Genomic DNA, 57,671 nt, shown 5'->3' on the forward strand with positions numbered 1-57,671 from the left:
CCGGTGCACGGCCTCGCGGCTGGCACACTGAGACCGTGACGACGGGTGGTGACCACCGCGCGTCGTGAACCGAAGAAGGGATTCGCATGTCGCTCAACAAGTCCGAGCTCGTCTCGGCCATCGCCAGCAAGGCCGACCTGTCGAAGGCGGACGCCGAGAAGGCTCTCAACGCCTTCCAGGAGGTGCTCGTCGAGTCGCTGGGCAAGGGCGAGGCCGTCAAGGTCACGGGCCTCCTGTCCGTCGAGCGCGTCGAGCGTGCCGCCCGCACGGGCCGCAACCCCCGTACGGGCGAGGAGATCTCGATCCCGGCCGGCTTCGGCGTGAAGATCAGCGCCGGCAGCCTGCTCAAGAAGGCCGTCGCCAAGTGACGTCTCGCTGACCGGCCGCTGCCGGTCCGGTCAGCGCGCACGAAGGCCCGGAACCCCGCGAGGGGCTCCGGGCCTTCGTCGTGCGCGGCGTCGCTCGCGGTCAGGCGTGCACGACGTTCGCGAGGATGCCGTGCTGGGTCAGGCGCGTGCCGATCGCCTGGTCGACCTCGGAGAACGCCTTGTTCGAGCGCGCGACGCCGACCGCGCCGGCCATGGCGCCGTGCCCGGTCGGGCGGTCGATGCGCGCGACGAGCTGGTCGCCGTGGAGCATGAAGTCGACCGTGAACACGAGGTGCTGCGCCTTGCCGGCGAACGCGCCGAGCCAGAACGTCTTCTGCTTGCTCCCGCGCTCGGCGGCCCACTGGCCCGTCGGGCGCGTCGTGACGGTGAAGCCCTGCTCCTGGAGCGCGGCGTGCAGGTGCTGCTTGGCGACCTCGGGGTCTCCGGACAGGAAGTAGTCGACCGTGGCCATGATGGCTCCTCGTTGCGTTCGGTGGCGTGCTGTGACGGGGGTGTGACCGCTGTGTCGCCGCCGGACGGGCGGACGGCCCTCGGGATGCTACCGCCGTCCGGAGCCGCCCCACCGACCGTCTTGAGAATCGTTCTCATGAGTCGCTAGGCTGGGCGCACCACCCACCGGAAGGACGTCCCATGGCCGTGCCCAAGCGCAAGCTCTCCCGCTCCAACACCCGTGCCCGCCGCTCGCAGTGGAAGGCACAGGTGCCCGAGCTCGTGACCGTCTCCGTCGACGGGCGCGAGGTCACCCTCCCGCGCCGGCTCGTCGCGGGCGTGCGCCGCGGCTACGTGACGCCGCCCGAGTGACCCCTGGTCGCCGGCCACCGCAATGCGGTGGTCGGCGCGCGGGTCGGTCGGTATCGTCGCTCGCGGTGGCTGCGAGGCGTGACGACCCTCGGCCGGTGGCGACACCGGCGGCGGCTCCCCGCGCGTGACGGCGTACCGACGAGAGGTCGACGAGACGTCGACGAAGGTGTGGTGGCACCGCGACCTAGCCCCCGCCCGCACCTCCAGGGCCAGCCCTTCCCTGGAGGAGTCATGAGACCACCCGCCCCGTCCGCCCCCGCTCGCACCCTGGCCGCCGACGTCGCCGCCGCACCACCCGGACGCGTGGTGACCCTGAGCGGGCACGTGCACCGTCGCCGCGAGCTGGCGACGGTGTCCTTCCTGGTCCTGCGCGACCGCACGGGACTCGCCCAGGTCGTCCTGCGTCCGCACGAGGTGCCCGCGGAGGGACTGCCGCCGGAGGAGACCGCCGTCCAGGTCACGGGCACGGCCACCGCGAACGCGCAGGCACCGGGCGGCGTCGAGATCACCGCGCCGACGATCTCGCTGCTCGGCGCGCCCGCGACCCGCCCGCCGGTCGAGCTGTGGCGCCCCGACCTCGACGTCGCGCTGCCCACGCTCCTGGACCACGCTGCCGTGACGTGGCGGCACCCGGCCCGGCGGGCCCGCTGGGAGCTCGCTGCCGCGAGTCTGCGCGGGTTCCGTGCCACGCTCGACGCCGCGGGCTTCACCGAGATCCAGACCCCCAAGCTCGTCGCGTCCGCCACCGAGTCCGGCGCGAGCGTGTTCCCCGTCGACTACTTCGGTCGCACCGCCTACCTCGCCCAGAGCCCGCAGTTCTTCAAGCAGCAGCTGGTCGGCGTGTTCGAGCGCGTGTACGAGGTCGGGCCGGTCTTCCGGGCGGAGCCCCACGACACGGCACGCCACCTCGCGCAGTACGTCTCCCTGGACGTCGAGCTCGGCTTCGTGCACGACCACCGGGACGTCCTGGCGGTGCTGCGCGACGTGCTCGCCGGCATGGTCGGGGCGCTCCGGGACGGGGCGGGCGACGCCGTCGAGCGGCTCGGGCCGGCGCTGCCGGTCGTGCCGTCCGAGATCCCCGTGATCCACTTCCGTGACGCGCTCGCCCTCGTGGGTGCGGCGGACGACGAGGCGGACCTCGCCCCCGAGCACGAGCGGGCACTCGGCGAGTGGGCGAGGTCGACCCACGGCTCCGACTTCCTCGCGGTCGAGGGCTACCCGATGCGGAAGCGGCCCTTCTACACGCACCCGCAACCCGACGACCCCCGCTGGAGCAACAGCTTCGACCTGCTCTTCCGCGGCCTGGAGCTGGTGACGGGCGGGCAGCGGCTGCACCGCTACCAGGACTACGTCACCGCGCTGGAGGCGCGGGGCGAGACGGCAGAGCCGTACGAGACCTACCTCGAGGCGTTCGCCCACGGGATGCCCCCGCACGGCGGCTTCGCCATCGGCCTCGAGCGCTGGGTCGCCCGCCTCGTGGAGGCGCCCAACGTCCGTGAGGTCGCGCTCTTCCCGCGGGACCTCCACCGCCTCACCCCGTAACTGCCCGACGGCGCGTGCCACCACGCGCCGTCGGCCCGCCGTGGCAGCATCCTCGGGTGAGCGAGCCGAGCCCCGACCTGACGTCCGGCCCCGTCCCCGGCCGCCGGGAGCGCCGCGCGCAGCCCGGGCGGTCGCGCGCCGACCTGCCCGGGCACGGCCACACGCACGGCCCGGCGGCCCCGGCGACGCGGCGCGTGCGCCTCACGCTCGCGGCGCTCCTCGTCCCCGCCCTGCTCGCGACGCTCGCCGGGCTGGTCGCGCTGTGGCCGGCGTCGGCCGTCGTGCCGGACCGCATCCCCGTCGCGGCCGAGGGGAGCACGGTCCTGCGCGCCACCGTCACCGGGCCGATCGACCCCGAGACGGACGAGGTGCCCGCCCGCCTCGACGCGGGGTCGCGCGCGGGCGGCGAGGACGTGGGCGGCGACGCGATCACGGTCAACGCCCCGCCCGAGTACGTCGCCTACGGGTTCGACGAGGGCGACCGGCTCCGCGTCCTCTACATCGCCGAGGCGGCCGGGGCGGGCGTGAGCCCGTACGTGTTCATGGACTTCGAGCGCGGGTTGCCCATAGGGGTCCTCGCGATCGCGTACGCCGTCGTCGTGCTCGCAGTCGCGCGCTGGCGCGGCCTCGCCGCGCTCGCCGGGCTCGCGGGCGCGTTCGTCGTCATCACGTGGTTCACGCTGCCCGCGCTGCTCACGGGGCAGAACGCGCTGGGCGTCGCGCTCGTGACGTCGTCGCTCGTCATGTTCGTCGTGCTGTACGTCGCGCACGGCTTCACCGCGCGCACGTCGACGGCGCTGCTCGGCACGCTCGTCGGGCTCGCGATCACGGCGCTGCTGGGCTGGTGGGGATCGGGCGCGTCGAACATCACGGGGCTCACCTCGGAGGAGTCCCTGTGGATCCCGCAGTACGCGCCCTCGCTCGACATCCAGGGCGTCGTGCTGTGCGGGATCGTGCTCGCGGGCATGGGCGTGCTCAACGACGTGACCATCACCCAGGCCTCGGCCGTGTGGGAGCTGCGGGCGGTCGCGCCGCTCGCGACCCGGCGCGAGCTGTTCGCGCGCGCGATGCGCATCGGGCGCGACCACATCGCCTCGACCGTCTACACGATCGCGTTCGCCTACGTCGGAGCCGCGCTGCCGCTGCTCATGGCGGTCTACCTGTCCGACCAGAACCTCGCCACGAGCCTCACCTCGGGCGAGATCGCGGAGGAGGTCGTGCGCACGCTCGTCGGCTCGATCGGCCTCGTCCTCGCGATCCCGGTCACGACGGCCATCGCGGCGCTCACCGTGCCCGGCACCGCGTCGGTGGCGTCCGTCCCCGTGGGTAGGGTCGAGGTCCCCGCAGCGTGACGACGGGGCGTCCCCGTCCGTCCGGACGGGACGACCCGAACGACGGGAGGACGACGGTGACGGAGACGACGAGCGGCCGGGGCCGCCGAGGGGCAGCGGTGCTGGGGCCGGGCGGGGTCGGCGGGCTGGTCGGCGCGCTGCTCGCACGGTCCGGGGCCGACGTGACGTTCCTCGCGGGGGAGGCGACGGCGGCGGCGCTGACCGAGCACGGGGTGCACGTGCGCAGCCGCCAGGTGGGCGAGGTCCACGTCCCCGCGCGGGCGGCCACGCGGCTCGACGAGCCGGTCGACGTCGTCCTCGTGGCGGTCAAGCAGACGGCGCTCGACGAGGCGCTCGACCGCGTCCCGCCCGAGGCGCTCGGCGACGGCGTCGTCGTCCCGTTCCTCAACGGCCTCGACCACCTCGACGTGCTGCGCGCGCGGTACGGGACCGAGCGCGTGCTCCCCGCGACGATCCGCGTCGAGTCGACGCGCGTCGCTCCGGGCGAGATCGAGCACACGAGCGCGTTCACCGACGTCGACCTCGCGCCCGGCGGCGTCCCTCCCGAGCGGGTGGAGGCCGTGCGGACGCTCCTGGACGGGGCCGGGATCTCGACCACGGTCCACCCCGACGAGACGGCGCTGATGTGGGCCAAGCTCGGCTTCCTCGCGCCGTTCGCCCTGCTCACGACGACGCACCGCGCCCCGATCGGCGAGGTGCGGACCACGCACCGCGCCGAGCTCGAGGCGCTCGTGCGGGAGGTCGCGGCGGTCGCGGCGGCGAGCGGGGCGCCGTCGGACCCCGCGCGCACGCTCGCGTTCTACGACCGGTTCGCGCGGGAGGCGAAGTCGTCGATGCTGCGCGACGCCGAGGCCGGGCGCCCGCTCGAGGTGGACGCCATCGGCGGCGCGATCGTCCGGGCCGCGGACCGCGCAGGCGTGGACGCGCCGCTCACGCGCGCGCTCGTCGTCGGCCTCGGCGGCTGACGACCGGACGACGCCACGGGACCGCGCCCGCCGGGACCCTTCACCGGACCGCCACGCGACCCCCTGTGGACGCGTCCCCAGGAGCCTCACAGGTTCGCCAGGATGTCCGTCATGAGAGAGCCGTGGGTCGACGTCGCGCTGGCGCGGCTGCCCGAGACGCGTTCCTGCCCCGCGTGCGCCGCGACGCTGCGGTCGTCGCGCTGCGACCGGTGCCTGCTCGACCTCACCGGCCCGCTCGCGTTCGAGGTCGCCGCGGCGTCGAGCGACGCGGCCGACGCGCTCTCGCGCCGCCAGGTCGCGCTCGACGCCCTGCGCGCGAGCCAGCCCGAGGCCGCCGCCTGGGCGGCCCGCGCGGCCGCCGCGACGCCGCCCGGTGCGCGCGCGGTCCCCGCCGCCGGCCCGCCGCGCGCGATGCGCCCGCTCGACGCGACCGGCCGCGGGCAGGCGGGCCCGCGCCCGCCCGCCGTCGCGGGGGCCGGGACCGTGCCCGCGCTCGGGCCACCCCGTCCGGTGCCCGTCCGTCCCTCGACGCCCGGGTCGCCCGGGTCGCCCAGGACGGTCGGGCAGGTCCCGCCGGCACCCGCGGGGTCGCGCGGGGTCGTCGTGCCGGGCGCGGCGCCGTCGCGCTCCGTGGGCCTCCAGCCGGTCCTCGCCGGGGCGGGGGCAGGGCTCCTCGCCGTCGCTGCGGTGGTCTTCGTCTTCTTCACCTTCGCCGACGACCTCGCGCTGCGCGCCCTCGTGACCGGGGTCGTCACGGTGCTCACGGTCGGGGCCGCGGTGCTCCTGCGGTCGCGCGGCCTGCGCTCGTCCGCCGAGGCGGTCGCGGCGCTCGCCGTCGTGCTCGCGGTCGTGGACGTCGAGCTCGCGCTCAGCGCGTGGGGGCTCGACCCGGTGGGCACCGCGGCGGCGCGCGCGTCGCTGCTCGCCGCGGTCGTCGCGGGCCTCGGCGTGGTCGGGGACCGGGCGCGGGTCCGGGCCTGGGTGACGAGCGCCGTCGTGCTCGGGCCGCTCGTCCCGCTCGTCGCGGCGCCCGCCGCGGGGGCGTCCTGGGGCTGGGCGGTCGCCCTCCTCGCGACGGCGTGCCTGACGGCACTCGCGGCGCCCGTGGCGGCGCGCTCCGGTGCGCGGGTCGGCAGCGCCCTGCGGGGCGAGCAGGTGCTGCTCGGCGTCGTGCGCACGGTCGCGGTGCCCCTCGCCGTGGTCGTCGGGCTCACGGTCGCCGCCCCGCCCGGCCTCCCGACCGGCACAGGGGCCGCCCTCGTCGCCACCGGCGCGGCGCTCGCGGCCACGCTCCTGCGCGTCGCGACCCGCGAGCGGCGCTGGTACGCGGTCGGCGGTGCGTCGGCGGTCCTCGGGGGAGCGCTGCTCGGGACCGGGGGTGACGTCGCCTGGCTGGGCCTGGTCCCCGCGCTCGCCGCCGTCACGTGGCTCCTCGTCCTGGTGCTCACCTCGCCGCGCCTCGTGTCCGGGGTGCTCGGCTCCGCGGTCCCCGCCGTCGGCCGGTCGGACGCCCTCCTCGGCGGCGCGGTCGTCGCCCTCGTCGGGGCCGGGCCCGCGCTGGCCGTCGCGGGAGTGCGTGCGGCCGAGGTCCTCGTGACCGGCACCGCCGGGACCGCCGTGACGCTCGACGACGCGCCGCTCGGCGTCGGCGTCCTCTCCGCGGGGCTGTGGGGCGAGGGCGTCCGGGGTGGTACCGCCGGCGCCGCGCTGCTCGACGCGACGATCGTCGGCCTCCTGTCCGCCCTGCTCGTCCTCCTCGTCGCCGCCCGGCTCTCGCTGCGCACGCCGGTTCCCGTGCCCTTCCCCCGCCTCGCCGGTGCGCGACGGCTCGGGGCCGCCCCTGTCGTGCGGACCGGGCGCGCGCTCGGACCGTGGGTGCTGCTCGCGCTCGTCGTCGCGCTCGTGCTGGACCCGCGGCTCGCGGGCGTCACCTCCCTCGCGCTGCTCGCCCTGCTCGCCGCGCTGCTGGTCGTCGCGACCGCCCGCCCCGTCGCGACCGGTGCGCCCGGGAGCGGCACCGCGCCCGGCGCACTCGTCCGGGTGGTCCGGCGCGGGATCGGTCGGGCCCTGCGCCCGGCCTCCCGGCGGCTCCCCGGCCCGCGCACGGCGGTGCGGCGCGGCGTCGTCCCCGTCGGACGGGCCGAGGCGCGCGTCTGGCGCGCGGCCGCCGTCGCGGGCGCGATCGCCGCGGTCGTGCTCCTCGTGGCCGGGTCCTGGGTCACGCGCCCGACCGCGACGGCCGGGGCGGTGGTCGTCGGGGCCCTCCTGCTCGCGGCGCGCGCGGCGGCCCCGCGGGGCCTGCACGCGCCGCTCGTCGGCACCGCGTACGGGTACGTGCTCCTCGTGCTCGGCGTCACCCTCGCGTGGAGCGGTGCCGGGACCGTCGCGGTGCTGTGCGCGGTCTCCGGGGTCGCCTCGCTCGCCGCGCTCGCGGTGACGCTGGTCCCGCGTGTCGACCGTGACTCGTGGTGGGCCGTGCTCGGCGTGACCGCGCTGCCGTTCGGGCTCGGCGTCCTCACGGTCGTCGACGAGCGCAGCTGGTGGTCCGTCGCCGCGTGCGTCGCGATGCTCGCGCTCGAGGTCGTGCTCGTCGGCTCGCGACGCCCCGGGTCGGTCACCGCGCTGCGCGTGCTCGCCGCCGCCCTCGTCCTGCCGACGGCGGCCGTCGCCGTCGTGAGCGCGGGCGCCCTCGTCCTGCCGGGCAGCGGCTCGCCCGTCGTGCTGCCGGTCGTCGCGCTGCTCGTGGCGACGGCGCTCGCCGCGGCCCGCCCGGTCACGGCCCGGATCCACCTGACCGCCGGGCGTGTCGCGGTCGAGGCGAGCGCCGCGCTCACGGGGGCGATCGCCGTCGGGCTCGCGTTCGGGCGTCCTGCGGCCGGTCCCACGGTCGCGGTCGCGGTGCTGCTCCTGCTCGCCATGGGCGCGGGGCTCGCCGCGCGCGACCGCGACCGGCGCGCGGAGTGGTGGCTCGCCGCCGCGCTCGGGACCGCCGCGCTGTGGACGGCCCTCGCGGCCGCGGACGTCGGCCTCGTCGAGGCGTACACCGCGCCGCCGGCGCTCGCGGCTCTCGTCACGGGAGGGCTGCTCGCCCGGCGGTCGCGCCGCTGGTGGGAGCTCGCGAGCGCGGGCCTGGTGCTGCTCGTCGTGCCGTCCGTGCTCGCCCTGGGCGCGGCGCTCGGGGCCGGCGACGTGCGGGCGCCGCTCCTCGTCGCGGCCGGGGCCGCGGCCGTCCTCGCAGCGGTCCTGCTGGGTCGCGGGGCGGGAGAGGGCACGTGGAGCCGCGCTGCGGCCCTGCGGCTCGCGGGCACCGGGGTGCTCGCCGCGACCGGCGGGACCGTCGAGTCGCTCCACGTGGCGCACGCGTCGGGCGGCGGCGCGGTGTTCGCGCTCGGGTTCGCCTGGGCGCTCGCCGCGGGCGGGGTCGCGCTCGGCGCGGGCCTCGTCGGGGCCGGGGTGGCTCCGCGGGGCAGGGGCGCCGCCGTCGCGCGGCGCTGGGCCGTGGCGCCCGCCGCCACCCTCGCGGTGGTGGGGACCGTCGCGAACGTCAGGCCGGTGTGGGGCGTCATCGCGACGGTCTGGCTCGTCGAGGTGGCCCTGCTCGCGCTCCTCGTCGTCGGGGTGCGGCGCGCGGTCCGCGGCCGGCTCGACCTCCCGCCCGCGTGGTTCACGTGGTCGCTTGCGCTCGTCGCCGCGATCGGCGCGTGGTGGCCGCGCGAGCTGCGCGTCGAGGTCTTCTCGCTCCCGCTCGGCGCGGGCCTGCTCGTCGCGGGGTACCTCGCGCTCGCGGCCGGCACGACGGCGGTGCCCGGCACGGCGGGCGGCGACCCCGGTGCCCTGGCCGGCCCGGGGAGCAGCCACGACGTCCCGGCCCCGAGCAGCGCTCCGGAGCGCACGACGCCGACGCTCGCCGGGTGGCCCGTCGGGTTCGCCGGGTCGTGGCGGACGCTCGCCCCGGGCCTCCTCGCGCTGCTCGGCCCGTCGGTCCTCGCGACGTACACCGACGCGCGCACGTGGCGCGCCGTCCTGGTCATCGTGCTCGCGCTGGCCGCGGTGCTCGTCGGGACGCGCACGCACCTCGCGGCGCCGTTCCTGCTCGGCGTCGCGGTGCTGCCGGTCGAGATCCTCGTCGTGTTCGTGTCCCAGCTCGGCACGCGCATCTCCGCGGGGCCGTGGATGCTCACGCTCGCCGCGGCGGGCGGGCTGCTGCTCATCATCGCGACGTACTACGAGCGCCGGATCGCCGCGTACGACGGCGCCGCGGCCTACGTGCGCGACCTCCGCTGACCACAGATCCCTACCGCATGACCTGTTTTCGCGCCGCGTAGCCCATAATGGCCGGGGCCCGTCGACGTCACGACGGGCCCGACGGAAACGTAGGCGCAGGGCGGGACCGCGACGGCACACGGCAGTGTCCGGTCGAAGCGGTCACGCCCAGGGGGCGTAGTCCCTGGAGAACGGCATCGTGATCAGGATCGGCATCGTGGAGGACGACCCCGCGAGCAGCGCGCTGCTCGTGGAGTACCTGCGACGGTACGAGCGCGAGCACGACGAGCAGTTCGCGGTCGCCATGTTCACCGACGGCGAGCAGGTCGTCGCCGGGTACCGGCCCGACTTCGACATCCTGCTCCTCGACGTCGAGATGCCGAACCTCGACGGGTTCAGCGCCGCCCATCGCATCCGGCAGATCGACGCCGACGTCGTGCTGATCTTCATCACCAACATGACGCAGCACGCGATCAAGGGCTACGAGGTCGACGCCCTGAGCTACATGCTCAAGCCGCTGCGGTACTTCGCGTTCTCGCAGGAGCTCAAGCGCTCGGTCGCGCGGCTTCGCCGCCGGTCGGCCGACTACCTGCTGCTCGCCGTCGACGGCGGGCTCGCGCGCGTGGCGACCGACGACATCGTCTTCCTCGAGAGCGCGAAGCACCGCACGACGGTGCACACCGTCGACGGGCGGCACTCCGTGGTCGGGCCGCTCAAGGCGCTCGAGGCGCAGCTCGAGGGCAAGGACTTCTTCCGGAGCAACAGCGGCTACCTCGTGAACCTGCGCCACGTGCTGGCCATCCAGGGCAGCAGCGTGCTCCTGGTCGGCGGGCACGACCTGCTGATCAGCCGGGCCCGCAAGAAGGCGTTCCTCGCGGCGCTGACCGACTACCTCGGGGAGCGGCGCGCATGACCCTGGCGGCCTCGATCCTGGAGACCCTGCCGGACATCCCGCGTGCGCTGACCGGGCTCGCCGAGTGGCTCGCGTGCCTGGTCTACGTGCTCCTGCGGCGACCGCGCCTGCCCCGCCCGCAGCTCGTGCTGCTCGCCGCCGCGGCGCTCGGCGCGCAGGTCGGCGTGCAGGCTCTCGCCGACCTGCTCCCGCGGCAGCTCTGGACCGTGGGCATGGCGGCCGCCGTCGCGTGCATGTACGGGTTCATCGTCGCGGCGGCGCGCGTCTCGGCGCGGGACGCCGGGTACTTCGCGGCCCGCGCGCTCGTGCTCGCCGAGCTCGTGGCGGCGCTGCACTGGCAGGTCCACTGCTTCTTCTTCCTGCCTGAGGGCCGGCCGGGGACGGCGTGGCAGGTCGCGTTCTTCGTCCTCGTCTACGCGGTCGGCTACGGGGTCGCGTACGTCGTCGAGTCGCGGCACTTCCGCCCCGACCAGGAGCTCGACGTCACGGTCGGCGAGCTCGCGTCGGCCGTCGCGATCGCGCTCGTCACGTTCTTCATGAGCAACATCAGCTTCCTCAACGCCAACACCCCGTTCAGCGGGCGCCTCGGCCTGGAGATCTTCTACATCCGCACGCTCGTCGACCTGTGCGGGTTCGTCGCCCTGTACGCGCAGCAGGGCCAGCGGCTCCAGCACCAGGCACGGTCGGAGGTCCGGGCCATCGACGAGATGCTCCGCCGCCAGCACGAGCAGTACCTCCAGTCCAAGCGGAACATGAAGATCGTCCACCGCAAGTACCACGACCTCAAGCACCAGATCGGCGTGATCCGCGCCGAGGTCGACCCGCGACGGCGGGCGTCCTACCTGGACGACCTGGAGGCCAGCATCTCGGGTCACGCCCGGCAGGCGGACACCGGGAACGGGGTGCTCGACGTCATCCTCACGACGAAGAGCCAGGAGTGCGCCGAGCGCGACATCGACCTCACGTGCGTGGTCGACGGCGCCCTGCTCGACTTCATGTCCGCCATGGACGTCGCCGCCGTGTTCGGCAACGCGCTGGACAACGCGATCGACGGCGTCTTGGCCGTGCTCGACCCGGAGCAGCGGATCATCAAGGTCGCCGTCTACGCGCGCGACCGGTTCGTGCTGCTGACGGTGGAGAACTACTTCTCCGGCGAGCTCCACACCGAGGGCGGGGACATCGTGACGCGGCGCTCGGACCGGACCCGGCACGGGTACGGGCTCAAGTCCATCCGGTACACCGCGGAGAAGTACGGCGGCTCCATGACGGTCAACACCGAGGACCGCTGGTTCCTGCTGCGCGTGCTGCTCCCCCTGCCGCAGGACCGGCCGCCCACCGCCGGCGCCCACCGGTCGGCCGCGTCGGCGACGACCACGGCGTAGGTCTTCCGGTCCCGATCCGACGGGACCTCCGGTCCGTGCGCCGTGACCACCTCGTGATCTCGCCGACCGATCGTGCACGCAAAGCGACGGTTCGTGCACCGGGCCGCTCGGGCCGCCCGCTCCGTCCATAGCGTGGCGGCGCGGCTCAGGACCACGACGTCCCGGGCCTCGACGGGTTCGCAGAGCTCGCTCAGCCACGCACGTACCCCGGGTGGGGCGGCGGGGACGGCGCGGTGGCCGACGAGCGCGGAGACGACAAGGGAAGGTCGATGAAGACAACGACAACGGCGGGAACGCTCGACGGCAGGGCGGCGCGCGTCCGGGGAGCGGCGGCGCTCGCGGGCCTGGCCCTCGTGGCCACGGCGGGGTGCACGGCCGGCACCCCGGACGAGGAGAGCGCGGCGGACGCGTTCACCACGCGGGAGGTCACCGACGGGACCACGACCTTCGTGGTCGTCGACAACCCGGGTGACGGCCCCACGCTCTCGTACGGCGCCGACAGCGCCGTCGAGCTGCTGACCGAGGAGGTCGACGGCCAGGAGTACGCGTTCAAGGACATGAACGCGAACGGGTCGCTCGACACCTGGGAGGACTGGCGCGAGACCGCGCAGGACCGCGCCGCGGCGCTGTCCGAGGAGCTGACGATCGAGCAGATCGCCGGCCTCATGCTGTTCAGCTCGCACGAGCGCTCGCAGGCGGACGGCCTGACCGACGCGCAGAAGGAGTACCTGACGGACTCCCACCTGCGCAACGTCCTGCACGCAGGCCCGAGCGACGTCGAGGCGACCGTCACGTGGGCGAACGAGATGCAGGCGTACGCCGAGTCGCTCGCGAGCGCGGACGAGCCGTACGTCCCGGTGAACTTCGCCTCCGACCCGCGCTCGACCGCGGGGTCGGGCGGCTACAACGCCGAGGGCGCGGACATCTCGCGGTGGCCGTCGAACCTGGGTCTCGCCGCGACGTTCGACGTCGAGCACATGGACAACTTCGCCGAGATGTCCTCCGCGGAGTACCGCGCGCTCGGCATCACGACGGCCCTCAGCCCGCAGATCGACCTCGCGACCGAGCCCCGCTGGCTGCGCGTCGGCGGCACGTTCGGCGAGGACGTCGACCAGAACACCGAGCTCGCCGCCGCCTACGTCGACGGCTACCAGAGCACGACCGGCCAGGAGGGCTGGGGCCCCGAGTCGGTCAACGCGATGATCAAGCACTGGGCGGGCGACGGGCCCGGCGAGGGTGGCCGTGAGGCCCACACCGACGCCGGCAAGTACGGCGTGTACCCGGGCGGCAACTTCGACGCGCACACCGAGGCGTTCCTCGGGTCGCTCGACTCCGCGGCCGTCATGTCCGCGTACTCGATCGCGCTCGACGGCGCGGGCGAGCCGCTGTTCGGCGAGCGCGTCGGCACGGCGTACGACGACACGCGCATGAACCTGCTGCGCGAGGAGAACGGCTACCAGGGCGTCGTCGTGACCGACTGGGGCGTGACGACCGGGGTGAACGACGAGGGCGCGGTCATCGCGACCGGCTGGGGCGCCGAGGACCTCACCAAGGAGCAGCGCCACTACGAGATCCTCAAGACCGGCCACGACATGTTCGGCGGCAACAACGACGTCGCGCCGGTCCTCGCCGCCCACGAGCTGTGGCAGGCCGACTTCGAGGCTGGCACGAACGACGTCGACGCCGACACGCGCTTCCGCGAGTCCGGCGCGCGCATCCTCACGATGTTCTTCAACCCGGGCCTGTACGAGAACGCGTACCTGGACCTCGACGAGTCCACGGAGATCCTCGCGAGCGACGACAAGGTCGACGCGGGCTACGCGGCGCAGCTCGACTCCGTGGTCCTGCTCAAGAACGACGGCGAGACCGTCACCGCCGCGGACGCCGAGGCGTGGAAGGACAAGACCGTCTACATCCCACGCAACTTCAACACCGGCTTCGCGAGCTCGTTCGGGCCGGGGGAGTACACCGAGGGCGCCGGGATCGACCTCGAGGTGGCGGAGCAGTACTTCGGCACGGTCGTCACGGACGAGGCCGTCATGGACGCGGACGACAAGGTCACGAGCTACACCGCTCCCGACCTGTCCGACGTGGACCTCGTGCTCGTGGGCATGGACAGCCCGGACAACGGCGGCACCTTCTCGAACATCGGGCACGACGTCGAGAACGACACCTGGTACCCGCTGTCGCTGCAGTACCGCCCGTACACCGCGGACGGCGCGAACGTGCGCCAGACGTCGATCTCGGGTGACCTGCTCGCGGACGGCACGCGGCAGAACCGCTCGTACTTCGGCAACACGTCGAAGATCGCGAACGAGTCGGACCTCGACGCGTTCGAGCGTGCCGTGGCGGCCGTCGAGGCGTCCGGCAAGGACATCCCGGTCGTCACCGTCCTCAAGGCGACCAACCCGATCGTGCCGGCCGAGTTCGAGGCCGCGTCCGACGCGATCGTCGTCGGCTTCGGCACGAGCGACCAGGCGCTCCTCGAGGTCGTGCTCGGCCTCCACGAGCCCCAGGGCCGCCTGCCCGTCCAGTTCCCGAAGGACATGGACACGGTCGAGGCGCAGCAGGAGGACGTCGCGAAGGACATGACGCCCTACACCGACGCCGCGGGCAACGCCTACGACTACGGCTTCGGCCTGAGCTACGGCGGACCGATCACGGACTGACGGACCGCACGGGCGGGCGGTCGCACGAGCGGCCGCCCGCCCGGGGCAGACGGCGCCCGCCCGGCGCCGCGCGCCCCGACCAGGCCGCGGGGTGGGCCCGCGGCGCGAACGAACCAAGGAGCAGGACAGTGAAGCGGAACAAGGCGTTGACCACGGGGATCGGGCTGCTCGTCGCCGTCACGGGGGCCTTCGGGCTGACGGCGTGCGGGAGCGGGGACGACTCCGCGGCCGGGTCGTCGTCGTCCGAGAGCCAGTCGACCGACGTCGACGTGGCGACCGACCTCGAGAACGCGCGCACGGCGGTCGCCGACGCGCTGGCGGAGGACGACAGCTGGGCGCAGATCATGCTCGCCAGCGACGTCAAGGAGCCGACCGTGAAGTACGGCCTCCTCGTGGTGCCCTTCGTCCCCTCGGACGCCGCCTCGCGCGTCCAGGGCACGGTCGACATCAAGGACGGCGAGTACACGATCGAGGCCGACTCCGCCGCGACCGGCGAGACGTGGCAGATCGACCAGGACGGCACCATCACCCCGGCCGGGGAGTAGCCACCCGTGCCTCGCCCGTCCGGCGCGCCGACCGGCCGGACCGCCGGACGGACGAGGCACCATCCCGCGCACCGGTCGGGCACGGCGACGACTGTCCGTGCCGCAGAAACGACCGATCGTGCAGCCGCGGCGGGCGGCGCCGTACCCCGCTCCTAGCCTGAGGAACGGGCCCGCACTCGAGGAGGAATGCAGTGAACGCCAGGGCGAAGAACGCCGACGGTGGCAGGACGCCGATGTCGAACAAGAAGTTCCTGTGGATCTGGGTACCGGTGCTCGCGACGGTGACCGTGCTCGTCGTCGTCGCGAACGTCGCGCTCAACGTGGCGGGCGGGTGGGTCGCGTCCCAGCTCGGGTCCGGCACCTACACGTTCACCAACTCCGAGGAGTCCTCGGGCTGGGACACCGCGTACTACACGGCGGAGCACGACAGCCAGGAGTCGGTCGACGAGGCCGCCAAGGCGCTCGTCGAGGAGATCGCGGCCGGAGGCATCGTCCTCGCGAAGAACGAGGCCGGCGCGCTGCCCCTCGCCGCGGACGCCCGCGTGACCATGCTCGGTCGCGCGTCCGCCGACCCGGTGTTCGGCGGCTCGGGCTCCGGCTCGGTCGACACGAACTCCGCGGTGACCGTCCGCGGCGGCCTCGAGAACGCGGGCCTCACGGTCAACGGTGACGTCTACGCCACGATCGAGGCGTTCGCGGCCGAGAACCCGCGGGGCCACATCGAGATGGACAACCCCGACGCGTCGAGCTACACGATCGGCGAGCTGCCCGTCGGCGACTACGAGTCGCAGTCCGGGACGTTCGCCGAGTTCGGCGACGCCGCGATCGTCACGATCGGCCGCCCCGGCGGCGAGGGCGGCGACCTCACGCGCGACATGACGGGCTGGGACGACGACGCCGAGCCCGGGCAGCACCAGCTCGAGCTCAACAAGGACGAGAAGGACCTGATCGCGCTCGCGAAGGCGAGCTTCGACACGGTCGTCGTGGTCGTCAACGCGTCCACGACCCTCGAGCTCGGCGAGCTCCAGGCCGACCCCGACGTCGACGCGATCCTGCTCGCCGGCTCGCCCGGCGCGACGGGCTTCAACGCCCTGGGCACGATCCTCACGGGCGAGGTCAACCCGTCCGGCCGCACGACCGACGTCTGGGCCGCGGACTTCACCGCCGACCCGACGTTCGCGAACTTCGGCAGCTTCTTCTACTCGAACATCGAGGCCTCCTACCCGGTCTCGGCGGTCGAGAAGGCGACGTCCAACGCGACCGTCACCAGCAACGCCCCGTTCGTCGACTACACCGAGGGCATCTACGTCGGGTACCGGTACTACGAGACCGCCGCGGCCGAAGGCTTCGTCGACTACGACGACGCCGTCGTGTACCCGTTCGGGTACGGCCTGAGCTACACCGACTTCGCCTGGGCGATCACGGGCACGGAGGCGGGCGACGTCGACGGGACCGTCGCGGTCACGGTCGAGGTCACCAACACCGGCGCCGTCGCGGGCCGCGACGTCGTCGAGCTCTACTACACCGCTCCCTACACGCCCGGCGGCATCGAGAAGTCCGAGGTCGTCCTGGGCGACTTCGCCAAGACCGGTGTGATCGAGCCCGGCGCGAGCGAGACCGTGACGCTGGAGCTCGCGGTCGAGGACATGGCGTCCTACGACCACCTGGGCGAGAAGGCGTACGTCCTCGAGGCGGGCGACTACACGATCAGCCTGCGCACCGACTCCCACACCGTCGCGGCGGGCACGGAGCCGATCACCTACCCGGTCGCGTCCGACGTCGTGTACGCGGGCGAGAACCACCGCGCGACGGACCTCGCCGAGGTGACCAACCGGTTCGACGACGTCTCGGCGCGCTTCAGCGCCGACGGCGGCGCCGGCACCGTCGTCCCGATGTCCCGCGCCGACTTCGCGGGCACGTTTCCGCAGGCCCCGACGGCCGAGCAGTCCGTCGCCGACGGGGCCACCCAGGAGGGCTTCGCCGCCTGGGACCACGACGCCGAGGCCGCCGCGTTCGACGGCGAGATGCCGACGACGGGCGAGCGCTCCGACCTGACGCTCGTCGACCTGCGCGGCCTGCCCAAGGACGACCCGCAGTGGGACGAGCTGCTCGACTCCCTGACGGTCGGCGACATGACGGACATGCTCCTCAACGGCGCCTACCAGACGGCCGCGATCGCCTCGATCGCCAAGCCGCAGACGGTCGAGCCGGACGGCCCGGCGGGCTTCTCGTCCTTCATCAACTCGTCGATCAACGGTGTCGCCTACCCGTCCGAGGTCCTCATCGCGCAGACGTGGGACGTCGACCTCGGCACCGCGATGGGCACGATGATCGGCGAGGAGGCGCTCCAGAAGGGCCTCAACGGCTGGTACGCGCCGGCGGTGAACCTGCACCGCTCGCCGTTCGGCGGCCGCAACTTCGAGTACTACTCGGAGGACCCGCTCCTCTCGGGCCGGATGGCCGCCGCCGTGTCGAACGGCGCCGCGAGCAAGGGCGTCTACACGATGCTCAAGCACTTCGCGCTCAACGAGCAGGAGACGAACCGCGTCGACAACGGCCCCGCGACCTGGGCGACGGAGCAGACGATCCGTGAGATCTACCTCAAGCCGTTCGAGCTCGCGATCAAGGACGTCTCCCTGGACGTCCGGTACATCGCGGACGACGAGGGCACGATCGAGGAGACGACGGTCGGGGCGCTCGGCATCATGAGCTCGTTCAACCGGATCGGCGCGACGTGGACGGGCGGCTCGAAGCCGCTCATGACGGACGTCCTGCGCGGGGAGTGGGGCTTCGAGGGCTTCGCGATCACGGACTTCAACCTGTACCCGTACATGAACCCCAACGAAGGCATCGACGGGGGGACGGACCTGACGCTCACCTTCCAGCCGTCGAAGTCGTTCGGTGACACGACGTCCGCGAAGGCGGTCACGGACATCCGGAACGCGACCCACAACATCCTGTTCACGGTGGCCAACTCGAACGCCATGAACGGGCTCGCCCCGGGAGCGACCGTCACCTACACGCCGCCCACCTGGGTGTACGTCCAGATCGGCGTGTCGGTCCTCCTCGGGCTGCTGGTCCTGGTCGGCACCTTCCTCGTGGTCCGGCGGGTCCGCCGGCACCGGGGAGCGACCGACGCGGCCCCCGCGCCCACCTCCGAGCCGGCGGTCCCCGCCGCCCGGTAGCCGGTGGCCACCGGGCCTCCCGGGCGGGCGACCGCCCGGGAGACCCGGCACCCGGCGCCGTCGGGCCGGTGGCGCCCACCACCGCCGGCCCGACGCCGGGACCCCGGACCGCCGTCCGGCACCGGGTCCCCGGAACCGCACGTCCAGACCCGCACGACCCGAGCCGCGTCGTCGCAGGCACGCCGCCGACGGCCGGACCCGGCATGCCCGGAGACCGCTCGGGCACCCACCCCGCACGACCCACGACCACGCAAGGAGAGCACCGTGCAGCTCCACGGCGAGACCACCGCCGCGGCCGGCGAGACGGCCTCGGAACCGGGCACGACGACCCCGACGACCGGCGTCGTCCCGACCGCGAGCCTGACCCTCCTGGAGAAGGCCGCGCTCCTGACGGGGAAGTCCGTGTGGGAGACGCACGACGTCCCGCGCCTCGGCGTCCGCTCGCTCTGGCTGGCCGACGGTCCGCACGGCGTCCGCAAGCAGCTCGGCGCCGCCGACCACCTCGGCATCGCGGCCTCGCAGGAGGCCACGTGCTTCCCGACGGCCGCCGCGGTGGCGAACACGTGGGACGTCGACCTGGCCGAGCGCGTGGGCGCCGCGCTCGGCGCCGAGGCGGCCGCGCAGGACGTGGACGTGCTGCTCGGCCCGGGCCTCAACATCAAGCGCTCGCCGCTCGGCGGGCGCAACTTCGAGTACTTCTCCGAGGACCCGCTGCTCGCGGGCCGGATGGCCGCCGGGTACGTGCGCGGGATCCAGTCCCGCGGCGTCGCGGCGTGCCCCAAGCACTTCGCGGTGAACTCCCAGGAGCTGCGCCGCATGGTCTCGGACTCCGTGGTCGACGAGCGGACGCTCCGGGAGGTCTACCTCACGGCGTTCGGGATCGTCGTCGCGGAGGGCCGGCCCCGGACGGTCATGTCCTCCTACAACCTCGTCAACGGCGTCTACGCCCACGAGGACCCGTTCCTCCTCACGCAGGTGCTGCGCCGGGAGTGGGGCTTCGACGGCGCGGTCGTCTCCGACTGGGGCGGGTCGAACGACGTCGTCGCCGCCGCCGCGGCGGGCGGGACGCTCGAGATGCCGGCGGCCGGGCTCGACTCGGCGCGCCAGCTCGTGGACGCGGTGCGGTCGGGCCGCCTCGACGAGGCGGACCTCGACGCGCGCGCGGACGAGGTCCTGCGCCTCGTCGCCGACGCCCGCGAGCCGGGCACCGCCCCGGCGGTCGACGTCGACGCGCACCACGCGCTCGCCCGCGAGGTCGCGGCCCGCTCCGCGGTGCTGCTCAAGAACGACGACGCGATCCTGCCGCTCGCCGCCGGGACGCGCGTGGCGGTCGTCGGCGACTTCGCGCGCACCCCGCGCTACCAGGGCTCCGGCTCGTCCGCGGTGAACCCGCCCCGCCTCGACAGCGTGCTCGACGTGATCGGCGGCTCGGGCCTCGACCTGACGACGTTCGCGCCGGGCTTCCACCGCGACGGCACGCCCGACGCGGCACTGCGTGACGAGGCGGTCGCGGCGGCGCAGGGCGCGGACGTCGTGCTGCTCTTCCTCGGTCTCGACGAGATCGCGGAGTCAGAGGGGCTCGACCGCTCGACGCTCGCGCTGCACCGGGCGCAGGTCGAGGTGCTCCAGGCCGTGGCCGCGGCGAACCCCGCCACGGTCGTGGTGCTGGCCGGCGGCGGGGCGATCTCCACCCCGTGGCTCGGCTCGGCCCGGGCTCTCGTGCACGGCTACCTCTCCGGGCAGGCCGGTGCCGGCGGGATCCTCGACGTGCTCACGGGCGTCGTCAACCCCTCGGGCCGGCTCGCGGAGACGCTGCCCGTGCGGCTCGCGGACACCCCGACCGCAGGGTCGTTCCCCGCGACCGGGCGCACCGCGGTCTACCGCGAGGGCCTGTACGTCGGCTACCGGTACTACACGAGCGCCGACGTCCCCGTGGCGTTCCCGTTCGGGTTCGGTCTGTCGTACACGACGTTCGCGCACTCCGGCCTCGTGGTCGACGCGGGACCCACGACGGACTCGGCGACGGGCTCGGCGACGGTCACGGTGACCGTGACGAACACCGGGCCGGCCGCCGGGGCCGACGTCGTGCAGGTCTACGCGAGCCGCGAGACGCCGGGGGTCCACCGCCCGGTCCGGACGCTCGCCGGGTTCGTGCGCGTCGAGCTCGAGCCGGGCGAGTCGCGCACGGTGACCGTCCCGCTGGGCGACGCGGCGTTCCGGCACTGGGACGTGGCGACCGGTGCGTGGCAGGTCGAGCAGGGCGCGTGGTCGGTGCTGGTCGGCTCCCACGTGGACGACCTGCCGCTCGGCGCGACGATCGAGCTCGCCGGCACCGTGCCGCCCCGCACCGAGGACGACCTGCCGGAGCCGTACCGCACCGGCCGCGTCCACGACGTGTCGGACGCCCAGTTCGCGGCGCTCCTGGGCCGTCCCGTCCCGGCGGCGGCGTGGTCGGGTCCGCTCGGCGTGAACGACCCGCTGTCGCGCCTGGCGGACGCGCGCTCGCCGCTGGCCCGCCTCGCGTTCCGGATCCTGTCCTGGCGGCGCGACGCCGCGGACCGCAAGGGGACGCCGGACCTCAACATCCTGTTCCTGCTCAACATGCCGTTCCGGGCCATCGGGAAGATGACCGGCGGCCTGGTCGACGCCGCGATGGTCGACGGCATCGTCCACATCGTCAACGGCCATTTCTTCCGCGGCACCGGCGCCGTCCTGCGCGGGTTCGTCCGCAACCGCCGTGCCGACCGTCGTACCGCCCGCACCCTCCGCGGCGACGCCTGACCTGCTCGAAGGGAAGACCCATGTTCACCCGCCTCCGCGACGCCTGGCGCCTGTTCTCCGAGAAGCGCCCCGGGACCGCCCAGTTCGTCGTGTTCTTCGTGCTGAGCAACGGCATCACCGTGCTCCAGCTCGCGCTCATGCCCCTCATCAAGTGGGTCTTCGGCATGACCGCCCTGGTGGACGTGGCGTTCCAGGTGTGGCCGATCGGGACGAACCCGGACGGGTCGGCGTACTACGTGTTCGACTACGCCGCCGGCCCGCTCCCGGGCGGCGGCGGAGGGCTGGCATACTTCCTCGCCGTGCAGATCACCTTGCTGGTGGCGCAGGTGATCAACTTCTTCGCTCAGCGCAACATCACGTTCAAGTCCAACTCGTCGGTCGCGAAGGCCGCGCTCTGGTACACCATCGCGTACGTCGTCATCTCGATCGCGGCGGCTGCCGCGCAGGGCCTGTACAAGACCCCGATCTACGAGCTGTTCATCGACACGTGGGGCCTGGGCGCCGCCGGCGAGACCCTCGCGGACTTCACGACGATGATCATCAACGCGGCGATCTCGTTCTGGGTGTTCTTCCCGATCTTCAAGGTCATCTTCAAGCAGGTGCCCGAGGCGCCCGCCGCCCCGGAGGCGGAGCACGCCGGAGAGGTGCGTGCATCGTGACCCCGCTCCTGACCGTCGTCGTCCCGGCCTACAACGCGGAGCCGTACCTGGCGCGCGCCCTCGACTCGCTCGTCGGGTTCGGGCCCGAGGTGGAGGTGCTCGTCGTCGACGACGGCTCGACCGACGGCACCGCGGCGCTCGCGCAGGGCTACGCCGACCGGCACCCGGGCGAGGTGCACGTGCTCCGCAAGGCCAACGGCGGGCACGGCTCGGCGATCAACACCGGGCTCGACCACGCGCGCGGGGAGTACCTCAAGGTCGTGGACGCGGACGACTGGGTGGACCGCGCCGCGCTCGCACAGGTGCTCACGACGCTGCGCGGGTTCGTGCGCCGGTTCGTCGACCCCGGGAGCCCCGGCGCGGCACCGGTCGACCTGCTGGTGAGCAACTTCGTCTACGAGAAGGTCGGCAAGCGCGTCAAGACGACGGTCCGGTACCGCGGCGCGCTGCCGCGCGGGCGCGTGCTCACGTGGTCGCAGACCCGGCGCTTCGCCAAGCGGCAGTACATGATGATGCACGCCCTCATGTACCGGACCCAGGTGCTGCGCGACGCGGGCCTGCGGCTGCCCGAGCACACGTTCTACGTCGACAACCTGTACGCGCTCGTCCCGCTCGCGCACGTCCGGACGCTGTACTACCTCGACGTCGACCTCTACCGGTACTTCATCGGCCGCGAGGACCAGTCGGTGCACGAGGCGGTCATGCTCAAGCGCCTCGACCAGCAGCTGCGCGTCAACTGGCTCATGCTCGAGCACGTCTCCCGGACCCCGGTGACCGACCGGCGCCTGCGCCGCTACCTCCTGCACTACGTGGAGATCATCTGCGCGGTGTCGTCGATCCTGCTCGTGCGCGCGGGGACGCCCGCGTGCCTCGTGGAGAAGGAGCGGCTCTGGTCGCGCCTGCGCGCCCAGGACCCCGAGCTCTACCACCAGGTGCGCTGGTCGGGCCTCGGGCAGATCTCCAACCTCCCCGGCCCGGCGGGCCGGCGCGTGACGGTCCTGGCCTACCGGGTCGCGCAGCGCGCCATCGGCTTCAGCTGACCGTGCGGGCCGACGCCGGGGCAGGCGTCGGTGCCGCCGCCCGCCTCACCGGGCGGCGCGGCGCTGCTGCTCGATGAGGGGCCGCAGGCGGTAGGGGATGAGCTCGCCCATCGAGAGCGAGGTCTCCGTGCGCTCGACGCCGTCGATCGCGAGGATCGCGGCGTCGATGCGGAACAGGTGGTCGGTGTCGCGGCACGCGACGGTGACGCGCAGGTCGGCCGTCCCGCTGCGCCCGAACGCCTGCACGACCTCGGGGATGCGCGCCACGTCGTCGACGATCCGGGCGAGCTCCTTCTGCCGCACCTGGACCTCGACGAACGCCGTGAGCGGGTGCCCGAGCACGTGCGGGTCGATGCGCCGGTCGAGGTCGAGGAACGCGCCCTCGGCCTCGAGCCGGGCGAGCCGCGCCGCCACGGTGTTGCGCGAGAGCCGGAGGCGGTCGGCGAGCGCGACGATCGTCGCCCGCGGGTCGTCGGCGAGGGCGAGCAGGAGGTCGAGGTCGACAGCGTCGGCGCTGTGCATGGTGCTCACCCTAGCCGAGTGACGGCGGTCACACTGCACAGCGTGTCGGACGTCGGTGGAGCCATGTGCGCGGCAGGGGTTACGTTCGCCCTACCTCGGTCCTCGACGGTGAGGACCGGCTCCCCGAGGTGAGGTGGCGACGATGCCCAGCGAACCTGCGGTGCGGACCGGGCCGACGGCGGCGACCCCGCCGAAGGCGCAGAACGGTCACCGGGCGGCAACCCCGCGCGACGCACGAGCAGACCGGAAGAACGTGGCGCACGACGTGCGCAAGGACGTGCGCAAGGACGTGCGCGAGGACGGGCGTGCCGACGTGCGCGCGGACGTGCCGCGGCAGGACCCGGGGGACGGTGCGTCGATGCCGACCCTGCGCGTGCTGACCGAGGACGGCACGCGCCTCCCGGACCCCGAGCTCGACCGGTGGCTCGCCGACCTCGACCCCGCGGCACTCGACGACGACGCGCGCGAGACCGCCCGGACGACGCTCCTGCAGCTCTTCGAGGACATGGTCGTGGCGCGGCGCATCGACGCCGAGGCGACGGCCCTCCAGCGGCAGGGCGAGCTCGCGCTGTGGCCCCCGCTGCTCGGGCAGGAGGCGGCCCAGGTCGGCTCGGCGCGCGCGCTGCGCGACGACGACTTCGTCTTCTCCTCCTACCGCGAGCACGCGGTCGCGCGCGTGCGCGGCGCCGAGCTCGTCGACCTCGTGCGCGTGTGGCGGGGCGTCGCGGTCTCCGGGTGGGACCCGTACGCGATCGGGATGGCGTCGCCGCAGGTCATCATCGGTGCGCAGACGCTCCACGCGACGGGCTGGGCGATGGGCGTGCAGAACGACGTCGACGCCGGTCGGGTCGACGCGTCCGCCGGGCTCCCCGTGGGGGTCGCGTACTTCGGAGACGGCGCGATGAGCCAGGGCGACGTCAACGAGGCGTTCGTCTTCGCGTCCACGTACCGCTCGCCGGTCGTCTTCTTCTGCCAGAACAACCAGTGGGCGATCTCCGAGCCGGTCGCGCTCCAGTCGCGCGTCCCGCTCGCCGAGCGCGCCCGCGGGTTCGGCCTGCCCGGCGTGCGCGTGGACGGCAACGACGTGCTCGCCGTGCTCGCCGTGACGCGCGCGGCGCTCGACCGGGCACGGCACGACGGCGGCCCGACGCTGATCGAGGCCGTCACCTACCGCATGGGCCCGCACACCACGGCCGACGACCCCAAGCGGTACCGCGACGCGGCCGAGGTCGAGGAGTGGACCGGGCGCGACCCGCTCGCGCGGTTCGAGGCGTACCTGCGCTCCGTCGGCGTGCTCGACGACGCGGGGGCGGCCCGGGTGCAGGGCGTCGCCGACGCCGCGGCGGCCGAGCTGCGGGCCGGGTGCGTCGCGCTCACCGACCCGCCGCCGCTGTCGCTCTTCGACCACGTGTACGCCGAGCCGCACCACGCGCTGGAGCGCGAGCGTGCCGAGTACGCGCACTACCTCGAGTCGTTCGGCGACGGTGCGGAGGGGAACGACGGCGCGGGTGGGTCGGGCGCCGCGGGGGACCGGGCGGCGTCGGGCACGGGGGCGACCGTGACGGGGGTGGCGCGATGAGCACCCTCACCGTGGCGAAGGCGCTCGGCGCGGGGCTGCGCCGCGCGATGACGGACGACGACCGCGTGGTCGTCATGGGCGAGGACGTCGGCCGGCTGGGCGGCGTCTACCGCGTGACGGACGGGCTCCAGGCGGAGTTCGGCCCGCGCCGCGTGCTCGACACGCCGCTCGCGGAGTCGGGGATCATCGGGACGGCCGTCGGGCTCGCGTACCGCGGCTACCGGCCGGTGTGCGAGATCCAGTTCGACGGCTTCGTGTTCGTCGCGTTCGACCAGATCCTGTCCCAGCTCGCGAAGATGCACGCGCGCACCGGCGGGAAGGTGCGGCTGCCGATCACGATCCGCATCCCGGTCGGCGGCGGCATCGGCGCGGCCGAGCACCACTCCGAGTCGCCCGAGGCGCTGTTCGCGCACGTCGCGGGCCTGCGCGTCGTGTCGGTCGCGAACCCCCAGGACGCGTACACCGTGCTGCGCCAGGCGGTCGCGTGCGACGACCCGGTGATCTTCTTCGAGCCCAAGCGTCGTTACCACCTCAAGGGCGAGGTCGACCCCGACCCGGTGGACCCGCTGCCCATGGACCGGGCGCGCGTCGTGCGCGAGGGCCACGACGTCACGCTCGTCACGTGGGGCGGGCTCGTCGGGACCGCGCTCGACGCCGCCGTCGCGGCGTCCGACGACGGCGTGTCCGTCGAGGTGATCGACCTGCGCTCGCTCTCGCCCGTCGACCACGACACCGTCGCGGCGTCGGTGCGCAAGACGGGGCGCGTCGTCGTGACGCACGAGGCGCCGCGGCAGGCCGGGCTCGGCGCCGAGATCGCCGCGACCGTGACGGACCGCTGCTTCGAGTACCTCGAGGCCGCGCCCGTGCGCGTCACGGGTCACGGCATGCCGTACCCGCCCGCCAAGCTCGAGGGGCACTACCTGCCCGACCTCGACCGCATCCTCGACGGCGTCGACCGCGTGCTGGGGCGGGTCGAGCCGTTCGTGCCGGGTGCGGTGCCCGACGCCGGTTCGCCCGGCGGGGTCGGCAGCCAGACCGGGTCGGTCCTCGCTGCCGAGGCGGTGACCCGATGATGACGATGCGCGAGTTCCGCCTCCCCGACCTCGGGGAGGGCCTCACCGAGTCCGACATCGTGAGCTGGCACGTCCACGCGGGCGACCACGTGGAGCTCAACCAGGTCATCGCCGAGGTCGAGACGGCCAAGGCCCTCGTCGACCTCCCGTCCCCGTACGCCGGCGTCGTCGCGTCGCTGCACGCCGAGGAGGGCGAGACGGTGACCGTCGGCGAGCCCCTGGTGACGTTCGAGGTCGACGACGGCACCCCCACCCCGTACGGTGCCGAACCCGGGGATGTCGCCGGGCTCGGCGCCGCCACCGACGACAAGCCCGGGTTCGGCGTCGCCCCGGCCGGGGACGTGACTGCCGAGGGGGCGCAGTCGCCCGCCGGTCCGCCGGAGGCAGACGACGGACCGGAGCCCAACCTCGTCGGGTACGGCGCGCGGCCGGAGACCACCGGCCGACCGGCGCGACGCCGTCGGGCCCGCGCTGCCGACGGTCCGCCGACCCCCGCAGCGCACGTCGCCGCGCCCGTCGTCGAACCCGGGGTTGCGGTCACTCGCCTCGTCGAGCCCGGCGACATCCCCGGGTTCGGCGGCACGACGGCGCCCGGGGCGTCCGGCGGGACTCCCGGTCGGGTGGGCGAGCGGCCGCGGTCGACGCCGCCGGTGCGGGCGCTCGCGAAGAAGCTCGGCGTGCGCATCGACCGCGTGGAGGGCACCGGCCCGGCCGGCCTCATCACGCGCGACGACGTCCTCGCGGCGGTGAGCTGCCACCGCGACGTTGTGCGGGCCCCGCGCGACGCGCACGGGGCGGTACCCGCGCCGACGGCGACTCCACCCGGCCCGACGGCGGCCGCGGACGAGTCGCGAGAAGTGGCCCCGCGAGGCCTCGTCCGAGGGGCCACGTCTCCCGTCTCGGCAGCCTCGGGCGCCGCGCGGGCCGGGCTCGAGCCCGAGGTCGTGCCGGTGCGAGGGGTGCGCAAGCACACCGCGGCGGCGATGGTGGCGAGCGCGTTCACCGCGCCGCACGCGACGGTGTTCCTCGCGGTCGACGTGACGCGCAGCGTCGAGCTCCTGGAACGGCTACGAACCCACCGCCTCGCGCGCGGCGCGCGGATCACCGTCCTGGCGCTCGCGGCGCGCGCGCTGTGCCTCGCACTGCCGCGCCACCCGGCGCTCAACAGCGCGTGGCGCGACCTTCCCGACGGCTCCGCGGAGATCGTGCGGCACCGCCGCGTGCACCTGGGCATCGCGGTCGCGACGGACCGGGGGCTGGTCGTGCCGCACGTGCCCGACGCGCAGGACCTCGACCTGCCCGACCTCGCGGCCGCGCTCACCGACCTCACGGTCACGGCGCGCGACGGCCGGACGACGCCCGAGCGCCTCACCGGCGGGACGGTCTCCATCACCAACGTCGGGGTGTTCGGCGTCGACGCGGGCACGCCGATCCTCGTGCCGGGCGAGGCGGCGATCCTCGGCCTGGGTGCGGTGCGGCGTCGGCCCTGGGAGCACGACGGCGAGGTCGCGCTGCGCGACGTCGTCACCCTGAGCCTGTCGTTCGACCACCGCGTGGTCGACGGCGAGCAGGGCGCGCGCTTCCTCGCCGACCTCGGCGCGCTGCTCGAGGACCCGGCGCTCGCGCTCCTCGCGGGCGGCCCGGCACCCGGCGGCATCGTGCTCGGCCGAACCCTGGACGCCTCCCCAGGATCGGCCTCCACTGGGGAGCGATCCCGGGTTCGGCAGGGAGGGGCGACCGGATGACGGTCCTGACGAGCGCCGTCGACCCCGGGTCGGAGACGGCCCGGGCGAACGACGCCGCGCAGCGGGCGCTCGCCGACGAGCTGCGCGAGCGCACGGAGAGCGTCGCGCGCGGGGGTCCGGCGTCGTCGCGCGACCGGCACGTCGCGCGCGGCAAGCTGCTGCCGCGCGGCCGCGTCGACCGGCTGCTCGACGAGGGCAGCCCGTTCCTGGAGATCGCGCCGCTCGCCGGGTACGGCGTGGACGACGGCGCGTGGCCGGCCGCGGGGGTCGTCGCCGGGATCGGGGTGGTGAGCGGGCGGCAGGTCATGGTCGTGTGCAACGACGCGACCGTGAAGGGCGGGACGTACCACCCGCTCACGGTGAAGAAGCACCTGCGGGCGCAGGAGATCGCGCTCGAGAACCGGCTGCCGTGCGTCTACCTCGTGGACTCGGGGGGTGCGTTCCTGCCCCGGCAGGCGGAGGTGTTCCCGGACCGCGACCACTTCGGCAGGATCTTCTACCACCAGGCGCGGCTCTCGGCCGCGGGCATCCCGCAGATCTCCGCGGTCCTCGGGTCGTGCACGGCGGGCGGCGCGTACGTGCCCGCGATGAGCGACGAGACCGTCATCGTGCGCGGGCAGGGCACGATCTTCCTCGGCGGGCCGCCGCTCGTGAAGGCCGCGATCGGCGAGGTCGTCACGGCGGAGGAGCTCGGTGGCGGCGAGCTGCACGCGCGCCGCAGCGGCGTCGTCGACCACCTCGCGGACGACGACGAGGACGCGCTCGACACCGTGCGCCGCATCGTCGCGACGCTCCCGCTCGACCCCGTGCCCGCGTGGGACGTCGTGCCGAGCGAGCCGCCCGTCGTCGGGCACGACGACGCCCGATCGCCCGGGCAGGGAGCGGTGAGCGAAAGTTTGTACAGTGCTGTTCCTACCGATGTACAAGCGCCGTACGACCCGCGCGAGATCATCGCCCGGCTCGTCGACGGCAGCCGGTTCGACGAGTTCAAGCGCGAGTACGGCGACACGCTCGTCACCGGGTTCGCGCGCATCCACGGGCACCCGGTGGGCATCCTCGCGAACCAGGGCGTGCTCTTCGGGGCGTCAGCGCTCAAGGGGGCGCACTTCATCGAGCTGTGCGACCAGCGCGGCGTCCCGCTGCTCTTCCTCCAGAACATCTCCGGGTTCATGGTCGGCACCGACGCCGAGGCCGGCGGGATCGCGAAGGACGGCGCCAAGATGGTCACGGCTGTGGCGACGACGCGCGTCCCCAAGCTCACCGTGATCGTCGGCGGGTCGTTCGGCGCGGGCAACTACTCGATGTGCGGGCGTGCGTACTCGCCCCGGTTCCTGTGGTCGTGGCCCGCGAGCCGCATCTCCGTCATGGGCGGTCCGCAGGCCGCGTCCGTCCTCTCGACCGTCAAGCGCGACCAGCTCGCCGCGCGCGGCGAGTCGTGGGACCCCGACGAGGAGGCCGCGTTCTCCGTCGGCATCCGCGCCGACTACGACGAGCACGGCAGCCCCTACTACGCGACCGCGCGCCTGTGGGACGACGGCGTGATCGACCCCGCCGACACGCGCCGCGTGCTCGGCCTCGCCCTCGGCGTGTGCGCGCGCACGCCCCTCGCCGAGACCTGGACCGGTGACCGGTTCGGCCTCTTCCGGATGTGAGCCGATGACCTCCGACGCCCTCCACGACGCGACCGCCCGCCCGTCCGGCGGCCCCGGGTTCCGCGCGGTCCTCGTCGCGAACCGCGGCGAGATCGCGTGCCGCGTGATCGGCACGCTGCGACGCCTCGGCGTGCGGTCCGTCGCGGTCTTCTCCGACGCCGACGCCGGCGCGCGCCACGTGCGCGAGGCCGACGTCGCGGTCCGGATCGGCCCCGCACCCGCCGCCCAGAGCTACCTGGACGTCGACGCCGTGGTCGCGGCGGCGGTCGCGACCGGCGCCGCCGCCGTCCACCCGGGCTACGGCTTCCTGTCCGAGAACCCGGCGCTCGCCCGCGCGTGCGAGCGCGCCGGGATCGCGTTCGTCGGGCCGGGGGTTGACGCGCTCGAGGCGATGGCCGACAAGCTCGCGGCCAAGCGCATCGTCGGCGCGCGGGGCGTGCCGGTCGTGCCGGGAGCGGGCGAGCCCGGGATGTCCGACGACGACCTGGTCGCTGCTGCGGGCGCCGTCGGCTACCCGCTGCTCGTCAAGCCGTCCGCCGGGGGCGGCGGCAAGGGGATGGTCGTCGTGCGCGCGACCGACGACCTGCCGGGCGCGCTCGCGTCCGCGCGCCGGGTCGCCGCGTCGTCGTTCGGCGACGACACGCTCCTGCTCGAGCGGCTCGTCGAGGCGCCGCGCCACATCGAGGTGCAGGTGCTCGCCGACACGCACGGCACCGTGATCCACCTCGGCGAGCGCGAGTGCTCGCTCCAGCGCCGGCACCAGAAGGTCGTCGAGGAAGCGCCGTCACCGCTCCTCGCTCCCGCCCAGCGCGCCCGGATGGGCGAGGCCGCGTGCGAGGTCGCGCGGTCGGTCGGCTACGTCGGCGCCGGGACGGTCGAGTTCCTCGTCCCCGCCGCGAGCCCCGACGAGTTCTTCTTCATCGAGATGAACACGCGCCTCCAGGTCGAGCACCCCGTCACCGAGATGGTCACCGGCCTCGACCTCGTCGAGCTCCAGCTCCGCGTCGCGTCCGGCGCGCCGCTCGGGATCGCCCAGGACGACGTCGTGCTCCGCGGCCACGCCGTCGAGGCGCGCCTCTACGCCGAGTCGCCCGAGCGCGGATTCCTCCCGGCCACCGGGTCGGTCCTGGTCTACGACGACGGCGGCGTCCCCGCCGGGCCCGGCGCCTCGCCGCTGCGCCTCGACTCGGGGATCTCCGCCGGCGCCGTGGTGGGTGGGCACTACGACCCCATGCTCGCGAAGGCCGTCGCGTGGGGATCGACGCGCGAGGTTGCCGTGGACCGGCTCGACGGGCTGCTCGCGCGGACGGTCGTGCTGGGGGTCGAGACGAACACGGCGTTCCTGCGGTCTCTGCTCGCGGACGGTGACGTGCGGGCGGGGCGGCTCGACACGGGGCTGATCGACCGGCTCGTTTCGTCGGGGTCGGGGTCTTCGGCCGGGTCTGGCGAAGGGCCGTCCGACGGCGTCGTGTGGGGCGATCTCGTGGCCGCGGCGTTGTTCGTCGCGACGTCGGGTGGTGTCGAACCTGGGGTTGACGACAGGTTCGCCGCGGGCTCGCGCGACAACCCCGGGTTCGGCCGGGCCTTGGGAGCTGGCGACGACGATCCGTGGCGGGTGCGTGATGGGTGGCGGCTCAACGGTCCCGCTGCCGCGCGGCGGGTCGTGCTCGTCGACGCCGCCGGGGGAGCGCACGAGGCGCGGGTCTCCGGGGTGGCGGGGGACGCCGTCGTGCAGGTCCCGGCGCCGGACGACGGCGCGTGGCCGGGTACGACGACGCGCGCCGTGCGGGCGTCGATCGAGCGCGACCCCGGGGCCGACGGCGCGTGGTGGCTCACCGTGGACGGCGTCCGGGAGCGCGTGCGGTTCGCCCTCGACGCGTCGCCTGCCGACGGTGAGCCCGCCACGGTGTGGCTGTGGCGCCACGGGCGGACCGTCGCGCTGGCCGCCCCGGACCGCGAGCAGCGCGCCGCGCGGGCACGCGACGAGCGCCGTCGGGCCCGGGGGGACGCGCCCGGCGCGACGGATCCCGAGGTGCGCGCCGCGATGCCCGGCACGGTCGTGACGGCCGTCGCGGACGGCGAGACCGTCGCCGCCGGCGCCGTCCTCGTCACGGTCGAGGCCATGAAGATGGAGCACCCGCTCCTCGCCCCGCACGACGGCGTCGCGACGGTGCGCGTGCGCCCCGGCGACCTCGTGCGGCGGGACCAGGTGGTCGCCGTCGTCCACCCCCACGACTCCGGCGCGGCAGACCCCGCCGCCCCGGTCCCGCAACCCGACACCCAGGGAGCATCATGATCGAGGCCGACGTCCTGCTCGACGACGAGCAGCGGAAGCTCAGCCAGGTGGTGCGCGACTTCGCGGACAGCGTCGTCGCGCCCGCCGCCTACCGGTACGACACCGAGCGCCGCCTGCCGATGGAGATCATCGCGCAGATGGGGGAGCTGGGGCTGTTCGGCCTGCCGTTCCCGCGCGAGATCGGCGGCCAGGGCCAGGACTACGTGTCGCTGTGCCTCGCCGTGGAGGCGCTCGCGCGCGTCGACCAGTCCATCGCGGTGACGCTCGAGGCCGGGGTCGGGCTGGGGATCGTGCCGATCTTCCGGCACGGGTCGCGCGAGCAGCAGGAGCGGTGGCTCCCCGACCTGCTCGCCGGGCGGACGCTCGCGGCGTTCGGGCTCACGGAGGCCGACGCCGGCTCCGACGCGGGCGGCACGCGCACCACCGCGCGGCTCGACGGCGACGAGTGGGTGATCGACGGGTCCAAGCAGTTCATCACCAACTCGGGGACGCCGATCACGAGCCTCGTGACCATCACCGCCGTCACGGGCGAGCACGTCAGCCAGGACGGGGAGGTGCGCAAGGAGCTGTCGAGCATCATCGTCCCCGCGGGGACGCCCGGGTTCGAGGTCGGGCCGTCGTACGACAAGGTCGGCTGGCACACGTCCGACACGCACCCCCTCACGCTCACCGACGTCAGGGTCCCGGAGGGCAACCTGCTCGGCGAGCGCGGTCGGGGCTACGCGAACTTTCTCCGCGCGCTCGACGAGGGCCGTATCGCGTTCGCCGCGCTCGCGACCGGCGCCGCGCAGGGCTGCCTCGAGGAGGCGCTGCGGTACGCGCGCGAGCGCGTCGTGTTCGGGCGGTCGATCGGGGAGAACCAGCACGTCGCGTTCACGCTCGCGCGCATGCAGGCCCGCGTCCACACGGCCCGTCTCGCGTGGCTCGACGCCGCGCACAAGCTCGTCGCGGGCAAGCCGTTCAAGGCGGAGGCGTCGGTCGCGAAGCTCGTCGGGGGCGAGGCCGCGATGGCGAACGCGCGAGAGGCGTCCCAGGTCTTCGGCGGCTACGGCTTCCTCAACGAGAACGCCGTGGCGCGCCACTACCGCGACGCGAAGGTGCTCGAGGTCGGCGAGGGCACCACCGAGGTGCAGCTCATGGTCATCGCGAGGAGCCTGGGGCTGGACGGCTAGGGAGGGGCAGCATGCGCGAGGTGGTCCAGCGGGGCCTGTACTACGACGAGCTCGAGACCGGAGTGGTGTACCGCCACCGGCCCGGCCGTACGCTCACGGAGGCGGACGACGTCGTCTTCTCCACGCTCACCATGAACCACCAGGCGCTGCACCTCGACGCCGCGTGGGCCGCGACCCAGCCGTTCGGGCAGCGGCTCGTCAACTCGATGATGACGCTGTCCACGCTCGTCGGGCTGTCCGTCGGGCAGGTCACGCAGGGCACGATCGTCGCGAACCTGGGGTTCCGCGAGGTCGAGTTCCCGAAGCCGCTGTTCCACGGCGACACGCTCTACGCCGAGACGGAGGTCGTCGAGAAGCGGCTCTCCGCGTCGCGGCCGGGGCAGGGCGTCGTGACCCTCGAGCACCGCGGCCTCAACCAGGACGGCGTGCTCGTCGCGCGCGCCGTCCGCACCGCGCTCTTCTGGACGCGCGCCGCCCACGAGGAGGCGTCCGCGGCAGTGCCCGACGGCGCCCGGTCCCCCGGGGCGTCCACCGGACCCGCGGCTGTGGGCACGGCGGGTGCCGATCCCGGCGACAGCCCCGGGCCCGGCACCGGGCGCGACGACGGCCCCGGGCTCGGCGAGCACGCGGCGGGGGTGCACGAGCCCGTGCTCGAGCGCGGCGACGAGGAGAGCGCGTGGTGAGCGACGGGTTCGGGCTCGGGCCCGCGCTGCTGTTCTGCCCCGGCGACCGCCCCGACCGGTTCGCCAAGGCCGCGGACCGCGCGGACGCCGTGATCCTCGACCTCGAGGACGCCGTCGCCCCGCACGCCAAGGACGCCGCGCGGCGTGCCGTCGTCGAGGCGTCCGCGACGCTCGACCCGGGGCGCACGGTCGTGCGCGTGAACCCCGTCGGGACGCCCGAGCACGCGCTCGACGTGGCGGCGCTCGCGGACACGCGCCTGCGCACGGTCATGGTCGCCAAGGCCGGGCCGGAGCTGCTCGCGTCGCTTGGCGCGCTCGCGACGACGCTCCCCGGGGTGCGGGTGCTCGCGCTGTGCGAGACGGCGGACGGCGTCGTCGCGGCGCCGGAGCTCGCCCGGAGGCCCGAGGTCGTCGCGCTGATGTGGGGCGCGGAGGACCTCGTCGCCTCCCTCGGGGGGACGTCGAGCCGCCGCCCCGACGGCACGTACCGCGACGTCGCGCGGCACGCCCGCGCCGCGGTGCTGCTCGCGGCCGGTGCGGCGGGGAAGGTCGCGGTCGACGCGGTGCACCTCGACGTGGGCGACCTCGACGGGCTGCGCGCCGAGGCCGAGGACGCCGCCGCGTCGGGGTTCGCCGCGACGGCGTGCATCCACCCGAGCCACGTCCCCGTGATCCGCGCCGCCTACGCCCCGACGCCGGAGCAGGTGACGGCCGCGCGCGCCCTGCTCGACGCGGCGGCCGCCAACCCCGGCGGCCCCGACGCGGTCTTCACGCACGACGGCCGGATGGTCGACGGCCCTGTGCTGCGGCACGCCGAGGCGGTCCTGCGCCGGGCGGGCACCTGACCGGTCGCACGATGGGGACCGGTCCCCATGCCAGGTCGGTGCGGCGCGCCGGGGGCGCCGCATAGCCTCTCCCCGTGACCGACGCGAACGCCCAGGACCCGCAGCACCAGCACTGGACCGAGGGCTTCCCGCACCTCGCCGACCGGGCCGCGACCCTGCTCGGCGTCGACGTCGCGACGGTCGCGCGCCACAACAAGGTCGTCCCGGGCGGCTTCCACGTGTGGACCCCGGGCCGCGGCGGCGCGCAGGCGATCGTCGGGTTCGACGGGTCGGCGTACGTGCGCGAGTCGTGCTTCACGCAGGCCCAGCTGGTCCAGGCGTTCCACGCCGGTCACCGGAACGACGCGAACGCCGCGACCCTCCCGGTCAACCACGCCGCGTCCGCGGTGGCCTCGATGGTCGGGATCCTGCGCGGTGGCCAGGCACAGCCCGCGACGCCCAGCGGCCCGAGCGAGGCGGAGCTCGCCGAGCTCGTCGGCAGCGGCTTCGAGCCGACGACCCCGGACGAGATCGCCGAGCGGCTGCGCGCCCGCGGCAAGGGCGCGTTCGTCGTCGTCGGCGTCGACCGTGCGCACGGCCCGGGCCACTGGTACGTCGCCTTCTTCGACGGCGAGGACGTGCTCGCGCTCGACCCGATCGCCAACGGGCGCACCGCGTGGCCGCCGCCCGCCGCGGACGCGGTGCGCTGGTGGGCGGACGGCAAGCCGACGACGACGCCCGCGCGCGTCGTGCTCGACGTCCGGTCGGTCACGGGTCGCCGCGTGTGGACGGAGACGGCGCCATTCCTCGCCCCGACGGCGCAGTCGTTCCTCGACTGGGTCGCGACCCTCCCCGCGGAGAAGGTCGTCCAGGGCTACCAGGTCTGGCACGGCTTCTGGTGGGTCGTGCTGGCGGAGTCCGGCGACGACCTGCGCGTCGCGGCCACGGACCTCACGAAGGACGGGATCTCGACGCTCACGTGGGACGTGGACCCGATGCTCGACACGTATCGGCAGCAGCGCGAGATGGTCGCCTTCTGCAAGGTCGGCTCGAAGAGCACGCGCTTCACGGAGACCGTGCTCGTCTATAACGACGTGTACGACGCCCCGGAGATGTACGTCGAGCGCACCCGGCCGGCGGGCGACGGCGCGTCGGGGTGGGTCGTGAAGTCGATCGCCGCGCAGCCCCGCGGCGGGCTCCTCCCCGTGCCGGCGCACGAGCTGTACCGCCGGGCGCCGCACCTCGTGCGGTACCTCTCGCTCCCCGAGGGCTTCCGGGCGGTGTGGGCGAAGAACCGGACGAACCAGATCTGGGACCCGGACGGCGAGCTGGTCTGGGACGCCGACGCGCGGGACGCGGCCCAGTCGGCGCAGGCGGCGCAGTTGGTGGAGCAGGGGTCGACGGCGACCCCCTCCGCCCCGGCGGACGGGGGCGCGGCGAGCGACGCCTCGGCGAGCGACGCCCCGGCGAGCGCGGCCGCGGCTGCGGCGTCGGGCACGACCCGCCCGCGCGGCAGCGTCGCGTACGAGGCGGCGCGCGACGTGCTCGAGGACCGTGCCGTGAGCCGCGAGCGGGTCCTGGCCGCCGCGCACGGGCTGCGCGACGCGTTCGTCCGCAACGAGCACGTGATCGGCCTGCTGCCGGGCGACGCGGAGCAGGTGCTCGTCGACACGTACCGCCGGGCCGACGCGGGCGGGGCGGACGCGGTGTCGCGCGAGGCGGCGACGTCCTGGGTGCGCGAGTCGTACTTCTGCCGCCTGCCGCTCGCCGCGGAGGCCGCCGAGCGGGTCGACCGGCTCGCCGAGGACGACCCCGACGGCGGCGCGCACGTGCTGCGCGGGTGGATGCGGTACAACGGCTACGGGTTCGCCCAGGACGCCGTGGCGGCCGTCGCCGACCACGAGGAGGCGGCGCGGCGGGGGAACGCCGACGCGCTCTTCGAGCTGTCCGTCCTCACCGCGACCGGCCAGGGCACGCCGGTGGACGAGGCGCGCTCGCGCGCGTTCCTCGAGCAGGCCGCCGAGGCGGGCCACCCCCGTGCGCTCTACAACCTGGCGGCGGAGCACGCGACGGGCCGCGGTCGTCCGCGGGACTCTGCGCGGGCCCTGGAGCTCTACCTCGCGGCGGGGGACCAGGGCAACGGCCGCGCGGCGTTCACGGCCGGCGTCATGATGCTCACGGGGGACGGTTCCCTGCCCGACCCGGCCCGCGCGGGCAGTGCGTTCGCGCTCGCCGAGGACCTCGGGTTCGACGTGCGCGACGCCGCCGCGCAGTTCCCCCCGCGGCTCGCCGAGCAGGTCGTCGAGGCGCTCGCCGCGGGCTGACCGGACAAAATACGCTCACAGCCCGTTCCGCTTGCGGGCCCGGGCATCGTATGGTCACTCGCGTGAACGTCTACGTCGCCCTGTCCCGCAGCCGTACGGTCCTCTCCCGGACCATCGCGCTGGCGACGCGCGACGAGTTCACGCACTCCTCCCTCGCGCTCGACCCGGGGCTCGACCTCATGTTCAGCTTCGGGCGCCGCCGCGCCGGGAACCCGTTCGTCGGGTGCTTCCGGCGCGAGCGGTTCGACGACGGCCTGTACCGCGGCATGGACGTCGTGCCCGGGGTCGTGCTCGAGATTCCCGTGACGCCCGAGCAGCACGAGGCGATCCGCGTGCGGATCACCGAGTTCCTGCTGGACTCGCACACGTTCTCGTACAACGTGCGCGGTCTCGTCGGAGCCCGCTTCGGCCGGGGCCACGAGGCCGAGGACCGGTTCTTCTGCTCCGAGTTCGTCTATCACGTGCTGCACGGCGCCGGGGTGTGCGACCTCGGCGTCGAGCGCTGGCAGGTGCGCCCCCAGACACTGCTCGACCTGCCGGGCCGCGTCGTCTTCCGGGGCGACCTCAAGGACTACGTCGCGGCCCACGGAACGCTCGCGACGCTGCCGTCCCTGACGTTCAGCCACGCTCGCGAGCGCGTGCTCGGCTGAGCACTGACGCTCCGGGCCCTCAGGTGCTGTCGGCCCCGGCCGCGAGGTGGGCGCTGACCCGCTCCAGGAGCCTGAAGAGCTCCGTGCGCTCGTCGGGGGAGAGTGGCGCCATGACCTGGTCGTTGACCTCGCCGAGGATCGCGTCGAGCTCGTCGAGGCGTCGCTCGCCCGCGGCGGTGATCGACACGACGTTGCGGCGCTTGTCGGCGGCGTCCGGTGCGCGGCGGACCCAGCCCCCGTCGGTGAGCTCGTTGAGCACCGAGACCAGGTCGCTGCGGTAGACCCGCGTGCGGTCCGACAGGGTCGACTGGCTGGCGGGGCCGAGCTCCGCGAGCGCGGCGAGCACGACGAAGTGGTCCTTGTGCGCGCCGACGGCCCGCAGGGCGTCGCCGGCGACACGGCGGGTCTGGGCCGCGGTCATGCCCACGAGGCGGGAGAGCTGTCCCCTGAGCCGCGCCGGTGTCTCGTCGCCGCGGTCGAAGCGGAGGTCGTCCTCGGTGTCCACGGCCCGATCGTACCCCTTGCGTTAGTCGAACTAACGATCTAGATTCCGTGAGGGAAGCAAACGTTAGTTGCTCTCACGATCTGAGGAGAAGACATGACCACGACCGAGCGCACGACCACGACCGAGGCGATCGTCCGGGAGCTCGTCGACCGCGCCGAGCTGGCCGACCTCGTCGCCCGGCACAGCCTGTGGATCGACGAGCGCCGGTACGACGAGACCGACCGGCTCTTCACCGACGACGTCGTCGTCAGCTCGCTGCGCGGCGAGGCGCGGGGCCTCGACGCGCTCGTCGCGCTCGTGCGACGCGGCCACGACGGCTACGCCCGCACCCTGCACCACAAGGGGAACCTCGTCGTCGAGATCGACGGCGACTCCGCGACCGTGCGCGCGCACGACCTCGCCGTGTTCGTGGTCGACGACGCGACCGAGTCGATCGCCGCCGCGGTCCACCGCTACGGCGCGCGACGCACCGAGGACGGCTGGCGGATCGACCGCCTGGAGATCACGCCCGTCGCGCTGACGGGCGCGCTGGAGCGGGCGCTCTAGGCAGCCGGGGCGGTCCGGAGCGCCACGCGAGCGCGTGGCACGCGCCGCCCCGGGGTCGGGGACGTCGGTCGGTCAGCCGACGCGCAGCGCTGCCACGATGTCCTCGACCCGCTGCTTCGCGTCGCCGAAGAGCATGCCGGTGTTCTCGCGGAAGAACAGCGGGTTCTGCACGCCCGCGTAGCCGGCCGCCATCGAGCGCTTGAAGACGACGACCTGACCGGCCTCCCACACGTGCAGCACGGGCATGCCCGCGATGGGGGAGCCGGGGTCGTCGAGCGCGGCGGGGTTGACGGTGTCGTTCGCGCCGATGACGAGCACGACGTCGGTCTGCGCCAGGTCGTCGTTGATCTCGTCCATCTCCAGCACGATGTCGTACGGCACGCGCGCCTCGGCGAGCAGGACGTTCATGTGCCCGGGCAGGCGGCCCGCGACCGGGTGCACCCCGAAGCGGACCTCCGCGCCGCCGTCGCGCAGGAGCTCCACGAGCTCCGCGACGGGGTACTGCGCCTTGGCGACCGCCATGCCGTAGCCGGGCGTGATGACGACGCTCCGGGCGTCGCGCAGGAGGGCCGCGACCTCGTCGGCGCGCACCTCGCGGTGCTCGCCCTGCGGGCCCTCGCCGCCCCCGGCGGGCGCCGCCCCCTCCTCGGCCCCGAACCCGCCGAGGATGACGGACACGAACGACCGGTTCATGGCCTTGCACATGATGTAGCTGAGGATCGCACCGGAGGACCCGACGAGCGCGCCGGTGACGATGAGCAGGTCGTTGCCGAGCATGAAGCCCGCCGCGGCGGCGGCCCAGCCGGAGTACGAGTTGAGCATCGACACGACGACGGGCATGTCGCCGCCGCCGATCGACGCGACGAGGTGCCAGCCCAGCGCGAGCGACACGATCGTGAGCAGGAGCAGGGGCCAGATCGACGGCGCGACGACGAACCACACCACGAGCCCGACGCTCACGGCGAGCGCCGCGAGGTTGAGCAGGTTGCGGCCGGGGAGCTGGAGCGGCGCCGAGCGCGTGCGCCCGGACAGCTTGAGGAACGCGACGACCGAACCCGTGAAGGTCACCGCGCCCACGAGCACGCCGAGGGACACCTCGACGAGGTGCGCGACGTCGTCGGCCCCGGCGGCGTGGGCGGTCAGGTAGGAGTTGAAGCCGACGAGCACGGCCGCGGCCCCGACGAAGCTGTGCAGGATCGCGATGAGCTCCGGCATCTGGGTCATCTCGACGCGGCGCGCACGCCACGTCCCGACCGCCGCGCCCACGAGCAGCACGAGCGCGATGAGCAGCGCGGTGACGAGCACGGGGCGGGCGCTCGTGCCGAGCGCGAGGACGATCGTCGCGGCGAGCGCGAGGACCATGCCGACCATGCCGAGCAGGTTGCCGCGGCGTGCGGACTCCTGCTTCGAGAGCCCCGCGAGGCTGAGCACGAACAGGACGGCGGCGAGGACGTAGACCGCCTGGGCGACGGACGTCGCGGTCATCGGGCCACCCCCTGCGCACGCGCCGGGGCGTCCTTGCGGAACATGCGGATCATGCGGTTCGCCACGAGGAAGCCACCGAAGATGTTGATGCTCGCGACGATCGCGGCGAGCAGCGCGAGGGTCGTGACGACCCAGTCGTCCGAGCCGATCTGCAGGAGCGCGCCGACGAGGATGATGCCGGAGATCGCGTTGGTCTGGGCCATGAGCGGCGTGTGCAGCGAGTGGGTGACGTTCGAGATCACGTAGTACCCGACGATCACCGCGAGCGTGAACACCGTGACGTGCCCGACGAGCGACGGCGGCGCGAACGACAGCGCGAGCGTCACGAGCACCGCGGCGAGTGCGGCGCCCACGGTCCGACGACGCCGACGCAGGCTCGCGGCCGAGGCCGCCTCCGTGGCGGCCCGCTCGCGGTCCGCAGCCTCCCGGGCCGGGTCGGGTGGTGGCGGCGGCACGGTCGACCCGGGGGCGGGCGCGGCGCTCACCGCGACGGGCGGCGGCGGCCACAGGACCTCGCCGTCGCGCGCGACGGTCATGCCGCGCTGCACCGGGTCGTCGAGGTCGAGCGCGAGCTCGCCGTCCTTGCCCGGCGTGAGCAGCTCGAGCAGGTGCACGACGTTCGTCCCGAGGAGCTGCGACGTGTGCTGGGGCAGGCGTCCCGCGAGGTCGGTCCAGCCGACGACCACGACGCCGTTCTCCGTCACGACGCGCTCGCCGGGCACCGTGAGCGCACAGTTGCCGCCGCCCGAGGCCGCGAGGTCCACGACGACGCTCCCGGGACGCATCCCCGTCACCGCCTCGGCCGTGAGCGTCCGCGGCGCCCGGCCGCGCACGAGCGCCGTCGTGACGACGACGTCGGCCTCGGCGGCCTCGCGCGCGTACACGGCGAGGGCCGCCGCCTCCTGCTCGGACGTGAGCGGCTTGGCGTAGCCGTCGGCGGACATGCCCTGCTGCGCCGCGGGCTCGCGGACGGCCGTGCCGCCCATGGACTCGATCTGCTCGGCCGCCTCGGACCGCACGTCGAACGCGCGGACCTGTGCTCCCAGGCTCGCTGCCGCGCCGACCGCGGCGAGCCCGGCGACGCCGCCGCCGATGACGAAGACCTTCGCGGGCGGCGTCTTGCCCGCGGCCGTGACCTGCCCGGCGAACATGCCGCCGTACTCGCCCGCCGCCTCCACGACGGCGCGGTACCCCGCGACGTTCGACAGCGTGCTCAGCACGTCGAGCGCCTGCGCGCGCGAGATGCGCGGCACGGCGTCGAGCGCGAGCGCGGTGACGCCGTGCGCCGCGAGGCGCTGCACGAGGTCGGGGTCGTTCGCGGGACCGAGCATCGCGACGAGCGTCGCGCCCGGACGCAGGAGCGCCACCTGGGCGTCGGTGGGCGCGTTCACCGCCGTGACGACGTCGGCGCCCCACGCGGTCGCGGCATCCACGACCGCGGCGCCCGCCGCCTCGTACGCGGCGTCGGAGAACGTGGCCCCCGCGCCGGCGTCGTGCTCGACGACCACGTCGTACCCGAGCGCCCGCAGGCGCTCGACCGTGCGCGGGGTCGCGGCGACGAGCCGCTCCCCGTCCCTCACCTCGCGGGGGACACCGATCCTCACGTGCGGGCTCCTCACCTCGTCGAGCATCGTGGGCGCCCGCGCGACCGGAGACGGCGGGTGCGCGGCGAGCCTATCGGGGGCCGCCCTCGTCGTCCCGGGCCGAACGTCCCCGAGCGGACGAGCCTCGACCCCGTGGGCGCTCGTCGCGCCGCGACGACCAGCGGGGAGTTCTCACCATCGCCCGAGGTGGCGCCCCGGGCGCCGGGTCCGCGAGGATCGGGGCGCCATCCGCTCCGACCCCAGGGGGAACCATGCGCCGCAGCACCACCCGTACCGCCGTCCTCGCGCCCGTCGTCGCGCTCTGCGCCCTCGCTCTCGCCGCGTGCTCCGTCAACGCGAACCTCACCGTGCCGGCCTCGAAGATCGCGCAGGACGCCGAGGGTGCGCTCGCCGAGATCGGCGAGGCGGACGTCGACTGCGGCGAGGAGGACGTCGACCTCGTGAACGGCGAGGTCGTCGAGTGCGAGCTCACCGACCCGGCGTCCGGGAACGTCTACGACACGACCGTCACGCTGTCCGACGTCGACGGGACGAAGTACCACGTGGACGTCCAGGTCGCCGAGACCCCGCAGGGCTGACGGAGGCTACAGGTCGCCCTTCTTCTGCAGGTACCGCATCGCGACCCACCCGATGGGGATGCGCGCCCAGTACGTCGCGACGCGGAAGAGGAGCGTGGCGGACGTGGCGAGCGCGACCGGGACCCCGGCGGCCGTGAGGCCGGCGGTGAGCGCGAGCTCGATGGTGCCCAGGCCGCCCGGCGTCGGGACGGCCGCCCCGGCGGCGTTGCCCACCAGGTAGATCACGGCGACGTCGACCAGGTCGAGCTCCTGCCCGAAGGCGGCGAGCGCCGCGTCGAACGCGAGCACGTAGCCGAGCGTCATGACGATGTTGCCGGCGAACCCGATGGCGAGACGCCCGGGCTGGCCCAGCATCTCCGACAGGCGGGGCCACACCTGCTGGACGGTCGGCCGGATCTTGGCGAGCGCCCAGGTGCGCACGGCCGGGACGAGCAACGTCGCGAGGACGGCCAGTGCGACGCCGCCGATCGCCAGGAGGACCGTGGTCGAGGGAAGCTGGACGAGGCCGCCCTCCCCGGTGAAGACCGACAGGACCACCAGGATGAGGATCGTCACGACGAACTGCGACACCTGGACGAGCGCGACGGTCGCGACGGCCATGGGCGTCGAGATGCCACGTCGGGTCAGGAGACGCAGGTTGAGCGCCGCCGGGCCGATGCCGGCGGGCGCGGCGAGCGCGACGTAGGAGCCGGCCGCCTGGGTCAGGTTCACGCGCCAGAACGGCAGCCGCTTCGGCGAGAACGCCGTGAGCGTGAGCGCGGCGCCGACCCACGTGAGGATGCCGAGGACGAACGACAGCACCGCCAGCCACGGGTTCGCCTCGGTGACCGCCTCGGCGATCTGCTCGAAGTTGAACGAGGTGACGAGGGCCGTCACGGCGGCGATCACGAGCGCGATGGTGAGCACCGTCCGTGCGCCGAACCGCGTGATGCGCTGGGGCTCGACGTCCGCCTCCGGGAGCCGCTCCACCAGCGCGGCGCGCAGCTCCTTGAGGAGCTCCTTGTTCTGCCGGATCTCCTCGCGCGTGCTCGGGGGGAGCGCGACCGACTGGAGCAGAGGTCCGATGGCGGCGATGTCGTCGTCGGGCAGGACGCTCGCGGCGGACTCGACGGCGCGGCTCGCCCCGACGCGCAGCGCGAGGAGCGCGACCATCTGGGCGAGGTCCATGCGTCGTGCGAGCTCGGACGACGCGATGTCGCCCTGCTCCCACCCGGTGAGCCACACCTGCGGGGCGCCGGTCGCGGGCTCGTGCGAGACGAGCATGACGTCGGAGGTCAGCGCACGGTGCGCGATGCCCGCGGCGTGCGCGAGCCGGAGCTGGCGCCACGCCTCGTTGAGCACCGAGCCGGTGAGGCCCTCGACGGGCAGGTCACGCAACGAGACGGCGCCCGTCGCGTGCTCCTGGACCAGGACCATGGAGTCGTCCGACTCGGCGACGCCGAGCAGCCGCGGGGTGCGGACGCCCGCCGCCCGCGCGGCGTAGGACAGGAGGGCCGCGCGCTCGGCCGCGGCGCGCAGCGAGATGGCCGCGCGGCCCTCGCTGCCGCGCAGCCGCAGCGACCGCCAGAACCGGGCGAGGAAGCCGACGACCTGCCGGTCGCCGTCGAGCACGACGACGTCACGACGGACGTCGTCCTCGGCGAGCATCGCGTAGACGCGGTTGTCTCCCGCGCGGGTCAGCGCGATGGCGGCCGAGTCGGACGGCGCGTCCTGCGACTCGGCAACAGGGGAGGCGCCGACCGTGCGGTCCGGCGAGGCGCCCTCGGTGGCGTGCGCGGCCCCGAGGTGCCGCGCCGCGAGGGCGGCGTCCGCGGTGAGGACGGTCCCGGCGTCGTCGGCGGCGCCGGGCGCACGCAGCACGCCGACGTGCACCTCGGCCGTGATGCGGCCCTCGGCGTCGACCTCGGTGATGGGGTCGTCCGCCGCCTCGGCGAGCTCCTCGTCGTCCGTGACGTCGCGGACCCGCACGAGGGCGGTCGGGGAGAAGCCTGCGCGCCGGACCCCGGCCACCAGGTCGGGACCGTACGCGCGCTCGCTGCGCACGCCCGAGACGTAGCGCACGGCGAGCCCGGCGATGCGGCCCAGCAGGAGCGTGATGATGATGCCCGGCAGCGAGACCTGGCCGGTGATGAGCACGACGCCGATCGCGACGAACAGGAGGTTCCACGACCACTTGACCGTGCGCCGTCGGGTCCGCGTCCCCGCCGCCGTGAGCAGTCCGCCGATCGCGGCGACGTAGAGGTAGTCCGGGATGGTGAGCTGCCACGACCCGTCGATGAACGCGGAGAGCCCGCGGATCAGGTCGTCCGAGCCCCAGGTGCGCAGCGCGAGCACGACGAGGACGCCGAGGAGCAGGCCGAGCGCGGCGGCGACGATGGACTCGACGACCTGCCGACCGAGGCGGCGGAGGCCGAGCTCGACCAGCACCGCGAGCGGGACGAAGAGCGTGATGAGCCCTTCGAGCACGGTCACCGGGAGGAAGAGGACCCGGGCGAGCACGTCGGAGAAGTTCTGCACGTCCTCCGCGACGCCCTCGGTCGTCCCGTGGGCGTACACCGACATGAGCATGACGAGCGCGACGCCGACCGCGCACAGCACGAGGTTGACGAGGTCGATCGGGTGCCGGACGCGCTGCTCGGCCGTGTCGACGACGCGGACGGTCCCCTCGTCGTCGTGACCCCGACGTGCGAGGAGCGCCTCGAGCGCGCCGGTCTGGGGGCGGGGGTCCGCCTGCCCGGGCCGCGCGAGAGAGCCGACCTCGACGACCGCGCCGACGTGGGGAGCGTCGCGCTCGGTCGGCTCGGGGGCGGGGGAGGCCATGCGAGCGAGTCTAGGTCGGGGGCCCTGAGCAGGCGCGGTATTTGGCCGATTCCTCCGGGTGATTCGCCCCGTTCGCCCGCATGCTGGACGGCTCGTGACCCCCGCTCGACGGGCGGGTGTGAGCAAGGCCTCCCTAGCATGGGCAGAGCGACGGACCCGGGAGGTCGGCATGGCACGTGGCACGACGACGGAGCGCGGCGCCGCGGACGGCCCCGACCGCCCAGGCGGCCCTGCGACGCCCGACGCGAACGGCCAGGAGCGCAACCCCTTCCGCAAGGTGTGGTGGCTGCCCGTGGTGCGGGGGACCCTCCTCGTCGTCCTCGGCCTCCTCCTCATGATCGAGCCGTTGGAGCAGCTCGGGACGCTGCGGGTCGTGCTCGGCGCGTTCCTCGTGGCCGACGGCGTGCTGGTCGCCGTGCAGGGGTTCGTGCACCGCAAGCAGGTGGGGTCGGCGTGGTGGCTCGCGCAGGCGGGGGTCAACGTCGTCTTCGGCGTCGTCGTGGCGCTGTGGCCCGACCTCACCGCGACCGCGCTCTACTACGTGCTCGCGGTGTGGGTGCTCGTGCTCGGCATCACGACGATCGCCGGGGCGGCCGCGCTCGTCCGCAACCGCGACCTGGGCTGGGCGTGGATGCTCGCCGTCGGGATCGTCTCGGTGCTGTTCGGGGTCCTGCTCGTCACGAGGCCGCTCGACTCCTTCGACGTGCTGCGGCTCGTCGCGGTGGTGTTCGCGCTCTACGCGTTCGTGTCCGGCGCGATCCACGTGGTGTCGGGCTTCGCCGTCCGCGCGGTCGCGCGCGAGCTCGCGGACCTGCGCGCGCAGGCCGTCGCCGCCGGCGTCGTCGTGACGGGTGGGTCCGTGCTGGGCGCTCCCGCCGCCCACCCGGGCGTCGCACCGCCGTCGGCCGTCGGCGCCGCGTCCGCGGGTTCCCCGGCCGCGCCCGGCCCGGCCGCGCCCGACGAGCCCGCGCCCGTCGAGCCCGCGCCCGACCCCGCCTCACGCGCTCCTTCCCCGGACGCACCGCCCCCCGGCGGGCCGGGAGCGGACGAGGTGGAGGGTCGCGGGCGTCTCTGACCCCACCGCGAGGCCGCGCTGGCCGTCCGGGGGCCGGTGCACCGTCGGGTGCGCCGTCCGCCAGGGCCGGTCGTCCCGAAAAGGGGCGGACTCTACACCCGCGGCGCAGACGCCGCGGGTGTGTCTCACGTCACGACGGTTGCCCGGGGCTCAGGGTTACGACCGGGTAACAACGCTGGCGTTCTGTCCGGGTTTCTGCAGATCCTGACACGTACGCGACACGGCGCTGTGCTAGAAATCACGGCACTCCGCCGACAGGTCGGGGTCCTGGTGCGTGCAAGGTCGCGCCACCGGTGTCTCGCACCCCGAGAAACCCGAGAAAGAGGTAGACACATGACAGCGGTGTCCAAGAAGCGGCTCCTCGCCGCGGCCGCCGGCATCACGGCGGTGACGCTGACCCTGACCGCGTGCGGCGGGGGCTCGAACGGTGGTGAGGGCGACGGCGACGGCGGTGGCTCGTCGAGCGGTTCGCTCGTCATCGGCACGACCGACAAGGTCACGGTGCTCGACCCGGCCGGCTCGTACGACAACGGCTCGTTCGCCGTGATGAACCAGGTCTTCCCGTTCCTCCTGAACACCCCGTACGGCAGCCCCGACGTCGAGCCCGACATCGCGGAGTCGGCCGAGTTCACCTCGCCGACCGAGTACACGGTCAAGCTCAAGCCGGGCCTCAAGTGGGCCAACGGCAACGACCTCACGTCGTCCGACGTGAAGTTCACGTTCGACCGCCAGGTCGCGATCAACGACCCCAACGGGCCGGCGTCGCTGCTCTACAACCTCGACAGCGTCGAGGCGCCCGACGACACGACCGTCGTCTTCCACCTCAAGAGCGAGAACGACCAGCTCTTCCCGCAGATCCTGTCCAGCCCGGCCGGCCCGATCGTCGACGAGGACGTGTTCGCGGCCGACGCGCTCACCTCCGACCAGGACATCGTCGACGGCAAGGCGTTCGCCGGGCAGTACACGATCACGGGCTACAAGTTCAACGAGCTCGTCTCCTACGAGGCGTACGACGGCTACCAGGGTCTGCTCGGCCCGGCGAAGACCGACAAGGTCGCGGTGAAGTACTTCGCCGAGGCGTCGAACATGAAGCTCGAGATCCAGCAGGGCAAGATCGACGTCGCGTGGCGCAGCCTGTCCGCGACCGACATCGAGGACCTGCGCGGCAACGACGACGTCAAGGTCGTCGACGGTCCCGGCGGCGAGATCCGGTACATCACCTTCAACTTCGACACCCAGCCGTTCGGCGCCAAGACCCCCGAGGCGGACCCCGCCAAGGCGCTCGCCGTGCGCCAGGCCGCCGCCTCGCTCATCGACCGCGACGAGCTGTCCGAGCAGGTCTACAAGGGCACGTACACCCCGCTGTACTCCTACGTCCCCGCGGGCCTGACCGGCGCCGTCGAGCCGCTCAAGGAGATGTACGGCGACGGCGCGGGCAAGCCCGACGCCGCGAAGGCGGAGCAGCTCCTGGCCGACGCGGGCGTCGAGACACCCGTGACGCTCAACCTGCAGTACTCGAACGACCACTACGGCCCGTCGTCGGCCGACGAGTACGCGCTCATCAAGGACCAGCTCGAGAAGGACGGCCTCTTCACGGTCAACCTCCAGACCACCGAGTGGGTCACGTACGCCGAGGAGCGCACGTCCGACGTCTACCCGGCGTACCAGCTCGGCTGGTTCCCGGACTACTCCGACGCGGACAACTACCTCACGCCGTTCTTCCTCACGGAGAACTTCCTGGTGAACCACTACGCCAACCAGGAGGTCAACGACCTCATCCTCCAGCAGGCGGCGACGCCCGACGCCGACGAGCGCACCGCGCTCATCGAGGAGATCCAGAACAAGGTCGCGGCGGACCTGTCGACCCTCCCGTACCTCCAGGGTGCGCAGGTCGCGGTCGTCGGCACGGACGTGGAGGGGGCCGAGGACACGCTCGACCCGTCCTTCAAGTTCCGCTACGCGGCGCTGTCCAAGGGCTGACCCGCTCGCCCGGCCCTCCCCGCGCGACCCGCGGGGAGGGCCGGGCACCGCTCGTCCGGGACGGCGACCACGCCCACTCCCCGGGCACCTGAGGAAGAGACGACATGACGACCACCACCACCGACGCCGCGGTCGGCGAGGGCTCCGCCGCCGGCGGCCCCGGCCGCGAGGGGCCCGCGCGCACGCCGCGCACGACCCGCCGTCGCGGCGGCGGGCTCGGGAGCTACATCCTGGTCCGCGCGCTGCTCATCATCCCGACGGTCTTCATCCTCGTGACCACGGTCTTCGTGGTCATGCGGTCCACGGGCGACCCGATCACCGCCGCCCTCGGCGGCCGGCTCACGCCCGACCAGCTCGCCGAGCGCATCCACGAGGCCGGGTACGACCGTCCGGTGGTCGTGCAGTACCTCGAGTACCTCGGCGGCATCGTGCGCGGCGACTTCGGCACCACGATCAGCGACAACCGCCCCGTCACCGAGGTGCTCGTGACGTACGGCACCGCGACGCTCGAGCTCGCGGTCTACGCGCTGCTCGTCGCGTTCGTCGTCGGCATCCCGCTGGGCATGCTCGCGGGCTACCTGCGCGACCGCGTGCCCGACGCGATGCTGCGCGTCTCCGCGATCCTCGCCTACGCGACGCCCGTCTTCTTCGCCGGGCTCATGCTCAAGCTCGTCTTCTCCGTGTGGCTCGGCTGGCTCCCCGTCTCCGGGCGCGCGTCCACCGACGCCGAGATCGAGCTGCAGTTCCTCGACGACCCCACCGGCTTCTACCTGATCGACGCGATCCGCACAGGCGACCCGGCGATCGTCGGCGACGTGCTCCAGCACGCCGTCCTTCCGGCGCTCGCGCTCGGGCTGCTCACGGCCGGGGTGTTCCTGCGCCTCGTGCGCACCAACGTCATCGGGACGCTCTCCACCGACTACGTCGTCGCGGCGCGGTCGCGCGGCGTCCGCGAGTCCCGGCTCGTGCGGTCCCACGCGTGGCGTCCCGCGCTCATCCCCATCATCACCGTCATCGGGCTGCAGGTCGCGATGCTCCTCGCGGGCGCCGTGCTCACCGAGACGACGTTCGAGTGGAAGGGGCTGGGCTTCCAGCTCGCCGAGTACCTCCAGGCGCGCGACTTCGTCGCCGTGCAGGGGATCGTCGTGCTCATGGCCGTGATCGTCGCGGTGACGAACTTCCTCGTCGACATCATCGCGGCGCTCATCGACCCGAGGGTGAGGTACTGACATGGTCGCGGAGACCGTCGTCCCGGCTGGTCCCGGCACCGGGGGCCCCGCCCCCGCCGTCGTCCCCGAGCGCGGCCGCGTCGCGTGGTGGAAGCGGCTGCCCGTCGTGCACCAGCTCCGGCAGAGCGTGGGGCTGCAGCGCGGCATGCTCGTCACCGGCCTCGTCGTCACGGGCCTCTTCCTGCTCACCGCGGCGCTCGCGCCCGTGCTCGCCCCCTACGGGTACAGCCAGCTCCGCTCCGCGGACGGGCCGTTCGGCGCGCAGCAGCCGCCGTCGGCCGAGCACCTGCTCGGCACGACCGTGGGCGGGTACGACGTGCTGTCGCGTGTCATCTGGGGGGCCCAGACGGCGCTCCTCGTCATCGTCGTCGCGATCCTCGCCTCGATCGTCGTCGGGGTGCTGCTCGGGCTCGTGTCCGGGTACTTCGGCGGCTGGGCCGACCGTCTTCTGGTCGTGGTCTGCGACGCGATCTACGCGTTCCCGTCGCTGCTCCTCGCGATCCTCATGGCGATCGTCATCTCCGGCGGCCAGTCGAGCATGTGGGGCGGCATCCTCGCCGCGGCGCTGTCGATCACCGTGGTGTTCGTGCCGCAGTACTTCCGCGTCACGCGTGCGGAGGTCGTGCGGATCAAGGGCGAGGCGTTCGTCGACTCGGCGCGCGTGCTCGGCACGCCGCACCGGCGGATCATGTTCCGCCACGTCCTGCGGAACTCGACCCGCACGCTCCCGCTCATCGTCACGCTCAACGCGTCCGAGGCGATCCTCACGCTCGCGGGCCTCGGGTTCCTCGGGTTCGGCATCGAGCCGACGGCGGCCGCCGAGTGGGGCTACGACCTCAACAAGGCCGTGTCCGACGTGACGAGCGGCATCTGGTGGACCGCGCTCTTCCCCGGTCTCGCGATCGTGCTCGTGGTGCTCGGCATCACGCTCGTCGGCGAGAGCCTGAACGACCTCGCCGACCCCCGGCTACGCTCGCGCCGCGCGACCGCCGAGGTGTCGGGCGACGTCGCGGAGACGTCGGTCGTCCCGGGCGGCACGCTCACCGCCGGTCCCGGCGGCCTCGACGCGATCGAGGGCGTGGGCTCGCGCTCCGACGAGCTCGCCGAGGTCCCCGGCCGACCCGACCCCGACGCCGTCGGGCTCGACGGGCGGCCCGGCGGTACGCCGGACGGCGACGGCCCCGCGACAGGCCCCGCGACAGGCCCTGTGGACGGCCCGGCGGACGCACCCGACGACGAGACGGAGGACCGGCGATGAGCGCCGTGACCGAGACGACCCGCCGCCCCGACGGCGACGCCGCACGCCCCGTCGTGACGATCCGCGACCTCGCGGTCTCGTTCGCGACCGACGCCGGGGCCGTGCGCGCCGTCGACGGCGTGGACCTGGAGGTCGCGCCCGGCGAGGTGCTGGCCGTCGTCGGCGAGTCCGGCTCCGGCAAGACGGTGACCGCCAAGACGATCCTCGGCCTGCTGCCGTCGACCGCGACGGCGCGCGGCGCCGTCGTGCTGACGAACAAGGGCGGGACGGCCGAGCACGACGTCGTCACGCTGGGCGGGGAGCGCCTGCGCCAGGTCCGCGGGACCGACGTCGCGATGGTCTTCCAGGAGCCGTCCGCCGCGCTCAACCCCGTGTACACGGTCGGCTGGCAGATCATGGAGGGCATCCGCGCGCACGCCAAGGTGTCCCGGCGCGAGGCGCGCAGGCGCGCGGTCGACGTGCTCCGGCGCGTCGGCATCCCGGACCCGGAGACCCGGGTCGACCACTACCCGCACCAGTTCTCGGGCGGGCAGAAGCAGCGCGTCGTCATCGCCATGGCGCTCGTGCTCGACCCGGGGCTCATCGTCGCCGACGAGCCCACGACCGCGCTCGACGTCACCGTCCAGGCCGAGATCCTCGACCTCCTGCGCCGCTGCCGCGACGAGTTCGGCACCGCGATCGTGCTCATCACCCACAACATGGGCGTCGTCGCGGACCTCGCCGACCGCGTCGCGGTCATGTACCAGGGCAAGGTCGTCGAGCAGGCGCCCGCCCGCGAGCTCTTCGCGGCGCCCCGCGCGGAGTACACGAAGGCGCTGCTCGACTCCGTGCCGCGCGTCGGCGAGGGGACCGCGCGGGCCGAGGCCCGCGCGGCGGCCCGCGCCGCAGGTTGGGAGGACGCGGAGCCCGTGGTGGCCGCGCAGGGGCTGACCGTCACGTACCCGGGCCGGCTGCGCCGCCCGGGCTTCACCGCGGTCGACGACGTCTCCCTCACCGTGCGGCCCGGCGAGGTGCTCGGCCTCGTGGGCGAGTCCGGCTCCGGCAAGACGACCTTCGCACGCGCCGTGGCGGGACTCACCCCGGTGACGGGCGGTTCGCTGCGCGTGCTCGGCGTCGAGATGAACGGCGTCAAGGAGCGCGACCTGCGTCCCGTGCGCCCGCGCATCGGCTTCGTGTTCCAGGACCCGGCGACGAGCTTCAACCCGCTCCTCACCATCGCGGACTGCGTCGCGGAGCCGCTCGTCGTGCACGGGCGCGCGGACTCGCCCCAGGCGGCGCGCGGGCGCGTGGACGAGCTGCTCGAGGCGGTGCAGCTCCCGCGGTCGTACGGCGACCGGTTCCCCCACGAGCTCTCCGGCGGGCAGCGCCAGCGGGCGTCGCTCGCGCGGGCCCTCGCGCTCGACCCGGAGCTGCTCGTGGCCGACGAGCCGACGTCCGCGCTCGACGTCTCCGTCCAGGCGCGCGTGCTCGAGCTGTTCGCCGAGCTCCAGCGGGAGCTGGGCTTCGCGAGCCTGTTCGTGTCCCACGACCTCGCGGTCGTCGACCTGCTGTCCGACCGCATCGCCGTGCTCTACCGCGGGCGGCTGGTCGAGGAGGGCACGGGCGCCGAGGTGCTGGGCAACCCGCGCGAGGAGTACACCCAGCGGCTCCTCGCCTCGCTGCCCGTCCCCGACCCGGTGCTCCAGGCGGAGCGCCGCGAACAGCTCCGCGCTCTGCGCGGCGCCTGACCCGGTCCCGGCCCGGGCGCGGCAGGGTCGCGGCCGGGTCGGGACCGGGGGTGGCTGCCCCTAGCATGGTGACTCCCGTCCGTCGAGAACGAGGAGCACCGGTGGTCACTGCGTACGACATCCTGTTCGGCCTGACCCCGCAGGACGCGGTGGACGGATCGCCGGTCGGGACGGCGGACCTGCTGCCGCCGCCGGTCGCTCCCTGGGGCGAGGCCGCCTGGGGGTGGATCGGCGACGCTGGCCCGGGGATCGAGCCGCGGACGTGGCCGCGGAGCCCGAGCACCGGTCTGCCCATGCGGCACGCGCTCACGCTGCGGCTCCCGGCCGAGTACCAGCGCCGGGGCCCCGGGTTCCCGGGCGTGGCGTACTTCCTCGGTGAGGGGCAGTTCGCCGTCGAGCACGACGCGAGAGACCCGGAGGACCCGTTCGTGGCGGACCTGCGCGCGGCCCGGGAGCACCCGCAGGCGCTCGTGCTCAGCGACATCATCGGCCAGCGCTTCGCCCTGGTCTGGCTGACCGAGGAGGAGCTCGCCGCCGGCCCCACCGCCGCCCCGCCCGACACCCGCCGTCCGGGCGAGCACGTCGCGACGGACGAGGGGCAGAACGCGTGGGATGCGCCGCTCGGGACGCGTCGCGGCGAGGACATGACGGTCACCCGGTGGGCCTACCTCGTCCCGAGGGTCGACGACCCGAACGCGGGCGTCGCCCCGGGCCGGGAGGAGGACGGCTGGGTCTCGCCGTGGGACGAGGAGTGGACCGGGTTCGCGGAGGGGGAGAGCCCCTGGGCGGACGACCACCTCGGCGGGACGTCGGAGGCGATGGTCGACTCGCTCCAGGGAGACTTCACGCCGCACTACGTGGAGCTGTCCACGCCGACGTGGGGCGTCGACTACGGCAACCGCGAGACGCACCTGGTCGACCTGGAGACCGGAGCGTTCGGGATCGCCTGACCGCGGGTGGTGCGCCGTCCGTGGCCCGGGCCCCGGGCGCGGCGTCCCGGCCGCTAGCATCGTCCCCGCCGTCGACCCGAGGGGGACCCGCCCGTGAGCGCCTTGTTCATCATCGTGCCGCTGTTCCTCGGCGCCGCCGGCCTGTGGACGCTGTTCGGGGCGTTGCGCGGGCTGGCCGGCGTCCGCTCGCTGCAGCGGTCGGGGCAGACGACGTTCGGGCTCGTCGTCGCGGCGCACGTCCAGCACACGTCGCGCGGGAGCGGGTCCGACCGGGAGACGAGCTCGCGGGTCGTCGAGACGATCGAGTTCACGACGGCGGACGGCCGGCGGGTCCGCGCGGTGCCGGCCTTCTCCGACGTGGGCATGCTGGACCGGTCCGGGAGCGAGGTCCGGGTGATCTACGACCCGGCCGAGCCGACCCGCTTCGCGGCACCCACCGGGGACCGCCTCGGCGCGGGAGGGCAGGTCGGCCGGATCGTCTTCTCGCTCGTGTTCCTGGGGTTCGTCGCGTTCTTCGTCGTCATGTCGCAGTCGATCCTGCGCTTCTCCCCGTTCTGAGCGTCGCGAGAAGATCGGGGCTCGCCGCGAGGGGCTCGGCGCCGCGGTTCGGCGGTCAGGCGAGGCCGAGCGACTGCTTCCACTCGAGGGGGAGGAGCGCGTATCCGACGAACGCGACGACGTCGAGCAGCGTGTGCGCGATGACAAGCGGCATGACGCGGTGCCGGCCCCAGCGGGACGTGTAGAACCACGAGAAGACGACGCCCATGACGACGTTCCCGACGAACGGGCCGAACCCCTGGTACAGGTGGTACGAGCCGCGCAGCAGCGAGCTCCACACGACGAACTTCACGCGTCCCCAGCCGAGGTCGCGCGTGCGCTCGAACAGGTAGCCGACGGCGATGACCTCCTCGAGCAGCCCGTTCTGGAGGGCGGCGAGGATCAGCACGGGCACGGTCCACCACGCGGCGTTGAGCGCCGACGCCTGCACCTCGACCGTGATGCCGAGGAGACGCCCGAGCGCGTAGAAGCCGAGCCCGGGGATCCCGATCGCGGCGGCGAGCGCGAACCCCCACCCGACGTCCTGGAGCGGCCGCGACCCGTCGAGCCCGATCGCCCGGACGGCCGAGCGCCCGCGCGCGCTGAGCAGGTACAGCGCGAGCGCGACGGGCAGCACGGCGAAGAAGATGCCGACGAGCTGGTAGGTGAGGTCGAGGTAGGGGCGTGCGGACTGGCTGACGTTGAGGCTCGCAGACTGCTCGCCGAGCGGGGTCCCGGCAGTGAGGCGCGCGACGATGTTGATGATCGCGTAGACCGCCGACTTGCCGAGGCTCAGGCCGAGGACGATCCAGATCTCCGCGCCGATGCGCCGTCGCGTCGCACGGTCGGGGCGCGCGGGGGCGGCGGCTGTTGCGACCGGTGGGGCCGCCGAGCCGGGCACCGGCAGCGGCTCCGGCGCGGTCGCGGAGGTGGAGGTGGTCGGATCGGGCACCGTCCGGTTATAGCACCGGTCTCCGCGAGCAGCCTCGACGTCGCCTGGACGCCCGCTGTCCGCCGAGCACGAGCCTGCTCCACGCCGACCACGGGGCTCCTGTCGTTCTCGGCCCCAGGACGACAGCATCGTCGTGCTCGGCGGGTCAGGGGGTGGCGTTCCGCCGCCGGTCAGGCGCGGGGTGGGCGGCCCGGGCGGCGAGGCGGGCGGACGTCGCGGGGCAGGCGGCCCGCGTCGTCGAGCGCCCGGCGCAGCAGCATCTCGATCTGCGCGTTGACGCTGCGCAGGTCGTCGCCGGCCCAGCGGGCGAGCGCGTCGTGGACGGCGGGGTCGAGGCGCAGCAGCACGGACTTGCGCTGGGGACGCTGCGCCCGGCCCGTGCCCGACGCCGGCCGCTCACCCTCCGTGGGCGCGTCACCCTCCGGCACGACGCGCGGGTCGTCCGCGGGCACGCCGGAGCCCGACGACGGCTGCTCGCCGTCGCCGGGCACGTCCGGGCTGCGGGGGGTCACTGGTAGAGCGACCCCGTGTTGACGACGGGCGTCACGCGGCTGTCGCCGCACAGCACGACGAGCAGGTTGGAGACCATGGTCGCGCGGCGCTCGTCGTCGAGCGTGACGATGTCCTCGGCCTCGAGGCGCGAGAGCGCGTCCTCGACCATGGACACCGCGCCCTCGACGATGCGCGACCGGGCGGCGATGATCGCCCCGGCCTGCTGGCGCTGGAGCATCGCCTGGGCGATCTCGGGCGCGTAGGCGAGGTTGGAGATGCGGGCCTCGATGACCTCGACGCCGGCCACGACCACGCGCGCCGCGACCTCGGTGGCGATCTCCGCCGACACGACCTCGGTGGCCCCGCGCAGCGACTGCTCGCCGGCCTCGGCGTCGTCGTAGGGGTGCGACATCGCGACGTGGCGCAGCGCCGACTCCGCCTGGACGCGGACGAAGTCGGTGTAGTCCTCGACGGCGAAGCTCGCCTTCGCGGTGTCCGCGACCTGCCAGACGACGATCGCGGCGATGTTGATCGGGTTGCCGTCGGCGTCGTTGACCTTGAGCTCGCTCGTCTCGAAGTTGCGCACGCGGACCGACACGCGCTTGCGCGTCGAGAACGGCACGGTGGCGACGAGCCCGGTGCGCCGGATGGTCCCGAGGTACCGCCCGAAGAACTGGACGACGAGCGTCTGGCCGGGGTTGATGACCTTGACCATCGTGAGCAGGAAGAGGCCGATCAGGATCGCGACCACGCCGAGCACGGCGCCGACCGGGGTGGCGGTCGCGAACAGCGGGACCGACCCGCCGAGGAACGCGAGGACGAGCAGGATCACCAGGCCGCCGCCGCCCGCGCCGAGCGACCACGCGGGCTGCTCGGTGACGTCGACGCGCGTGCCGTCGTGGCCGACGGGCCGGCCGGTCGGCTCGCCGCCGACGGACTCCTGCGGGGGTGCTGCGCTCTCGGTCACGGGGCCCGTCCTCTCCTGCGGCCGGCGGCCGCGCATGTCGTGTATAGCAAAGTGATATCACAATAAGCGGGGTCATGACCATCCGTGGCCGTCCGGGGGTTGCGCGTCGTCCGGACGGCGTGGCAGGCTACAAACAGGTTTGCAGCGCAAAGTAGTTTCTCGATCAACGGAGACGACCATGACCACCGACGACGGCGACGCCGACCGCGCCAGGACCGACGAGCCGGGAGAGCGCGCGCTCGACGTCGCCGAGACGCTCCGCGTGATCCGCGAGCAGCAGGCCCACGCACGCGACGCGACCGAACCCGACACGCGGCTGCTGTGCCTCGCGTGGGGGCTCGCGTGGCTCGTCGGGTACCTGTGCCTGTGGGTGAGCGCCGTGCGCGTCGCCGATGGCGCGGACGTCGTGCGGCTCCGGTCGGGGGCCGGTCAGGTCGTCGGGGCCCAGCCCGAGCCGTGGGCCTTCTGGGTCTTCTTCAGCCTCATCGCGGCCGCGACCGTCTTCACGATCGTCCACAGCGTGACGCGCACCGCCGGGACCCGCGGCGTCAGCGCCCGGACCGGGGCGATGTACGGGTGGTCGTGGATGCTCGGCTTCGTCTGCTACGGGTTCGTGCTCGGCGGGCTGGCCCGTGCGGGCGCGTCCACGGAGGTCATGGCGCTCGCGAGCAACGCGTTCGCCTGCATCGTCGTCGGTCTCCTGTACCTCGGCGGCGCCGTCGCGTTCGACTCCCGCGGGTTGTTCGTCCTCGGGGTGTGGATCCTCGTCACCGCCGCCGCGGCGACCTTCGCGGGGCTGCCGTTCACGTACCTGGTCATGGCGCTCGCGGGGGGTGGCGGGTTCCTGGTGATGGCCGGGGTCGAGCACCTCCTGCGCGTACGACGGCGTCGCCCCGCGTCCGGACCGACGCCTGCCGATGGGAGGGGGACGGTCGATGCCTGAGACGGAGCTCGACCCCGTCATCCACGCGCCGGCGCGCCTGCGCGTCGTCGCGACGCTCGCGGCCCTCGCGAGCGGGGACGAGCTGTCCTTCCCCAAGCTCCAGAAGCTGCTGGGGATGACGGCGGGGAACCTCTCCACCCACCTGCGCAAGCTCGAGGACGCGGGCTACGTCCGCGTCACCAAGACGCACGAGGGCCGCACACCCGCGACCTACCTCGCCCTCACGACCCGCGGCCGCGTGGCCTTCGAGGACTACACCGCCGCACTGAACACCCTCCTGAGAGGAGCTGGAGCATGAGCGCCCAGCGCACGAGCCCCACCCGGACCACCCGGCCCGACCCCGCGCCGTCGGCGACCGACCACGCCCGGCCGGTCGTCGCCGTTGACCACGTGACCCGCCGCTTCGGCACGGTCGTCGCGCTCGACGACGTGTCCCTGACCGTGGGGGCGGGCGAGCTCGTCGGTCTGCTCGGCCCGAACGGGGCCGGGAAGTCGACGCTGCTCTCCCTGATCAGCGGTCAGCGCAAGCCCGACGCGGGGACGGTCCGCCTGCTCGGCGGCGACCCCCGCGACGCGCGCAGCCGCGTCGGCCTCGGCCTCACGCCGCAGGAGACGGGCCTGCCCGCGACGCTCAAGGTGCGCGAGGTCGTCGACTTCGTCGCGGGCCACTACCCGGACCCCGTCCCGACGGCGGCGCTGCTCGACCAGTTCGGGCTCACCGAGCTCGCGGGCCGTCAGACGGGAGCCATGTCCGGCGGGCAGAAGCGCCGCCTCGCCGTGGCGCTGTCCCTCGTGGGCCGGCCGCGCGTCGTCCTGCTCGACGAGCCGACGACGGGCCTCGACGTGAGCGCACGTCAGGCCCTGTGGGACGCGATCCGCTCCTACCACGCGGACGGCGGCACGGTCCTCCTGACGAGCCACTACCTGGAGGAGGTGCAGGCGCTCGCGCAGCGCGTCGTCGTCATCGACCAGGGCGTGGTCAAGGCGGACGACTCGCTCGACGCGATCCTGCGGCGC

At 74.1% G+C, this 57,671-nt stretch carries 44 protein-coding genes and 1 pseudogene (1 of these 45 cut by a window edge); 36 read left to right on the plus strand and 9 right to left on the minus strand.

The features are described 5' to 3' along the window. Positions 1-86 precede the first annotated feature (86 nt). Complete coding sequence (locus ACN9MS_RS01570; RefSeq protein ID WP_047231792.1) at positions 87-368, plus strand: HU family DNA-binding protein; 282 nt, start codon at positions 87-89, stop codon at positions 366-368. 100 nt (positions 369-468) lie between these two features. Here ACN9MS_RS01570 and ACN9MS_RS01575 read toward each other — a convergent pair whose 3' ends face one another. After that, complete coding sequence (locus tag ACN9MS_RS01575; RefSeq protein ID WP_426310418.1) at positions 469-840, minus strand: hypothetical protein; 372 nt, start codon at positions 838-840, stop codon at positions 469-471. A 179-nt stretch (positions 841-1,019) separates the two neighbouring features. Between ACN9MS_RS01575 and rpmF the strand changes: the two genes are divergently transcribed. The 13 genes from rpmF (at position 1,020) to ACN9MS_RS01640 (ending at position 22,486) form a co-directional block, all read left to right on the plus strand. Next, on the plus strand, positions 1,020-1,190 hold the full coding sequence (gene rpmF / locus ACN9MS_RS01580; protein ID WP_426310419.1) for a 50S ribosomal protein L32: 171 nt from the start codon (positions 1,020-1,022) through the stop codon (positions 1,188-1,190). A gap of 231 nt (positions 1,191-1,421) precedes the next feature. Continuing rightward, complete coding sequence (aspS, locus tag ACN9MS_RS01585) at positions 1,422-2,732, plus strand: aspartate--tRNA(Asn) ligase (protein WP_426310420.1); 1,311 nt, start codon at positions 1,422-1,424, stop codon at positions 2,730-2,732. 56 nt (positions 2,733-2,788) lie between these two features. Then, positions 2,789-4,084 (plus strand): YibE/F family protein, encoded by a 1,296-nt coding sequence (locus ACN9MS_RS01590; RefSeq protein ID WP_426310421.1) that lies wholly within the window; start codon positions 2,789-2,791, stop codon positions 4,082-4,084. A 56-nt stretch (positions 4,085-4,140) separates the two neighbouring features. Next, positions 4,141-5,049 carry a ketopantoate reductase family protein gene (locus tag ACN9MS_RS01595; RefSeq protein WP_426310422.1) on the plus strand — a complete coding sequence of 303 codons (909 nt, stop codon included), beginning with the start codon at positions 4,141-4,143 and terminating at the stop codon, positions 5,047-5,049. Positions 5,050-5,160: 111 nt separating this feature from the next. Continuing rightward, positions 5,161-9,333, plus strand: a complete 4,173-nt coding sequence (locus ACN9MS_RS01600; RefSeq protein ID WP_426310423.1) for an SCO7613 C-terminal domain-containing membrane protein — start codon at positions 5,161-5,163, stop codon at positions 9,331-9,333. Between the two features lie 178 nt (positions 9,334-9,511). After that, positions 9,512-10,225, plus strand: a complete 714-nt coding sequence (locus ACN9MS_RS01605; protein ID WP_378231782.1) for a LytR/AlgR family response regulator transcription factor — start codon at positions 9,512-9,514, stop codon at positions 10,223-10,225. Beyond that, positions 10,222-11,607: an ATP-binding protein gene (locus ACN9MS_RS01610; protein ID WP_426310424.1), complete on the plus strand. Its 1,386-nt coding sequence runs from the start codon at positions 10,222-10,224 to the stop codon at positions 11,605-11,607. Before ACN9MS_RS01605 ends, ACN9MS_RS01610 begins: the two co-directional genes overlap by 4 nt. 269 nt (positions 11,608-11,876) lie before the next feature. Next, positions 11,877-14,276: a glycoside hydrolase family 3 N-terminal domain-containing protein gene (locus ACN9MS_RS01615; RefSeq protein ID WP_426310425.1), complete on the plus strand. Its 2,400-nt coding sequence runs from the start codon at positions 11,877-11,879 to the stop codon at positions 14,274-14,276. Between the two features lie 128 nt (positions 14,277-14,404). Further along, positions 14,405-14,821 carry a hypothetical protein gene (locus ACN9MS_RS01620; protein WP_047231800.1) on the plus strand — a complete coding sequence of 139 codons (417 nt, stop codon included), beginning with the start codon at positions 14,405-14,407 and terminating at the stop codon, positions 14,819-14,821. 191 nt (positions 14,822-15,012) lie between these two features. Continuing rightward, positions 15,013-18,006, plus strand: coding sequence for a glycoside hydrolase family 3 C-terminal domain-containing protein (locus tag ACN9MS_RS01625; protein WP_426310426.1), 2,994 nt, complete (start codon positions 15,013-15,015; stop codon positions 18,004-18,006). Between the two features lie 264 nt (positions 18,007-18,270). Continuing rightward, positions 18,271-20,787, plus strand: coding sequence for a glycoside hydrolase family 3 C-terminal domain-containing protein (locus tag ACN9MS_RS01630; protein WP_426310427.1), 2,517 nt, complete (start codon positions 18,271-18,273; stop codon positions 20,785-20,787). 20 nt (positions 20,788-20,807) lie between these two features. After that, complete coding sequence (locus ACN9MS_RS01635) at positions 20,808-21,446, plus strand: hypothetical protein (RefSeq protein ID WP_426310428.1); 639 nt, start codon at positions 20,808-20,810, stop codon at positions 21,444-21,446. Next, positions 21,443-22,486, plus strand: a complete 1,044-nt coding sequence (locus ACN9MS_RS01640) for a glycosyltransferase family 2 protein (protein ID WP_426310429.1) — start codon at positions 21,443-21,445, stop codon at positions 22,484-22,486. Before ACN9MS_RS01635 ends, ACN9MS_RS01640 begins: the two co-directional genes overlap by 4 nt. A 45-nt stretch (positions 22,487-22,531) precedes the next feature. On the opposite strand, the gene ACN9MS_RS01645 is transcribed toward ACN9MS_RS01640, so the two are convergent. Further along, entirely contained in the window at positions 22,532-23,008 is a 477-nt protein-coding gene (locus ACN9MS_RS01645; protein ID WP_047231804.1) for an Lrp/AsnC family transcriptional regulator, read from the minus strand. Positions 23,009-23,366: 358 nt separating this feature from the next. Between ACN9MS_RS01645 and ACN9MS_RS01650 the strand changes: the two genes are divergently transcribed. From ACN9MS_RS01650 to ACN9MS_RS01695, 10 genes and pseudogenes are all read left to right on the plus strand, one after another. Beyond that, positions 23,367-24,587: a thiamine pyrophosphate-dependent dehydrogenase E1 component subunit alpha gene (locus ACN9MS_RS01650; protein WP_426311793.1), complete on the plus strand. Its 1,221-nt coding sequence runs from the start codon at positions 23,367-23,369 to the stop codon at positions 24,585-24,587. Next, on the plus strand, positions 24,584-25,660 hold the full coding sequence (locus tag ACN9MS_RS01655; RefSeq protein WP_426310430.1) for an alpha-ketoacid dehydrogenase subunit beta: 1,077 nt from the start codon (positions 24,584-24,586) through the stop codon (positions 25,658-25,660). Before ACN9MS_RS01650 ends, ACN9MS_RS01655 begins: the two co-directional genes overlap by 4 nt. Next, a complete protein-coding gene (locus ACN9MS_RS01660; RefSeq protein WP_426310431.1) occupies positions 25,657-27,405 on the plus strand; it encodes a dihydrolipoamide acetyltransferase family protein in 1,749 nt (582 codons plus the stop codon). The genes ACN9MS_RS01655 and ACN9MS_RS01660 overlap by 4 nt, the downstream gene beginning before the upstream one ends. Continuing rightward, positions 27,402-29,057, plus strand: coding sequence for a carboxyl transferase domain-containing protein (locus tag ACN9MS_RS01665; protein WP_426310432.1), 1,656 nt, complete (start codon positions 27,402-27,404; stop codon positions 29,055-29,057). Before ACN9MS_RS01660 ends, ACN9MS_RS01665 begins: the two co-directional genes overlap by 4 nt. Before the next feature lie 4 nt (positions 29,058-29,061). Then, the gene (locus tag ACN9MS_RS01670) at positions 29,062-31,353 is read left to right on the plus strand and encodes an acetyl/propionyl/methylcrotonyl-CoA carboxylase subunit alpha (RefSeq protein ID WP_426310433.1); all 2,292 of its coding nucleotides are present in this window, start codon (positions 29,062-29,064) and stop codon (positions 31,351-31,353) included. Further along, positions 31,350-32,525, plus strand: coding sequence for an acyl-CoA dehydrogenase family protein (locus ACN9MS_RS01675; protein ID WP_426310434.1), 1,176 nt, complete (start codon positions 31,350-31,352; stop codon positions 32,523-32,525). The genes ACN9MS_RS01670 and ACN9MS_RS01675 overlap by 4 nt, the downstream gene beginning before the upstream one ends. Positions 32,526-32,536: 11 nt before the next feature. Continuing rightward, positions 32,537-33,013: pseudogene (locus ACN9MS_RS01680) on the plus strand (MaoC family dehydratase); the annotation flags it as partial. Positions 33,014-33,204: 191 nt separating this feature from the next. Next, positions 33,205-34,053 carry an HpcH/HpaI aldolase/citrate lyase family protein gene (locus ACN9MS_RS01685; protein WP_426310435.1) on the plus strand — a complete coding sequence of 283 codons (849 nt, stop codon included), beginning with the start codon at positions 33,205-33,207 and terminating at the stop codon, positions 34,051-34,053. Between the two features lie 74 nt (positions 34,054-34,127). Continuing rightward, on the plus strand, positions 34,128-36,356 hold the full coding sequence (locus ACN9MS_RS01690; RefSeq protein WP_426310436.1) for a tetratricopeptide repeat protein: 2,229 nt from the start codon (positions 34,128-34,130) through the stop codon (positions 36,354-36,356). Between the two features lie 62 nt (positions 36,357-36,418). Beyond that, positions 36,419-37,006, plus strand: coding sequence for a hypothetical protein (locus ACN9MS_RS01695; RefSeq protein WP_426310437.1), 588 nt, complete (start codon positions 36,419-36,421; stop codon positions 37,004-37,006). Between the two features lie 19 nt (positions 37,007-37,025). On the opposite strand, the gene ACN9MS_RS01700 is transcribed toward ACN9MS_RS01695, so the two are convergent. Further along, on the minus strand, positions 37,026-37,511 hold the full coding sequence (locus tag ACN9MS_RS01700; RefSeq protein WP_426310438.1) for a MarR family winged helix-turn-helix transcriptional regulator: 486 nt from the start codon (positions 37,509-37,511) through the stop codon (positions 37,026-37,028). Positions 37,512-37,604: 93 nt separating this feature from the next. On the opposite strand from ACN9MS_RS01700, the gene ACN9MS_RS01705 reads away from it, so the two are divergent. Beyond that, complete coding sequence (locus ACN9MS_RS01705; RefSeq protein ID WP_426310439.1) at positions 37,605-38,057, plus strand: nuclear transport factor 2 family protein; 453 nt, start codon at positions 37,605-37,607, stop codon at positions 38,055-38,057. A gap of 72 nt (positions 38,058-38,129) precedes the next feature. Here ACN9MS_RS01705 and pntB read toward each other — a convergent pair whose 3' ends face one another. Continuing rightward, the gene (gene pntB / locus ACN9MS_RS01710; RefSeq protein WP_426310440.1) at positions 38,130-39,542 is read right to left on the minus strand and encodes a Re/Si-specific NAD(P)(+) transhydrogenase subunit beta; all 1,413 of its coding nucleotides are present in this window, start codon (positions 39,540-39,542) and stop codon (positions 38,130-38,132) included. Then, complete coding sequence (locus tag ACN9MS_RS01715) at positions 39,539-41,146, minus strand: Re/Si-specific NAD(P)(+) transhydrogenase subunit alpha (protein ID WP_426310441.1); 1,608 nt, start codon at positions 41,144-41,146, stop codon at positions 39,539-39,541. The genes pntB and ACN9MS_RS01715 overlap by 4 nt, the downstream gene beginning before the upstream one ends. Before the next feature lie 251 nt (positions 41,147-41,397). On the opposite strand from ACN9MS_RS01715, the gene ACN9MS_RS01720 reads away from it, so the two are divergent. Continuing rightward, entirely contained in the window at positions 41,398-41,724 is a 327-nt protein-coding gene (locus ACN9MS_RS01720) for a hypothetical protein (protein WP_426310442.1), read from the plus strand. A 6-nt stretch (positions 41,725-41,730) separates the two neighbouring features. Here the strand turns inward: ACN9MS_RS01720 and ACN9MS_RS01725 are convergent, their stop codons facing one another. Then, positions 41,731-44,544, minus strand: coding sequence for a flippase-like domain-containing protein (locus ACN9MS_RS01725; RefSeq protein WP_426310443.1), 2,814 nt, complete (start codon positions 44,542-44,544; stop codon positions 41,731-41,733). A gap of 169 nt (positions 44,545-44,713) precedes the next feature. On the opposite strand from ACN9MS_RS01725, the gene ACN9MS_RS01730 reads away from it, so the two are divergent. The 7 genes from ACN9MS_RS01730 (at position 44,714) to ACN9MS_RS01760 (ending at position 53,321) form a co-directional block, all read left to right on the plus strand. Then, a complete protein-coding gene (locus tag ACN9MS_RS01730; RefSeq protein ID WP_426310444.1) occupies positions 44,714-45,619 on the plus strand; it encodes an HdeD family acid-resistance protein in 906 nt (301 codons plus the stop codon). Between the two features lie 333 nt (positions 45,620-45,952). Continuing rightward, positions 45,953-47,599 carry an ABC transporter substrate-binding protein gene (locus ACN9MS_RS01735; RefSeq protein ID WP_426310445.1) on the plus strand — a complete coding sequence of 549 codons (1,647 nt, stop codon included), beginning with the start codon at positions 45,953-45,955 and terminating at the stop codon, positions 47,597-47,599. A gap of 104 nt (positions 47,600-47,703) precedes the next feature. Next, on the plus strand, positions 47,704-48,828 hold the full coding sequence (locus ACN9MS_RS01740) for an ABC transporter permease (RefSeq protein WP_426310446.1): 1,125 nt from the start codon (positions 47,704-47,706) through the stop codon (positions 48,826-48,828). Positions 48,829-48,973: 145 nt separating this feature from the next. Next, positions 48,974-50,086, plus strand: a complete 1,113-nt coding sequence (locus tag ACN9MS_RS01745) for an ABC transporter permease (RefSeq protein ID WP_426311794.1) — start codon at positions 48,974-48,976, stop codon at positions 50,084-50,086. Continuing rightward, complete coding sequence (locus ACN9MS_RS01750; protein WP_426310447.1) at positions 50,083-51,813, plus strand: dipeptide ABC transporter ATP-binding protein; 1,731 nt, start codon at positions 50,083-50,085, stop codon at positions 51,811-51,813. Before ACN9MS_RS01745 ends, ACN9MS_RS01750 begins: the two co-directional genes overlap by 4 nt. Positions 51,814-51,914: 101 nt before the next feature. Further along, positions 51,915-52,763 (plus strand): hypothetical protein, encoded by an 849-nt coding sequence (locus ACN9MS_RS01755; protein ID WP_426310448.1) that lies wholly within the window; start codon positions 51,915-51,917, stop codon positions 52,761-52,763. A 93-nt stretch (positions 52,764-52,856) separates the two neighbouring features. Then, a complete protein-coding gene (locus ACN9MS_RS01760; RefSeq protein ID WP_426310449.1) occupies positions 52,857-53,321 on the plus strand; it encodes a DUF3592 domain-containing protein in 465 nt (154 codons plus the stop codon). Positions 53,322-53,376: 55 nt separating this feature from the next. Here ACN9MS_RS01760 and ACN9MS_RS01765 read toward each other — a convergent pair whose 3' ends face one another. The 3 genes from ACN9MS_RS01765 to ACN9MS_RS01775 all read right to left on the minus strand — a co-directional run bounded on the left by ACN9MS_RS01765 (position 53,377) and on the right by ACN9MS_RS01775 (position 55,711). Continuing rightward, the gene (locus tag ACN9MS_RS01765) at positions 53,377-54,201 is read right to left on the minus strand and encodes a CPBP family intramembrane glutamic endopeptidase (RefSeq protein WP_426311795.1); all 825 of its coding nucleotides are present in this window, start codon (positions 54,199-54,201) and stop codon (positions 53,377-53,379) included. A gap of 221 nt (positions 54,202-54,422) precedes the next feature. After that, entirely contained in the window at positions 54,423-54,764 is a 342-nt protein-coding gene (locus tag ACN9MS_RS01770) for a hypothetical protein (protein ID WP_426310450.1), read from the minus strand. Further along, positions 54,761-55,711, minus strand: coding sequence for an SPFH domain-containing protein (locus tag ACN9MS_RS01775; RefSeq protein ID WP_426310451.1), 951 nt, complete (start codon positions 55,709-55,711; stop codon positions 54,761-54,763). Before ACN9MS_RS01775 ends, ACN9MS_RS01770 begins: the two co-directional genes overlap by 4 nt. A 178-nt stretch (positions 55,712-55,889) precedes the next feature. Here ACN9MS_RS01775 and ACN9MS_RS01780 point away from each other — a divergent pair, with 178 nt between their 5' ends. The 3 genes in view from ACN9MS_RS01780 to ACN9MS_RS01790 are tightly spaced (each overlapping or abutting the next) and all read left to right on the plus strand, a layout consistent with a single transcriptional unit that may run on beyond the window. Further along, positions 55,890-56,654, plus strand: coding sequence for a hypothetical protein (locus ACN9MS_RS01780; protein WP_426310452.1), 765 nt, complete (start codon positions 55,890-55,892; stop codon positions 56,652-56,654). Next, entirely contained in the window at positions 56,647-56,952 is a 306-nt protein-coding gene (locus ACN9MS_RS01785; protein WP_047231817.1) for a transcriptional regulator, read from the plus strand. Before ACN9MS_RS01780 ends, ACN9MS_RS01785 begins: the two co-directional genes overlap by 8 nt. Beyond that, positions 56,949-57,671 carry the 5' portion of an ABC transporter ATP-binding protein gene (locus tag ACN9MS_RS01790; protein ID WP_426310453.1) on the plus strand. The gene runs 252 nt beyond the window's last position, so the window shows 723 of its 975 coding nt (coding positions 1-723); it begins with the start codon at positions 56,949-56,951; the stop codon falls past the right edge of the window. The genes ACN9MS_RS01785 and ACN9MS_RS01790 overlap by 4 nt, the downstream gene beginning before the upstream one ends.

Origin of the sequence: Cellulosimicrobium sp. E-16 (assembly GCF_049913115.1) — a bacterium.
In the GTDB taxonomy this organism is placed as follows: Bacteria; Actinomycetota; Actinomycetes; order Actinomycetales; family Cellulomonadaceae; genus Cellulosimicrobium.

Bases quoted from the DNA above. Each gene is read 5' to 3' on its own strand.
- ACN9MS_RS01570 (WP_047231792.1), top strand. From the start codon at position 87: ATGTCGCTCAACAAGTCCGAGCTCGTCTCGGCCATCGCCAGCAAGGCC.
- ACN9MS_RS01575 (WP_426310418.1), bottom strand. From the start codon at position 840: ATGGCCACGGTCGACTACTTCCTGTCCGGAGACCCCGAGGTCGCCAAG.
- rpmF (WP_426310419.1), top strand. From the start codon at position 1,020: ATGGCCGTGCCCAAGCGCAAGCTCTCCCGCTCCAACACCCGTGCCCGC.
- aspS (WP_426310420.1), top strand. From the start codon at position 1,422: ATGAGACCACCCGCCCCGTCCGCCCCCGCTCGCACCCTGGCCGCCGAC.
- ACN9MS_RS01600 (WP_426310423.1), top strand. From the start codon at position 5,161: ATGAGAGAGCCGTGGGTCGACGTCGCGCTGGCGCGGCTGCCCGAGACG.
- ACN9MS_RS01610 (WP_426310424.1), top strand. From the start codon at position 10,222: ATGACCCTGGCGGCCTCGATCCTGGAGACCCTGCCGGACATCCCGCGT.
- ACN9MS_RS01615 (WP_426310425.1), top strand. From the start codon at position 11,877: ATGAAGACAACGACAACGGCGGGAACGCTCGACGGCAGGGCGGCGCGC.
- ACN9MS_RS01635 (WP_426310428.1), top strand. From the start codon at position 20,808: ATGTTCACCCGCCTCCGCGACGCCTGGCGCCTGTTCTCCGAGAAGCGC.
- ACN9MS_RS01645 (WP_047231804.1), bottom strand. From the start codon at position 23,008: ATGCACAGCGCCGACGCTGTCGACCTCGACCTCCTGCTCGCCCTCGCC.
- ACN9MS_RS01650 (WP_426311793.1), top strand. From the start codon at position 23,367: ATGCCGACCCTGCGCGTGCTGACCGAGGACGGCACGCGCCTCCCGGAC.
- ACN9MS_RS01655 (WP_426310430.1), top strand. From the start codon at position 24,584: ATGAGCACCCTCACCGTGGCGAAGGCGCTCGGCGCGGGGCTGCGCCGC.
- ACN9MS_RS01660 (WP_426310431.1), top strand. From the start codon at position 25,657: ATGATGACGATGCGCGAGTTCCGCCTCCCCGACCTCGGGGAGGGCCTC.
- ACN9MS_RS01665 (WP_426310432.1), top strand. From the start codon at position 27,402: ATGACGGTCCTGACGAGCGCCGTCGACCCCGGGTCGGAGACGGCCCGG.
- ACN9MS_RS01670 (WP_426310433.1), top strand. From the start codon at position 29,062: ATGACCTCCGACGCCCTCCACGACGCGACCGCCCGCCCGTCCGGCGGC.
- ACN9MS_RS01675 (WP_426310434.1), top strand. From the start codon at position 31,350: ATGATCGAGGCCGACGTCCTGCTCGACGACGAGCAGCGGAAGCTCAGC.
- ACN9MS_RS01705 (WP_426310439.1), top strand. From the start codon at position 37,605: ATGACCACGACCGAGCGCACGACCACGACCGAGGCGATCGTCCGGGAG.
- pntB (WP_426310440.1), bottom strand. From the start codon at position 39,542: ATGACCGCGACGTCCGTCGCCCAGGCGGTCTACGTCCTCGCCGCCGTC.
- ACN9MS_RS01720 (WP_426310442.1), top strand. From the start codon at position 41,398: ATGCGCCGCAGCACCACCCGTACCGCCGTCCTCGCGCCCGTCGTCGCG.
- ACN9MS_RS01725 (WP_426310443.1), bottom strand. From the start codon at position 44,544: ATGGCCTCCCCCGCCCCCGAGCCGACCGAGCGCGACGCTCCCCACGTC.
- ACN9MS_RS01730 (WP_426310444.1), top strand. From the start codon at position 44,714: ATGGCACGTGGCACGACGACGGAGCGCGGCGCCGCGGACGGCCCCGAC.
- ACN9MS_RS01735 (WP_426310445.1), top strand. From the start codon at position 45,953: ATGACAGCGGTGTCCAAGAAGCGGCTCCTCGCCGCGGCCGCCGGCATC.
- ACN9MS_RS01740 (WP_426310446.1), top strand. From the start codon at position 47,704: ATGACGACCACCACCACCGACGCCGCGGTCGGCGAGGGCTCCGCCGCC.
- ACN9MS_RS01745 (WP_426311794.1), top strand. From the start codon at position 48,974: ATGCTCGTCACCGGCCTCGTCGTCACGGGCCTCTTCCTGCTCACCGCG.
- ACN9MS_RS01750 (WP_426310447.1), top strand. From the start codon at position 50,083: ATGAGCGCCGTGACCGAGACGACCCGCCGCCCCGACGGCGACGCCGCA.
- ACN9MS_RS01780 (WP_426310452.1), top strand. From the start codon at position 55,890: ATGACCACCGACGACGGCGACGCCGACCGCGCCAGGACCGACGAGCCG.
- ACN9MS_RS01785 (WP_047231817.1), top strand. From the start codon at position 56,647: ATGCCTGAGACGGAGCTCGACCCCGTCATCCACGCGCCGGCGCGCCTG.